The 57671-nt window shown below is 72.1% G+C and carries 44 protein-coding genes, 3 rRNA genes and 1 other RNA gene (2 of these 48 only partly in view); 31 read left to right on the forward strand and 17 right to left on the reverse strand.

Annotated elements, in window-relative coordinates:
- The 3 genes in view from Actkin_RS04610 to Actkin_RS04620 are tightly spaced (each overlapping or abutting the next) and all read right to left on the reverse strand, a layout consistent with a single transcriptional unit that may run on beyond the window.
- On the reverse strand, positions 1-2269 hold the 5' portion of the coding sequence (locus Actkin_RS04610) for a TIGR02680 family protein (protein WP_258906082.1). It extends 1802 nt beyond the left edge of the window; 2269 of the gene's 4071 nt are visible here — the first part of the coding sequence; the start codon lies at positions 2267-2269; its stop codon lies beyond the left edge, outside the window.
- A complete protein-coding gene (locus Actkin_RS04615) occupies positions 2266-3465 on the reverse strand; it encodes a TIGR02678 family protein (protein WP_258906083.1) in 1200 nt (399 codons plus the stop codon). The genes Actkin_RS04610 and Actkin_RS04615 overlap by 4 nt, the downstream gene beginning before the upstream one ends.
- Entirely contained in the window at positions 3465-5003 is a 1539-nt protein-coding gene (locus Actkin_RS04620; RefSeq protein WP_258906084.1) for a DUF2397 domain-containing protein, read from the reverse strand. The genes Actkin_RS04615 and Actkin_RS04620 overlap by 1 nt, the downstream gene beginning before the upstream one ends.
- Positions 5004-5104: 101 nt before the next feature.
- On the opposite strand from Actkin_RS04620, the gene Actkin_RS04625 reads away from it, so the two are divergent.
- Entirely contained in the window at positions 5105-6037 is a 933-nt protein-coding gene (locus tag Actkin_RS04625) for a cobalamin biosynthesis protein (RefSeq protein ID WP_189208235.1), read from the forward strand.
- Here the strand turns inward: Actkin_RS04625 and Actkin_RS04630 are convergent.
- From Actkin_RS04630 to Actkin_RS04650, 5 genes are read right to left on the reverse strand one after another with little or no spacing between them, the layout of a single operon-like run.
- Entirely contained in the window at positions 6015-6812 is a 798-nt protein-coding gene (locus tag Actkin_RS04630; RefSeq protein ID WP_258906085.1) for an SURF1 family cytochrome oxidase biogenesis protein, read from the reverse strand. The genes Actkin_RS04625 and Actkin_RS04630 overlap by 23 nt on opposite strands.
- Before the next feature lie 20 nt (positions 6813-6832).
- Positions 6833-7666, reverse strand: coding sequence for a fructosamine kinase family protein (locus tag Actkin_RS04635; protein WP_258906087.1), 834 nt, complete (start codon positions 7664-7666; stop codon positions 6833-6835).
- Positions 7663-8109: a low molecular weight protein-tyrosine-phosphatase gene (locus tag Actkin_RS04640; protein WP_189208233.1), complete on the reverse strand. Its 447-nt coding sequence runs from the start codon at positions 8107-8109 to the stop codon at positions 7663-7665. Before Actkin_RS04640 ends, Actkin_RS04635 begins: the two co-directional genes overlap by 4 nt.
- Before the next feature lie 35 nt (positions 8110-8144).
- A complete protein-coding gene (locus tag Actkin_RS04645; RefSeq protein ID WP_258906088.1) occupies positions 8145-9164 on the reverse strand; it encodes an NAD(P)H-dependent flavin oxidoreductase in 1020 nt (339 codons plus the stop codon).
- On the reverse strand, positions 9164-9763 hold the full coding sequence (locus Actkin_RS04650; RefSeq protein ID WP_258906089.1) for a flavodoxin family protein: 600 nt from the start codon (positions 9761-9763) through the stop codon (positions 9164-9166). Before Actkin_RS04650 ends, Actkin_RS04645 begins: the two co-directional genes overlap by 1 nt.
- A gap of 105 nt (positions 9764-9868) precedes the next feature.
- On the opposite strand from Actkin_RS04650, the gene Actkin_RS04655 reads away from it, so the two are divergent.
- From Actkin_RS04655 to Actkin_RS04675, 5 genes are read left to right on the forward strand one after another with little or no spacing between them, the layout of a single operon-like run.
- Positions 9869-10465, forward strand: coding sequence for a TetR/AcrR family transcriptional regulator (locus Actkin_RS04655; protein ID WP_258906090.1), 597 nt, complete (start codon positions 9869-9871; stop codon positions 10463-10465).
- A gap of 19 nt (positions 10466-10484) precedes the next feature.
- The gene (gene cobC / locus Actkin_RS04660; protein WP_258906091.1) at positions 10485-11492 is read left to right on the forward strand and encodes an Rv2231c family histidinol phosphate aminotransferase CobC; all 1008 of its coding nucleotides are present in this window, start codon (positions 10485-10487) and stop codon (positions 11490-11492) included.
- The gene (locus tag Actkin_RS04665) at positions 11489-12325 is read left to right on the forward strand and encodes a Nif3-like dinuclear metal center hexameric protein (protein ID WP_189208228.1); all 837 of its coding nucleotides are present in this window, start codon (positions 11489-11491) and stop codon (positions 12323-12325) included. Before cobC ends, Actkin_RS04665 begins: the two co-directional genes overlap by 4 nt.
- Positions 12322-13056, forward strand: a complete 735-nt coding sequence (locus tag Actkin_RS04670) for a zinc ribbon domain-containing protein (RefSeq protein ID WP_258906092.1) — start codon at positions 12322-12324, stop codon at positions 13054-13056. Before Actkin_RS04665 ends, Actkin_RS04670 begins: the two co-directional genes overlap by 4 nt.
- Positions 13053-14117, forward strand: coding sequence for a bifunctional RNase H/acid phosphatase (locus Actkin_RS04675; protein ID WP_258906093.1), 1065 nt, complete (start codon positions 13053-13055; stop codon positions 14115-14117). The genes Actkin_RS04670 and Actkin_RS04675 overlap by 4 nt, the downstream gene beginning before the upstream one ends.
- Here Actkin_RS04675 and Actkin_RS04680 read toward each other — a convergent pair.
- A complete protein-coding gene (locus Actkin_RS04680; RefSeq protein ID WP_258906095.1) occupies positions 14114-14629 on the reverse strand; it encodes an NAD(P)H-dependent oxidoreductase in 516 nt (171 codons plus the stop codon). The two genes, Actkin_RS04675 and Actkin_RS04680, sit on opposite strands and share 4 nt — an antisense overlap.
- A gap of 73 nt (positions 14630-14702) precedes the next feature.
- Between Actkin_RS04680 and rnpB the strand changes: the two genes are divergently transcribed.
- The 12 genes from rnpB to Actkin_RS04740 all read left to right on the forward strand — a co-directional run bounded on the left by rnpB (position 14703) and on the right by Actkin_RS04740 (position 26339).
- Positions 14703-15089: RNase P RNA component class A (rnpB, locus tag Actkin_RS04685), an RNA gene on the forward strand.
- 345 nt (positions 15090-15434) lie between these two features.
- Positions 15435-15725 carry a hypothetical protein gene (locus Actkin_RS04690; RefSeq protein ID WP_189208224.1) on the forward strand — a complete coding sequence of 97 codons (291 nt, stop codon included), beginning with the start codon at positions 15435-15437 and terminating at the stop codon, positions 15723-15725.
- Positions 15726-15743: 18 nt separating this feature from the next.
- Positions 15744-16202 carry a hypothetical protein gene (locus Actkin_RS04695; protein ID WP_229786383.1) on the forward strand — a complete coding sequence of 153 codons (459 nt, stop codon included), beginning with the start codon at positions 15744-15746 and terminating at the stop codon, positions 16200-16202.
- A 64-nt stretch (positions 16203-16266) separates the two neighbouring features.
- Positions 16267-19089, forward strand: coding sequence for an ATP-binding protein (locus Actkin_RS04700; RefSeq protein WP_258907849.1), 2823 nt, complete (start codon positions 16267-16269; stop codon positions 19087-19089).
- Positions 19090-19120: 31 nt separating this feature from the next.
- The gene (locus tag Actkin_RS04705; RefSeq protein ID WP_258906096.1) at positions 19121-21094 is read left to right on the forward strand and encodes a magnesium transporter; all 1974 of its coding nucleotides are present in this window, start codon (positions 19121-19123) and stop codon (positions 21092-21094) included.
- A gap of 4 nt (positions 21095-21098) precedes the next feature.
- Entirely contained in the window at positions 21099-21713 is a 615-nt protein-coding gene (locus Actkin_RS04710; RefSeq protein WP_189208222.1) for a hypothetical protein, read from the forward strand.
- 1 nt (position 21714) lies between these two features.
- Positions 21715-22719: a C40 family peptidase gene (locus Actkin_RS04715; protein ID WP_258906097.1), complete on the forward strand. Its 1005-nt coding sequence runs from the start codon at positions 21715-21717 to the stop codon at positions 22717-22719.
- An 8-nt stretch (positions 22720-22727) separates the two neighbouring features.
- Positions 22728-23210, forward strand: a complete 483-nt coding sequence (locus Actkin_RS04720; RefSeq protein WP_396122938.1) for a hypothetical protein — start codon at positions 22728-22730, stop codon at positions 23208-23210.
- Positions 23211-23218: 8 nt separating this feature from the next.
- On the forward strand, positions 23219-23425 hold the full coding sequence (locus Actkin_RS04725; RefSeq protein WP_189208220.1) for a hypothetical protein: 207 nt from the start codon (positions 23219-23221) through the stop codon (positions 23423-23425).
- A 49-nt stretch (positions 23426-23474) separates the two neighbouring features.
- Positions 23475-24860 (forward strand): RNB domain-containing ribonuclease, encoded by a 1386-nt coding sequence (locus Actkin_RS04730; RefSeq protein WP_258907851.1) that lies wholly within the window; start codon positions 23475-23477, stop codon positions 24858-24860.
- A gap of 41 nt (positions 24861-24901) precedes the next feature.
- Positions 24902-25588 (forward strand): NADPH-dependent F420 reductase, encoded by a 687-nt coding sequence (gene npdG, locus Actkin_RS04735; RefSeq protein ID WP_258906098.1) that lies wholly within the window; start codon positions 24902-24904, stop codon positions 25586-25588.
- Positions 25581-26339: a helical backbone metal receptor gene (locus tag Actkin_RS04740; protein WP_258906099.1), complete on the forward strand. Its 759-nt coding sequence runs from the start codon at positions 25581-25583 to the stop codon at positions 26337-26339. Before npdG ends, Actkin_RS04740 begins: the two co-directional genes overlap by 8 nt.
- Here the strand turns inward: Actkin_RS04740 and pip are convergent.
- Positions 26336-27259, reverse strand: coding sequence for a prolyl aminopeptidase (gene pip, locus Actkin_RS04745; RefSeq protein WP_258906100.1), 924 nt, complete (start codon positions 27257-27259; stop codon positions 26336-26338). The two genes, Actkin_RS04740 and pip, sit on opposite strands and share 4 nt — an antisense overlap.
- Positions 27260-27283: 24 nt before the next feature.
- Here pip and Actkin_RS04750 point away from each other — a divergent pair, with 24 nt between their 5' ends.
- Positions 27284-28231 (forward strand): glutathione S-transferase family protein, encoded by a 948-nt coding sequence (locus tag Actkin_RS04750; RefSeq protein ID WP_258906101.1) that lies wholly within the window; start codon positions 27284-27286, stop codon positions 28229-28231.
- A 119-nt stretch (positions 28232-28350) separates the two neighbouring features.
- On the opposite strand, the gene panB is transcribed toward Actkin_RS04750, so the two are convergent.
- From panB to secA2, 3 genes are all read right to left on the reverse strand, one after another.
- On the reverse strand, positions 28351-29211 hold the full coding sequence (gene panB / locus Actkin_RS04755; RefSeq protein ID WP_189208215.1) for a 3-methyl-2-oxobutanoate hydroxymethyltransferase: 861 nt from the start codon (positions 29209-29211) through the stop codon (positions 28351-28353).
- 130 nt (positions 29212-29341) lie between these two features.
- Positions 29342-31057, reverse strand: coding sequence for an NAD+ synthase (locus Actkin_RS04760; RefSeq protein WP_258906102.1), 1716 nt, complete (start codon positions 31055-31057; stop codon positions 29342-29344).
- 54 nt (positions 31058-31111) lie between these two features.
- Positions 31112-33457 carry an accessory Sec system translocase SecA2 gene (gene secA2, locus Actkin_RS04765; RefSeq protein WP_258906103.1) on the reverse strand — a complete coding sequence of 782 codons (2346 nt, stop codon included), beginning with the start codon at positions 33455-33457 and terminating at the stop codon, positions 31112-31114.
- A 150-nt stretch (positions 33458-33607) separates the two neighbouring features.
- On the opposite strand from secA2, the gene Actkin_RS04770 reads away from it, so the two are divergent.
- Positions 33608-35149, forward strand: a complete 1542-nt coding sequence (locus Actkin_RS04770; protein WP_258906104.1) for an alpha/beta hydrolase — start codon at positions 33608-33610, stop codon at positions 35147-35149.
- Here Actkin_RS04770 and Actkin_RS04775 read toward each other — a convergent pair.
- From Actkin_RS04775 to Actkin_RS04785, 3 genes are read right to left on the reverse strand one after another with little or no spacing between them, the layout of a single operon-like run.
- Complete coding sequence (locus tag Actkin_RS04775; protein ID WP_258906105.1) at positions 35112-36647, reverse strand: MFS transporter; 1536 nt, start codon at positions 36645-36647, stop codon at positions 35112-35114. The two genes, Actkin_RS04770 and Actkin_RS04775, sit on opposite strands and share 38 nt — an antisense overlap.
- Complete coding sequence (locus Actkin_RS04780) at positions 36647-37330, reverse strand: LppX_LprAFG lipoprotein (protein ID WP_189208210.1); 684 nt, start codon at positions 37328-37330, stop codon at positions 36647-36649. Before Actkin_RS04780 ends, Actkin_RS04775 begins: the two co-directional genes overlap by 1 nt.
- Positions 37331-37381: 51 nt before the next feature.
- Positions 37382-38344, reverse strand: a complete 963-nt coding sequence (locus Actkin_RS04785) for a GlxA family transcriptional regulator (RefSeq protein WP_258906106.1) — start codon at positions 38342-38344, stop codon at positions 37382-37384.
- A gap of 80 nt (positions 38345-38424) precedes the next feature.
- Between Actkin_RS04785 and Actkin_RS04790 the strand changes: the two genes are divergently transcribed.
- From Actkin_RS04790 to Actkin_RS04840, 11 genes are all read left to right on the forward strand, one after another.
- Entirely contained in the window at positions 38425-39708 is a 1284-nt protein-coding gene (locus tag Actkin_RS04790) for an MFS transporter (protein WP_396122978.1), read from the forward strand.
- A gap of 17 nt (positions 39709-39725) precedes the next feature.
- Positions 39726-41069 carry a type I glutamate--ammonia ligase gene (glnA, locus tag Actkin_RS04795; protein WP_189208207.1) on the forward strand — a complete coding sequence of 448 codons (1344 nt, stop codon included), beginning with the start codon at positions 39726-39728 and terminating at the stop codon, positions 41067-41069.
- 14 nt (positions 41070-41083) lie between these two features.
- A complete protein-coding gene (locus tag Actkin_RS04800) occupies positions 41084-42541 on the forward strand; it encodes an amidase family protein (RefSeq protein WP_189208206.1) in 1458 nt (485 codons plus the stop codon).
- 120 nt (positions 42542-42661) lie between these two features.
- Positions 42662-46138 (forward strand): FkbM family methyltransferase, encoded by a 3477-nt coding sequence (locus tag Actkin_RS04805; protein WP_258906109.1) that lies wholly within the window; start codon positions 42662-42664, stop codon positions 46136-46138.
- 402 nt (positions 46139-46540) lie between these two features.
- A 16S ribosomal RNA gene (locus Actkin_RS04810) occupies positions 46541-48058 on the forward strand.
- A gap of 374 nt (positions 48059-48432) precedes the next feature.
- Positions 48433-51546: ribosomal RNA gene (locus Actkin_RS04815) — 23S ribosomal RNA — on the forward strand.
- A 105-nt stretch (positions 51547-51651) separates the two neighbouring features.
- Positions 51652-51768 (forward strand): 5S ribosomal RNA (gene rrf, locus Actkin_RS04820).
- Together the 16S, 23S and 5S rRNA genes form the textbook arrangement of a ribosomal RNA operon.
- A 122-nt stretch (positions 51769-51890) precedes the next feature.
- On the forward strand, positions 51891-52751 hold the full coding sequence (locus Actkin_RS04825) for a GNAT family N-acetyltransferase (RefSeq protein ID WP_258906110.1): 861 nt from the start codon (positions 51891-51893) through the stop codon (positions 52749-52751).
- Complete coding sequence (locus Actkin_RS04830) at positions 52748-53482, forward strand: type 1 glutamine amidotransferase (RefSeq protein ID WP_258906111.1); 735 nt, start codon at positions 52748-52750, stop codon at positions 53480-53482. The genes Actkin_RS04825 and Actkin_RS04830 overlap by 4 nt, the downstream gene beginning before the upstream one ends.
- A 3-nt stretch (positions 53483-53485) precedes the next feature.
- Entirely contained in the window at positions 53486-56476 is a 2991-nt protein-coding gene (locus Actkin_RS04835; RefSeq protein ID WP_258906112.1) for a bifunctional [glutamine synthetase] adenylyltransferase/[glutamine synthetase]-adenylyl-L-tyrosine phosphorylase, read from the forward strand.
- A 54-nt stretch (positions 56477-56530) separates the two neighbouring features.
- The gene (locus Actkin_RS04840) at positions 56531-56944 is read left to right on the forward strand and encodes an acyl-CoA thioesterase (RefSeq protein ID WP_189212447.1); all 414 of its coding nucleotides are present in this window, start codon (positions 56531-56533) and stop codon (positions 56942-56944) included.
- Here the strand turns inward: Actkin_RS04840 and Actkin_RS04845 are convergent.
- Positions 56941-57671, reverse strand: partial view of a P-loop NTPase family protein gene (locus tag Actkin_RS04845; protein WP_189212446.1) — the 3' portion only. It continues 349 nt past the right edge of the window; 731 of the gene's 1080 nt are visible here — the last part of the coding sequence; the start codon falls outside the window, past its right edge — the gene reads right to left on this strand; it ends in the stop codon at positions 56941-56943. The genes Actkin_RS04840 and Actkin_RS04845 overlap by 4 nt on opposite strands.

Here is a 57671-nt window from a genome sequence, read left to right on the forward strand (position 1 = left end):
CCCGCTCGCGCGCAGCCCTCCGCGCCCCTGCGCCGACGTACTCGGCGTCCGGCTTGGCCGACGTCCCGTGCAGCACGCCCGCGCGCCACGTCCCGTCCGGCCACACGGTCAGGCCCTCGTGGTCACCCCCATACGACACCGACATCAGCAAAGCCGCCACGGTCTGCGCCGACACCGGCGAGTCCGGCTCCACCGCGGGCGCCAGCGCCGCCGCCAGCGGCTCGACCGCGGGACGCCCCGGCGCCGCGACGATCCCGTCCATGCTGCGCGCGGTCCCGTCGACGGTCACCCACGCCGTCAACAGCCCGCTGGCCTGCAGCGCCGCCTCGAGCCCGGCCCGTTCACCCTCGTCCAGCCCCGCGGTGAAGTCCACGAGCCGGTAGAACGGCGCGCCCGTCGACGGGTCGTGCTCGATGCCCGGCGGCACCGGGTCGACGCCCTTGCGCAGCTCGATCGTGCGCGCCTCGGCCGAGGCGATCGCGGCCTCCAGCGCGTCCACGCCCTGTCGGGCCGCCGCCGCGCGCTGCCGCAGCCCCGCGAGGTGCGGAGCCGCCCACTGGCGCATGGCGTCGCGGGCCGCGCGGGCCACGTCGGGGTCGGCGAGCACGTCGTCGGGGGTCGGCGGCATCGGCGGGCGCGGGGCGTGCTCGTCGGCGAACGGCCCGGCCTTGGTCCAGGCCAGCACCTGCTCGCACCACACCTCGGCGGCCACGCCGAAGCGCTGCCGGGCCTCGTTGCGCCGCCCCGCCGACTCCGTCGCCTCGATCTGCGCGTCGCGCGCTGCCGCCCGGCCAGCGTCCAGCGCCAGCCGGTCGCGGTCGAGCATCAGCGCCCGCTCGTGCAGGGTCATCGCCAACGCCGCCCGCTGCGCCACCACGCCGCCGACCTCGTCGGCGCGGGCCGCGGCCTCGGACAGCGCGGTGGTCAGCGCGTCCGGCGCGACCGACGGCGGCAGCCTGCGCTGCACCTCCAGCGGCTCGGCCTCCGGGTCCGGCTTGGCGCGCACCCGGTCGACGACCGTCGTCGTGGTCGCCTCCGGCGCCGCGGGCACCGCCGGGCACAGCCGGGGATCGAGGCCCGCGGCCGCCAGTCCGTCCGATGTGGACTCCGCGAGCGCGCTCGCGTCGGCCAGGTCATCGCCGAGCCTGCGCAGCACGGTCAGCACGGTCTCCACCGCGCGGTCGGTGTGGTTGCGGCGCACGGCGGCGTTGTCCAGCGCGCTGCTCGCCGCCTCGCGGGTGCGCTCGACGAGCTTCTCCCGGTCCCGCAGGTCGCGCAGGCCCTGGTAGGCGGGCAACGCCTGGAGGGTCTCGATGGCCGACTCCAGCTCGGCCTCGCGCTCCTCCAGGACCCGGACCCGCTCCTCGGCCTCGGCGTGCCTCGCCTCGTCCTGCCCGGACCGCGTCGCCAGCTTGTCGATCTCGGCACGCGCGTTGTCCAGGGCGCGGCGCGCGGCGTTCGCACGCTCACCGGCGGCGTGCAGAGCGTTGAGAGCGTAACCGGAGTAGCCGGTGAGGAACGCGCTCATCGCCGCGTCCGCCGTGCCGAGCCTGCCGATGTTCTCCCGGATCGACTCCAGGTCCTCGAACGAGGTCGCCAGCTGCTCGACCACGCCCGCCTCCAGCGGCGGCAGCGCGTCGGACAGGATCTGCTCCAGCTGCCCGTCCTGCACCTTCAGCCCGATGTCGGGGTTGCGCAGCGTGCGCTGCAGGTGCAGCAGGTCGCCGTAGCGGGCGGCCGGGACGCCGTAGACCTCCTCGGCGACGCGGGCGCGGAACCCGGCCTCGTCGTACATCCGGTCCGCGCCGAGCACGTCGCGCAGCGCGGCGGGCCCCAGCGGGACCCGGTCGGCGGAGACGAGCTGGAAGTGCGTGCCCACCCGCGACGGCGTGACGAACCGCCACGAGTCGCTGATCGCCTGCGACGTCGCCGAGGCCTTGACGCCGATGCCGCAGGTCAGGAACTCCTCACCGGTCCCGGACTCGCGGCGCAGCTCGATCCAGGCGTAGCCGATGCGGTTGGGGCCGCCGTCGTAGTCGTCGAGCATGAGGCGGCGGATCGACACCGTGCCCGCGCCCTTGGAGCCCAGGTAGCGCAGGTCGCCGTCGAGGCACAGCGGCAGCAGCAGTTCCAGCGTGCGGGACTTGCCGGAGCCGTTGGTGCCCTGGAACACCGCGCGCCCGCCGGAGAAGTCGAACGTCTGCTCCCGGTACTGCCAGATGTTGACGATCCCGCCCCGGTGCAGCCGCCACCGGCCGAAGTCGGTCACGGTGTTCCTTCCTCGTCGGTGTCGAACAGGGACCAGCCGGGTTCCGGGGCCGCCGGAGCCGGGTCGGGCACGCGGCCCGGGGTGTCGTCCGGCCGGGGCAGCCAGCGGTGCCCCGCCGGGCTGAGCAGCCAGCCGTCGCCGTCCGGCTCGGCCAGGCCGAGCCGGGCCAGCAGGTCGCCGACGTCGGACACCAGCGCGGCCATGTCCTCGGTGGCCTGCCGCGACCACGCCGAGGGGAAATCATCCACCAGCCGGTCGCACACCACGCGCAGGCGCACCCGGGTCACCGGCACGCGGCCGTCCGGGCGGCGTCCGCCGTCGAGCAACTCGGGAAGCGCGAGCAGCGCGATCCGCGCGACCGTGCCGGTGCCGGGGAAGACGACGTCGGTCAGGTACTCCTCCGGGTCGGTGACCGCCACGCCCTCGGCGCGGATCTCGGTGACCAGTCCGAAGCAGCGCTCCAGCAGCACCGACTCGCGGCGCTGGTTGCGCAGCAGCCAGTCGCGGTGCTCGGGCGGGAGGGCGCTGTGCAGGGTGACCGGGTACTCGACCAGCCTGCGGCGCACGGCGTGGTCCGGGGTCGCGGCGGCGGACGCCTGGGCGATCAGCTCCTCCCCGGACGCCGCCTCGGCGGGCCGGCCGGCGAGCAGCTGGCCGAGCAGGTCCGTGTCGATGGTGATCAGCGCCTCCGCGCCCGCCACCGTGCCGTCGGTCTCGGTGATCACGCCCAGCGCGATCAGGTGCCGCAGGGCAGCGGTGAGCGCCCGCCGGTCGGCGAGGTCGTCGGCCACCGCCAGGCCCGCCTCGCTCCCGGCCGCGCGCACGTCGGCGACCAGCCGCGACAGCAGCACCTGCCGCCCCACGCCGGTCAGCGCGGCCATCACCAGGCACAGGTAGGCGTACGCCCGGGGCGTCATGCCCGGCTCGCCCCGGTGCGCCCCGGCGCCCGGGCCCGGCTTGTGCAGGCGCGCGAACCGGCGCTGCACGACCAGCCGGTACCCCAGCAGCGCGGCGAACATCTCCTGCAGCGGGACGCGGTAGCGGTAGACCAGCGGAAGCATGTCGCCGTCCGGACCGCCCGGCCGCAGCAGCGGATGGCGCAGCAGCACGCGCGCGCAGCGGGCGACGTTCGCCGCATCGATGTCGGACAGCTCGCCCAGGACGGTGTCGAGCACGCGGGGACCGCGGGTGCGCATCACGCCCCCGCCCGGCTGATCGCCAGCGCGGTGTCGCGCAGGGTCAGCGCCCCGCCCCGGCTGCGGATGCGGGTGACCCGCCCGGGCGCCGGGGTGAGCGTGAGCGTCAGGCCGCGCACCTGGTCGGTGGCCTCGCCCGCGTCCTCCGCGCTCTCCCGCTGCGCCATCGCCAGCGTCAGCAGCTCGCACAACGCGCTCAGCGCCTGCTTGGACAGCACGGCCGCCTCGATGTCCCGCGCCGCCGCGGCGAGCTCGGCCGAGGCGGCCTCGCGCAGCTCGTCGGCGGCGCGGGCCTGGGCGAGCAGGCCCTGCTCGGTGATCGGGTCGTCCATGATCCGCGACGGCCGCCCGCGCGCGCCCCGGTCGCCGCGCCCGCGCACGCTCACCGACACCTCGATCGCCGGGCCGTCCGCCCAGGGCGTGTGCTCGTCGTCTGCGTCGTGCTCAGGGGCGGGCAGCAGGTTGCGCGCGGAGTACAGGCCGAAAGCGGCGGCGTAGAGGTCGTGCGCGGTCCGGGCGTCGGCGGCGTCGAACCAGGCCGCGAGCCGCACCAGCTCGCCGCGGCGGCTCGGCAGCAGGCCGCCGCCGGTCGTCGCCCTGCGCACGGTGGCCAGCAGCGCGCCGATGGCCCGCGTCGTGGCCTCGCGCAGCGCGGTGACCTGGCTGGGGTGGCCGGGGCGGTCGGCGAACCAGTCGGCCAGCTCCTGCCAGTCGGCCTCGGTGCGGCCGCGCGTGCGCTCCATCGTGGGGCTCAGCGGCTCGTCCGGGCTCAGCAGGCGCAACAGCTCGCCGCGCGCGGGCTTCAGGGTCGCCAGCGCGGTCGCGATCGCCGGGGTGTGCCGCAGCACGTCCTCGACGACGACCTGGATGTACTCGACCAGCAGGTTGCGGAACCCGGAGATCTCGTCGGGGGCCAGGTGGTTGCGGGTGAGGATCTGGCCGAGGTAGGCGTAGAAGTCGCGCACGGTCGCGGCGAGCTCGGCGTGCTGCAGGAACAGCGTCGTCACCCGCTCGGCCAGCTGCTCCCTGGCCCGGCGCGCGGGCAGCGAGCGCGGATCGGCCTGGGCGCGGGCCGTGGCCACCGCCAGCGTCTCGCCGAGCTCGGCCAGCCCGCGCTCGATCGCGGGCAGCAGTTCGCGGGACACCTCGCGCGCGCCCTCGGGCACCCGCAGCAGCGCGTCGACGTCGCGCTGCACGCGCACGGCCAGCTTGCCGACCTGGTAGCGCATGCTGCCCTGCTGGAACTCGGCGATGCTCGACGCGATCGTCTCCCGGCGGCCCAGCACGAGGTTGCCCCACTCGACCAGCTGCCGCAGCCGGGGGATCACCACGTCGATGTGCGACTCGCCGATGTCGATGCGGCCCTCGCGCTCGGCGGAGGCCAGCGCCGCGGACACCTCGCCCGCCGACAGGTCGGCCAGCAGGGTCGAGGTGAACAGCCGCATGATCGCCAGATACGTCCGGTGATGCTCGCGTGGCTGCAGGTAGGCGTAGAGCTGGAGCCTGCGTTCGGGGTCGGTCTCCTGCTGTGGCTCCACGCCCGACGACGATAGTCCGACCGCCCGACACCCGCGCAGCCTGCCCGCGCCGCCGCGATACGGTTCCCTCTCCAGGGGGAACCACGGTCAGGGAGGAACGCGTGCCCGCACCGCGTGCGATCGGACTGCTGCTGGGGGCCGCCGCGGACGCCGCGCTCGGCGATCCGCGCAGGGGGCACCCGGTGGCCGCGTTCGGCAGGGTCGCGGGCCTGGTCGAGAAGGCCGTCCACCGCGACCACCCCGCGGCGGGCGTCGCCTACACCGCCGCGCTCGCGGGCACGGTGATCGGCCTCGGCGTCGCCGTCGAGCGGGCGGGCCGCAAGCGGCCGGTGCTGCGGATGCTGTCGACGGCGCTGGCCACCTGGGTCGTGCTGGGCGGGCGGTCGCTGGCCGCCGAGGGCACCGTGATCGGCCGCCATTTGGACGCGGGCGAGCTGGAGCGCGCCCGCGAGCGCATCCCGGCCCTCTGCGGGCGCGACCCCGAGCGCCTCGACGGCCCGGCCATGGCGCGCGCCGCCGTGGAGTCGGTGGCCGAGAACACCTCCGACGCGATCGTCGCGCCGCTGCTGTGGGGCGCGGTCGCGGGCGTGCCCGGCCTGCTGGGCTACCGCGCGATCAACACCATGGACGCGATGGTCGGCCACCGCTCACCGCGCTACCGCCGGTTCGGCTGGGCATCGGCGCGGCTGGACGACGCCGCCAACTTCGTGCCCGCGCGCGTCGCCGCCGGGCTGACGGTCGCGGGCGCGCCTGTCGTCGGCGGCAACCGCCGCAGCGCGTGGGTGGCCTGGCAGCGCGACGCCGCCGCCCACCCGAGCCCCAACGCCGGACGGGTCGAGGCCGCGTTCGCGGGCGCGCTGGAGGTCCGGCTCGGCGGCCGCACTGTCTATCCCTATGGCGTGGAGGACCGCCCGGTCCTCGGCGACGGCCGGATGCCCGACGCCGGGCACGTGACCAGGGCGGTGGAGCTCTCGCGCGTGGTGGGGTGGCTGGCCGCGGGCCTGGCGGCCCTTATCGGGCTGCTGCGGCGGTAGCGTCCTCGTCCTCGGCCAGGATCTCGGCCACCGACTTGCGCCTCGGTTTGTCGAGCGCGCCGCCCGGCTTGATCTCCCGCCAGGTGAAGTAGACCAGCCCGATCAGCGTCATCGCGCCGAACGCGATCCACTGCAGGGCGTAGGAGAAGGACGGCCCGGCCTCCAGCTGCGGCAGGGGCAGCGGCCCGAGCACACCCGGCGACCCCGCCTCCAGCTGCACGTAGCCGGGGCGGCTGCCCGGCAGCACGACCTGGGGGTCGATCGAGTACACGTGCAGGTGCCCGCCCTCGGTGAACGCGGGCCGGTTCTCCGAGTCGCGCTCGCCCACCCGCACCCGGCCGGTGATCTCCACCTGGCCCGTCGGCGGCGGGGCGAAGTCGGGAACGCTGACGCCCTCGCCGGGCCGCACGAACCCGCGGTCGACGAGGACCGTGGTGCCGTCGAGCAGCCGGAACGGGGTCAGCACCTCGAAGGCTGCCGCGCCCTGCACGGTCCGCAGCCGGGCGACGGCCTCCTCGTCGGGCAGGAACTCGCCCACCGCGGTGACCAGCCGCCACTCCGTCGTTCGGTTGGGCGCGGCGTCGGCGGCGAGCACCTCGGTCAGCGGCACCGGCGTGGCCTCGAAGGACGCCTGCACCGCGGCGTTGGTCTCCTGCCGCTCGGCGTGGCGCTCGAACTGCCAGGGCGCGAGCAACGTGAAGCACGCCGTGGCGAAGGTGATCACCACGAGCGCGCTCAGCAGCCATGCGGGCCGCAGCAGCAACCTCAACCGCACGCCTCCACGGTAGGTCAGGCTCACCCGGACAGCGCCGCCCGGGCGGCGCTCACCGTCTGCCGCGCGTACCCCGCGCCGAAGAGCACGGTGTGCACCAGGAGCGGGAACAACTGGTGCAGCGGCACGCGGGCGCGCCACCCCGGGGCGAGCGGCGAGACCTCCTCGTAGGCGGCGATCACGGTGTCCAGGTGTGGGCAACCGAACAGCGCCAGCATCGCCAGGTCGGTCTCCCGGTGCCCGCCGTGCGCCGCCGGGTCGATCAGCCAGGCCCGGCCGTCGGCAGCCCACAGCACGTTGCCGCTCCACAGGTCCCCGTGCAGGCGGGCAGGAGCCTCCGGCGGACCGGCCAGCTCGCCGATCCGCCCGCACACCGCCTCCACCGGCGCGGGATCGCGCAGCGACCCCGCGTCGACGGCCGCGCGCAGGTAGGGCAGCAGCCGGTGCTCGGCGTACCACCCCGGCCAGTCCCGGCCCGGCACGTTCGCCATCGGCGCCTGCCCGATCCAGGCGTCGGCGGTCGGACCGTCCCCGAACGCGTCGGCGCCCGCGGCGTGCAGCCGGGCGAGGTCGCGCCCGAGCCCGACGGCCGCGTCGACCGACGGGTGGCCGGGCTCGACCTGGTCCATGACCACCCAGGTCTCGTCGGCCGCCCGCACGCCCGGCGCGGGCACCGCCGCCTCGGCCAGCCACGCCAGCCCGCCCACCTCGGCCGCCGCCTGCCCGAGCCGGTGGTGCCGCTTGGCCACCACCAGGTCGCCGTCGGCCAGGTCGACCTCGAAGACGTCGGCCGCGACCGCCACGACCCCGGCCACCGGTGTCTGCAGCAACTCGGCGACGGCCTCGGCGGGGGTCACCGCCGCCGCACCCAGTCCAGCAGGCCCGGACAGGCCGCCTCCACCATCGCCAGCACCTCGTCGAAGCCCTCCGCGCCGCCGTAGTACGGGTCGGGCACGTCCAGGCCGTCCGCCGCCGGGTCGAACTCGCGCAGCAGCCGCACCCGCTCCGGCCCGACCCGCCGCCGCAGCGCCCGCGCGTGCCCCTGGTCGAGCGCGACCAGCAGGTCCGCGCCCAGGTGGTCGTCGTCGAGCTGCGCCGCGACGTGCGCGGTCGGATAGCCCGCGCGGGCGAGGACGTGCTGCGTCCTCGGGTCCGCGGCGTCGCCGACGTGCCAGTCGCCGGTGCCCGCGCTGGTGACCCGCACGTGGTCGAGCCCGGCGCGCCGCAGGTGCTCGGCGAACACCAGCGCGGCCATCGGGGAGCGGCAGATGTTGCCGGTGCAGACGAAGCAGACGTGCATGGCCACGAGTCTGGCCCGTGGCCACGCCCGGCGGTTCACCCGGTCAGCAGTTCCAGGTACTCCCGCGCCGTCCGGGGCGCGGTGAGCGCCGCCGCCTGGCCCGACCACAGGTTGATCAGGTCGGCGTCGCCCGCCGCGCCCGCCGCCCTGCGCAGGTCCAGCAGCAACGCGCTCTGCGCCGGGTACGGCGGCACCGGCGCGTCGGCCAGCTCGGCGACCAGCCGGTTGAGCTGCGCGCGGGCAGTGCGCCCGGTGAACGCCCTGGTCAGCACCGTGACCTCGGCGCCGGGGCCGTGCAGCGCCGCCTTGTGCGCCGCGGAGGCGCCCGACTCGGCCGTGGCCAGGAAGCCGGTGCCCACCTGCACGCCGTCCGCGCCCAGCGCCCTGGCCGCGGCGACCCCGCGCGCGTCGGCGATGCCGCCCGCGGCGATCACCGGGATGCCGACGGCGTCCACCACCTGCGGCACCAGCGAGAACGTGCCCACCAGCGACTCGGCCACCGGCCGCAGGAACGCGCCCCGGTGCCCGCCCGCGTCGCTGCCCGATGCCACCACCACGTCCAGCCCGGCCGCCGCGACGGCGACGGCCTCGGCCGGGGTCGTGGCCGTGCCGATCGTGACGATGCCCCGCGCCCTCGCCTCGGCGACGGCGGCCGCGGGCGGCAGCCCCATCACGAAGCTGATCACCGGGGGCGCCGCGGCCAGCAGCGCGTCGAGCTGCGCGTCGAAGTCGGGCAGCAGCGGCCCGGTCGTGTCCGGGTCGGGCAGGCCCAGCTCCCGCAGGTAGGGCCGGACCCGGGCGACGTCCTCCTCGGTCGGCAGCACGTCCTCGCCGGGCTGGGGCACCCACAGGTTCACCGCGAACGGCCGCGCCGTCGCCGCGCGCAACTCCGCGACCAGCGCGGTGATCCGCTCCGGGGCCAGCAGGTGCGCCCCGTAGGAGCCCAGCCCACCCGCCGACGACACCGCCGCGGTCAGCGCCACGGTCGACAGGTTGCCGCCGAAGGGCCCCTGGACGACCGGCACGTCGATCCCGAGCACCCTCTCCAGCCGCATCAGGCGCCCACCAGCGCCCGGCCCGCCGCCAGCCGCCGCGCGGCCACGGCGACCCGCTCGCCCAGGTGCGCCGCGGTCCGCAGGTCCGCGTCCGGGGGCGCCAGGTCCGGCCCCACGTCCGAGGGCGACTGGGCGAGCGCGCCGAGGAAGCCGCCGAGCCGGTTGAGGTCGGTGGGCGACCCGTCGGCGGTGAACAGCCAGCCCGGCGGCAGGCCGAGCGACACCCAGGTCATGCCGTGCTGGGCAGCGAAGATCGCCAGCGAGGTCAGCGTGCCCAGCTTGTCGCCGTTGACGCCCGACGAGTTCGTGAACCCGGCCGCCAGCTTGTCCCGCCACCGCCCCTGCGCCCACACCGTCGAGCTCGCCTCGGCGAAGGCCTGGAACACCGCCGATCGGCTGCCCATGTAGGTCGGCGACCCGAAGACGATCGCGTCCGCCGCGTCCAGCCGCGCCCACCCCGCCTCACCGACGTCGCCCACGTCGAGCAACTCGGCGGTCACCCCGCCGACCCCCGCCGCCCCCGCGGCGACCGCCGCCGCCTGCCGTGCCGTGTGCCCGTGCCCGCTGTGGAACGCCACCACGACCAGTACCTCGGTCATCCCGACTCCTCTGCTCAGTCGACCGGTGACCGGAATAGTTGACCGGTCGTCTAGTCCGCGTCAAGGGTGACGAGGGCAATAGTTGACCGGTCGTATACTGCGCTCGTGGGACGAACCAGCTCAGCGCGCGAACGCCTGCTCGACAGCGCCTGCGACCTCATCCACGAACGCGGCTACGCCGCCATCGGCGTCGCCGAGATCTGCGCGCGCGCCGACGTGCGCAAGGGCAGCTTCTACCACTTCTTCGAGTCCAAGCAGGCCCTCACCGCCGAGGCCGTCGACCAGCACTGGGCGCAGCGCCGCGCGGTCTGGACCGCCGAGCTGTCCGGCCCCGACCCCGCGCTCGCCCGCCTGGAGCGCCTCGTCCGCGCCCAGGCGACGGCCCAGGCCGACGGCAAGCGAGCGCACGGCCGCGTCCGCGGCTGCCTCTTCGGCAACCTCGCCACCGAGGTCACCCCCGCAGACGGCGACCTGGGCGCCCGGGTGGCGGCCGTGTTCGCCGAGCAGACCGACCTCGTGGCCCGCGCGCTCGCCGACGCGGTGGCCGAGGGCGCGGTCCCCGCCGACCTCGACGTCGCCCCGACCGCCCGTGCCGTGCTCGCGCACCTGGAGGGCATGGTGCTGTTCGCCCGGCTCGCCGACGACCCGGGCGTGCTCGACGGGCTCTGGGCGCAGACCCGGCTCCTCATCAGGGCGCGGTGACCCGCCTAAACTCCCTGCGATGGACACGGACCCGCTGCGCCACCACGGTGACGTCGACGCCGCGCCCGGCCTCGCCGACTTCGCCGTGAACGTCCGCGGCGAGCGGCCGCCGGAGTGGCTGCGGCGACGGCTGGTCGACGCGCTCGACCACATCGGCCGCTACCCGTCGGCGGAGGACGACCGCGCGGCCCGCGAGGCCGTCGCCCGGCGGCACGGCCGCGACCCCGACGACGTCCTGATCCTCAACGGCTCCGCGGAGGGCTTCGCGCTCCTGCCGAACCTTCGCCCGGTGACGGCGGCGCTGATCCACCCGTCGTTCACCGAACCGGAAGTCGCCCTGCGCGCCGCCGGGGTGCCCGTGCGGCACGTCCTCCTCGACGCGGAGGACGGCTTCGCGCTGCACCCGGAGCGCGTCTCCGACGACGCCGATCTGGTCGTGATCGGCAACCCAACCAACCCGACATCCACGCTACACAGCGCCGACGCCATCCGCTCCCTCGTTCGCCGCGGGCGAACCGTCCTGGTCGACGAGGCCTTCATGGACGCCGTCCCCGGCGAGCCGGAGACCCTCACCGGCGACCGCGACGTGCTGGTCTTCCGCAGCCTCACCAAGATGTGGGCGCTGCCCGGCCTGCGCGCGGGCTACGCCGTCGGCCACCCCGACACCCTGGCCGCCCTCGCCCGCCATCGTCCACAGTGGCCGGTCGGCACGCTCGCCCTGCACGCGGTGATCGCCTGCAGCGACGCGCCCACCGACGAGATCGCCGCCGAGTACGCCCGCCACCGCGACCACCTCGCCCGCGAGCTGGCCGCCCTGGGCGTCACCGTCCACGGACCTGCGCACGCCCCGTTCCTCCTGATAGAACACCCCCACGGGGAACGCCTGCGCACCAGCCTGCGCGAGCACGGGGTCGCCGTCCGCCGCGCCGACACCTTCCCCGGGCTCGGCCCCAACCACCTGCGCGTCGCCGTCCGCCCGCCGGAGCAGTGCGCGCCGCTGCTGAAAGCCCTGGAGGTCTGCCTGTGACGACCGTGGCCGACGCGATCGCCGCGCTCGAGGCCGCCTACCCGCCCGCGCTCGCCGAGGGCTGGGACGCGGTCGGCCTGGTCTGCGGCGACCCCGCCGAGGAGATCACCCGCGTCCTCGTCTGCGTCGACCCCACGGCGGACACCGTCGACGAGGCCGTCGAGACCGGCGCCCAGCTGATCGTCGCCCACCACCCGCTGCTGCTGCGCGGCGTGCACGGCGTCCCCGCGGACACCCCCAAGGGCGCGCTGGTCCACCGCATGGTCCGCGCGGGCATCGCGCTGTTCTGCGCGCACACCAACGCCGACGCCGCCGACCCCGGCGTGTCCGACGCCCTCGCCGAGGCGATCGGCCTGACCGTCACCGCGCCCCTCAACCCCAACCCCGACGGCCGCACCGGTATCGGCCGCGTCGGCCGACTCCCCGAGGCCGAGCCGTTCGCCGTGTTCGTCGAGCGCGTCGCCCGCGCCCTGCCGGGCACCGAGGGCGGCGTCCGCGCAGCGGGCGACGCCAACCGCCCGATCAGGACCGTCGCCGTCTCCGGCGGGGCGGGCGACTCCTACCTGGCCGCCGCCACCGCCGCCGGTGTCGACGCCTACGTCACCGCCGACCTGCGCCACCACCCCGCGGGCGAGCACCTGGCCGTGCCCGGCGCCCCCGCGCTCGTCGACGTCGCCCACTGGGCCAGCGAGTGGCCGTGGTGCGGCCAGGCGGCGGGCGTCCTGCGGGCCGCGCTCGGCGGTACGGTCGAGATCCACGTCTCCACGCGCCGAACCGACCCCTGGACCTGCCAGGCCGCGGGCGCGCCGACCACCCGGAGGTCCACCCGGTGAAAGCCGACCCCGCCGTCCAGCGCGGCCTGCTCGACCTCGCCGAGGTCGACGCGGAGCTGAACCGCATCGATCACCGCCGCCGCACCGCCCCGGAGCTGGCCGAGATCGCCGAGGCGGAGAAGGCGGTGCGGGCCCGCCGCGACGCCCGGGTCGCGGTGCAGACCCAGCTCGACGACCTCGACCGCGAGGTCGCCCGCCAGGAGAAGGAGATCGACGCGGTCCGCGCCCGCGAGGAGCGCGACCGCAAGCTCCTGGACGCGGGCGCAGGCGCCCGGCAGGTCGCCGACCTCGAACACGAGCTGGAGAGCCTCGTCCGGCGCAAGGCTGCCCTGGAGGACGACCTGCTGGAGCTGATGGAGCGCCGCGAGGCCGTCGAGGCCGACGGCCAGCACGCCGCCGTCGAGCTGGAGAAGGCCGAGGCCGCGCTGGCCGAGGTCCGCCACCGCCACCAGGAGAACCTGGCCGACCTCGACTCCCAGCAGGCGCGCCGCGACGCCGACCGGGCCAAGCTGGTCGCGACCTTCCCCGAGCCGCTGGTCGCCCAGTACGAGCGCAAGCGCAAGACCAAGGGCATCGGCGCCGCGCTGCTGCGCGCCCGCCGCTGCGGGGCGTGCAGGCTCGAACTCGACCGCCGGGTGATCTCGGTGATCAAGGAGACCGCGCCCGACGAGGTCGTCGAGTGCGAGGAGTGCGGCGTGATCCTGGTGCGCACGGCGGAGTCGGGCCTGTGAGGGTCCGCGTCGAGGCCGACGGCGGCTCCCGGGGCAACCCGGGGCCCGCGGGCTACGGCGCGGCCGTGTTCGACGCCGACACCGGCGCGCTGCTGGCCGAGCGGTCCGAGGCCATCGGCGTGGCCACGAACAACGTCGCCGAGTACGGCGGGCTCATCGCGGGCCTGGAGGCGGCGCTGGAGCTGGGCGCCGACGACGTCGAGGTCCGGATGGACTCCAAGCTAGTCGTCGAGCAGATGGCGGGCCGCTGGCAGGTCAAGCACCCGGGCCTGCGCCCGCTGGCGAGCCAGGCCCGCCAGCTCGCGGGCCGCTTCGCGCGGATCGCCTACACCTGGATCCCGCGCGCGGCCAACGCCCACGCCGACCGGCTGGCCAACGAGGCCATGGACGCCCAGGAGGGCAGGCGCACCACCCCGGCGGCCTGGACCGGCGCCCGCGGCGAGCCCACCCGGCTCCTGCTGCTGCGCCACGGCCAGACCCCGATGTCCGCCGAGCGCCGCTACTCCGGCCGGGGCGACGTCGAGCCGACCGAGCTGGGCCGCGCCCAGGCCGAGGCCGCCGCCCGCCGCGTCGCCAAGCTCGACGGCGTCGGCGCGGCCACGCCCATCGTGTCGTCCCCGCTGATCAGGACGATGGTCACCGCGCGGGCCGTCGCCGAGGCGACCGGCGGCGAGGTGACCACCCACCCCGGCCTGATCGAGACGGACTTCGGCGACTGGGAGGGCCTGACCTTCGCCGAGGCGAGCGAGCGCGATCCCGCGCTGCACACGCGCTGGCTGTCCGACCCGACCGTGCCCGCACCGGGCGGGGAGAGCTTCGACGTCGTGCACCGCCGGGTCGCCGGGGTCCGCGACGAGTTGCTGGAGCGGCACGCTGGCCGGACGGTGATCGTGGTCAGCCACGTCACGCCGATCAAGTCGCTGCTGCGGATGGCGCTGGACGCGGGCCCGAGCCTGCTGTTCCGCCTGCACCTCGACCTCGCGTCGCTGTCGATCGCGGAGTTCTACCCCGACGGCAACGCCTCCGTGCGGCTGGTCAACGACATCTCCCACCTGGGCTAACCGGCCAGCCGCCGCCTGCGGCCGACGGCGAGGGAGAACTCGGCCAGCGCGTCGGCCACCCGCGCGGGCACCCCGGCGGCGAGGTCGGCCTCCGGGACGAACGGCCCGCGCAGCAGGCGGGTCGCGCCCAGCTCGCGCAGCAGCGGTGTGACGCAGAACTCGACCGCGCCCCGGCCCTGCCGCCCGCCCGTGGTCACCGGCAGGATCGGCAACCCGGCCAGCGCGCCGCGGGGCAGCAGGTCGAGCACGGACTTGACCAGCCCGCAGTGCGCGGCCCGGTTGACGGGCGCGACGAGCACCATGCCGCGCGCGCCCGCGAGGTCGGCCAGCGCGGCCGCGATCGCCGGGTCGGACCGATCGCACTCCAGCAGCGCCACCGCTGGTAGCGCGCAGGCCTCGATCAGCGCCACCGGGTGCCCGAAGCCGTCCAGCACAGCCGAGGCGTGCTCGGCGAGCAGACCGACGGCACCGCCGGGGGTCCTGCCCCCGGAGACGACGACGGCCGGTTCCATGATCGTCAGTAGAGCAGTGGCCGACCGGGTGCGGCAACGCCGTCCATGCTCTGGATATCCTTGACGGCGCGGGCGAGTCGGCAGGGCGGCCGCGGCGGTCGGGAACGGCAGTCGAGGAAAGTCCGGACTCCGCAGGGCAGGGTGGTTGCTAGCGGCAACCCGGGGTGACCCGCGGGACAGTGCCACAGAAAGCAAACCGCCTGGCCAACAGGCCAGGTAAGGGTGAAACGGTGGTGTAAGAGACCACCAGCGCCCCGGGTGACCGGGGCGGCTCGGCAAACCCCACCCGGAGCAAGGCCAAGAGGCGGACCCGAGAGGGTCCTGCTGCGCAGGCGTTCGAGGGCGGCCCGCCCGAGCCTGCGGGTAGGCCGCACGAGCCTGGCGGCGACGCCAGGCCCAGATGGATGGCCGCCACCCGGGCGACCGGGGACAGAATCCGGCTTACGGTCCGACTCGCCCGCCCAACGTCTGCCATACACCGAACGGAGTAACTTCGCCGCGCGAAACCGTTTAGTCGATCTGTGAGTTCACCCACGCTGCGTCGCCGCCAAGGTCGCAGCCGGGTGAAACAGGGTGGGCACTAGGAAAATCGGGTGGTCGTGGCGTCCAGCGGGCCCTGTCCGGATGATGATGGGGTGTGGTCAGATGACAGCGCACGGCCGCATGGAGGATCGAGTGGATCAACGGAACGCTCACACCTAGCTACCGTTCGTAATGACAATCATGTGCCCGACGTGCTCTACTTCGACAGGCACGGCAGGCATAGGCCGCGCAGAGCACCATCTCCGCGCACTTGGGAGAAGACATGACCACCGCGTTCCTCGCCTCGCTCACCGAGTTGGCCCAACAGGAGCCCGCCAACAACATCGGGACCGGCAACGTCCGCAACTGGCTGCTCGAGAACATCATCCCCCTGCTGTTGCTGGTCGTGGCGCTGCTGCTGCTCTGGCTCGGCGGCGGCAAGGGGGACAACTCCGGCGTGATGCGCAGGCTGGGCGGGGTGATCGTCGCGCTGGCGATCATCGGCCTTGCGGTCACCAACGGCGGTGTCGCCATCGGCGAGTGGATCGCCGGGCTGTTCACCACGAACAGCTGACGGGCCGGGGGCGCGCACGTGCGGATACGCACCGACGACGAGGTCTACCGGGTCGACGCCGTCTGGCTCGGTCCGCCCAAGGCGACTTTCCCGTGGCGGGCCCGCTACGTGGCCTGGGGAGTCGGCACCGTCGTCTATCTGCTGGTCCTGACCGTCCTCCGCAACATCGGCGTCAGCCTGTTCTGGTCGTTCGCCTGGGGGATGGTCCTCACCATCGGCATCACGATGGTCATCTGCTCGCGGATCAGCCACGAGCGCCCGCTGGGCGCCGTGCTCACCATGTGGGTCCGCGAACTCACCGCGCCGCGCGAGACCGAGGCCGCCGCTGGCGGCGCGGCCAGCGCGGCGCAGGTCCGCGTGCGCGCGGAACTGCCCAGGAGGAAGCCGCGCGGTCGCCGGTCGCCGGAGACCGGCGCGCGGGAAAACAGGATGCCTGCCAAGGGGATTGCGGAGGTCAGCGGTGTTCGGAGGCCGTAAGCGCGAGCGGCGGGAGCTCGCGCGGCACCAGACACCGCGGGGCCACGCGGGCAACGGTGGACCGGTGCGCTACGAGCCGCCCGCGCCGCCCAAGCGCGGCAAGCGGCTGCCCGGCGAGTCGTCGATCCCCAGCTACACCCCGGAGATCGCCGCCCGCAGCATCGACGGGCACCTGCTGCGCACCGGCAACGACGTCTTCGCCTGGTACCGGCTGGCGCCGCAGCGCTGGTCGTTCCGCTCGGACTCCCAGCGCCAGGACCTGATCGCCGCGATCGCGGGCCAGTACGCCGAGCTGTCGGGCCGCTGGCTGCACCTGCGCGTGACGACCCGCCCGTACCCGATCCGGATGTGGGCCGAGGCCCACGTGCACAACGCCGTCAACCGGCTGCCGGACGTGCCGGGCGCGCTCAGCTTCGACGACTACCTCGTCGGCGAGCAGCAGCAGCTCATGGGCCGCTCGATGGCCGAGAAGGAGGTCTACCTCGGCGTCCAGGTGCAGACCCGCAACGTGGTCGACCGGGCCGTCGAGCGGGCCGCCCCGCTGCTGCGCAAGGTCTTCCCCGAGGCCGTCGACGCCGAGCTGCTGGCCATCGAGAGCGAGGTCGAGCACCTCGACCAGGTGCTGGGCTCGGCCGGGCTGGAGGGCCGCCCGGTCACCGCCGAGGAGATGTCCTGGCTGATGCACCGCTCGTGCTCGCTGGGACTGCCCGCGCCGCGCAACATGCCCGCGGTGCCGGGCGCGGCCTGGGAGCCGGAGGACCTGGCCAGCTTCACCGACGCCGCCGACTTCCACCAGGAGCCCTACTCGCCGACCGTCGTCGTGCGCGGCCGCACCGGCTCCAACGCCGGGGTCGCGCGGCACGTCTGCGTGCTGACCGTCGGCATGATGCACGGCCTGCAGATCCCCGAGGTCGACGACCCGTGGGTGCAGCGCAGCGACCGCCTGCCCGGCTCGGTCGAGTGGTCCGCGCGCATCTACGTCCGCAGGCCCGAGGAGGTCTCCGGCGAGCTGCAGCGGCAGATGAACAAGGTCCGCTCGCAGGTCAAGCACTACACCGACGAGCACGAGCTGGAGCCGCCGCAGTCGCTGGCCCGGCAGGCGTCGCGGGTGCTGGAGATCGACGACGAGATGACCTCGGGCTTCACCGCCCTGGCCACCCGGGTGCGCTCGTGGTGGCGGCTGGCGGTGTCCGGCCCGACCGAGCGCGACGCGCTGCGGCTGGCCCAGCAGCTCCTCGACCTCTACAAGCCCAAGGTCGCCATCGAGCACCCCGAGGCCCAGTACGCCATGGCCAGGGAGTTCATCCCCGGCGAGCCGCTGGCCTCCAGCGCCTACATGCGCCGTGGCTCGGTGGTCTGGGCGGCGTCCGCCGTGCCGACCGCGACCGCGGAGGTCGGCGACCGGCGCGGCATCCTGCTCGGCGAGACCTGCACGGCGACCCGGCGTCCGGTCGCCTGGGACCCGTGGATGGCCCAGGAGATCAGGGACGGCTCCGGCCTGACCGCCATGGTCGCCGGGCTCGGCGGCGGCAAGTCGTTCCTCGGCGGCGGCATCGTCTACAAGACGCTGCGCGCGGGCGCGCACTGGACGGTGCTGGACCCGTCCGGCCCGCTGGCCAAGCTGTGCGACCTGCCCGAGCTGCGGCCGTACGCGCGGCCGATCAACCTGCTCAACGCCCAGGCGGGCATCCTCAACCCGTACCGGGTCGTCGCCGAGCCGAGGCTGGAGCACTTCCTCGACGACGAGGACCCCGAGCGCGCGTGGCGCAGGGAGAAGGCGCTGGCCGCCGCCACCCGCCGTCGCCTCGTGCTGGACGTGCTCACCGGTCTGCTCCCGTACGAGGTCGCGCGCCTGCCGCAGTCCCGGATCGTGCTGCTGCGCGCGGTGCGGACCGTCGGCGGCCGCGCCGACGCCGACCCGAGCCTGGTGTTCGACGCGCTGCGCCGCGACGCCAGCGAGCACCACGAGCACGCCGTCGTCGTCGCCGACTTCCTCGACGAGATGAAGGAGCGCATGTCGCTGCTCATCCCCGAGCGCGGCGCCGACCCCTACGACGAGCAGCGCGACGACCGGCTCACCGTGCTGACCATGGCCGGGCTGACCCTGCCCAAGGACGGCGTCGGCCGCGAGCACTGGACCGACGCCGAGGCGCTCGGCGTGGAGATGCTGAACCTGGCAGCGTGGCTGACCCAGCGCTCCATCTACGACCGGCCCAAGGACCTGCGCAAGGGCGTCTGGATCGACGAGGCGTTCTTCCTCTCCGAGGTCCCGACCGGCCGCGTGCTGATGAACCGCTTCGCCCGCGACTCCCGCAAGTGGAACGTGCGCGTGCTGCTGTCCTCGCAGATCCCGGCGGACTTCCTGCGCATCCAGGGGTTCGTGGCCCTGCTGGACTCGGTCTTCATCGGCAGGCTGGACGACGACCAGGCCCAGGCGGACGCGCTGCGCCTGCTCAAGGTGCCGGTCGGCGCGGGCTACGAGCAGGTCGTGGCCAGCCTGGGCCGCAGGCCGGGCAGCCACCGCGGCCTCGTCGAGCGCGACACCGCCCCGCGCCAGTTCATCTTCGGCGACGGCGCGGGCGGCGTGGAGCGCATCCGCATCGACCTCTCCGGCGGGCACCTCGACCACCTGCGCGCGGTCATGGACACCACCCCGGACGCCCAGCGCGAACGCGTGCTCCCGGAGGCCACCGCCCCGCACGCCCCGGTGATCCCCGAACCCCAGCCCCGCGAGCAGATCGAGGCCGCCGCGCCCAGCGACGAGGAGTTCGAGCGCGCGGCCGAGTTCGAGCTCGGCCTGACCGAAGAGGACTACATCGGCGGCGAGCCCACCGACCCGCCACCGCCGGAGGACGGCAAGAAGCCCGGCCGCGAGGACGCGGCATGAACACCGGATCAGTGAGATTGGCAGGGGCCCCATGATCACGATTCTTCTGGTGGTGGCGGCCGTCGCGCTGCTGACCGCGGTGCGGCGAATGCGGAGGGGGGAGTTGGGCCGCCGGGCCGCGATGGCCGTCGTGATCGGCATCGTCGGCCTGCACACCGTCATCGGCAGCCCGGCGATGGCGCAGGAGCTGGACTGCGTGCCGAACCCGGAGCGGCCGGGCGCGGGCATGGTCGGCGCGATCGACCCGCCCAAGGGCAACGGCGAGGCGGGCACGCCGTACCAGGTGTACGGGTTCGCGGGCCAGGTCTGGCACGTCTACGACGAGTCCTGCAACGGGCTGGTGCCCAGCGGCGTGTCCGACCCGGGCGCCACGATCGACAACTGGGCGGGCAACGAGCTGTTCAACCTGGCCAAGATCGTGGTCGGGGCGACCAACTCGCTGCACTACACGCTGCTCGACGGCGGCATCCTCGGCGGGCTCAACGAGCAGATCGGCGAGGCTGCGCAGTCGATCTTCGACAACGTCTACGCCCAGCTGTTCAGCGTGTTCGCGCTGATCCTGGCGATCCTGATGTTCCGCCAGATCTGGAAGGGCGACCTGGCCACGGTCAGCAAACGCGCCCTGTTCGCCATGGGCGGCATGTGGCTGGCGGCGTCGTCGCTGGTGATGGTCACCAACTACGACAAGGTCGACGACCTCATCGTGCGCACCACGACCGGCATCCAGGCGGGCTTCGTCGACCCGGGGGAGAGCCGCGTCGACTACGACATCCTGCCCACCGCGCTGCACAACAAGGTCGTCTACGAGAACTGGCTGCGCGGGGAGTTCGGCAGCCCGGACTCGCCGCAGGCCGAGCGGTTCGGGGAGCGGCTGCTGGCCGCCCAGGCGTGGACGCGCGACGACGTGGTCAGCGGCCGCGACGCCGACAACGCCGCCGAGCAGCAGAAGAAGGCCGAGTACCGGGCCATCGCGGCCGAACTCGGCCCCGCGGCGGGCTACTTCAAGGGCACCGACGGCAGCCGGACGGGCGCCGGAGTGCTCGCCCTGCTCCAGTCGATCTTCTACTCGCTGTTCCAGTTCTTCGCCAAGCTGTCGGTGCTGCTGGCCCAGCTGCTGCTGCGCATCCTCGCGCTGGCCGCGCCGGTGATCGGCCTGGTGGCGCTCGTGCACCACGACATCCTGCGCCGCGTCGGCCGCGCGGTCGGCGCGGTGGTGCTGAACGTGCTGGTGCTGGCCATGCTGGCGGGCATCCACTTCAAGTTCCTCGAGCTGATCTTCTCCCCGGACGCCGGGTTGTCGCTGCTCACGCAGATGCTGCTCGCGGCCATCGTGACGTTCGTGTTCTTCCTCGTCGGCAGGCCCATGCGCCGGATGTGGCAGATGCTGGAGATGTCCGTCGGCGCGGCGGGCGCGACGGTCAGCGCGCCGGGGACGGGCATCTTCTCCCGGTTCCGCCGCAACAAGCACGCGGGCCCGACCCCGCAGGACGCCTTCTGGGAGAACCTGCGCGACGAGGACGAGCACGTCGGCGAGTCCGGGGTGCTGGTGCGCGGCGGCAGGCGGCACCGGCCGGAGGCCGCCAACCCGGTCACCGTGCACGCCGAGCGGATGGACGCCACCCGCGCGGCCATCGGCGCCCCGCGCCCGGCGATCGGCGGCGCGCAGACGCTGCTCGGCCCCGCGGCCGACGCCCCGGGCGACGTGGTCACGCGGTCGGCGTCCTACCTGGTGCCGCGCAGCCGGACGGCGGACACCGTGCCGGTGGCCGACCGCGGCTGGGACCGCGGCGAGGACGCCGTCGTCGTGCCGTCCCGGGTGCCGGGCGAGCCCGCCGACGCGCTGCCCGCGCCGCAGGCCCGTCCCGCCGACGTCGAGGTGGTCGCGGGCAGGCCGGTGCACGTGGTCTACCGGCCCTCCCGCGGGCTGGAGGTGGCTCCCGAGCCGGTGCGGCGCCCGCTGCCGCGCCACGACGGCCCGCGCGACACCGACCAGCTGGTGAGGTGACCGCGTGCCGATCCGCACCAACCGCGGCCGGGCCGCGGTGTACCGGAAGCTGTGGGGCTGGCCGCTGCGCTCGCCCCGGCACCTGGCCGTCGCCGCGTTCGTCGCCGCGCTGCTGATCACCGCGGCGGGCATCCTCATCCCCAAGCTCGCGGGCACCGACACCCCGCGCGCCTCGGGCACGTCCACTCAGACGTCCGAGACGAAGGTGTTCGGCTCGCGCACGGTCGTCGTGCCGCCCGGCGCGGGCGGGACGGCGACCGCCACGGAGACGCGCGTCGAGCCCACGCTCACCCCGTCGTCGGCGCCGCCCGCGCCCGAGGCGCTGGGCGTGGCGAAGGAATGGGCGACCGCGTTCGTGACCCACCCCGAGGGCATCAGCCCGGAGACGTGGCGCGAACAGCTGCGGCCCTTCACCGACGTCGAGTACATGGTGGCCCTCGACAGCGTCGATCCCCGCAACGTCTTCGCCACAGCGGTCACCGGCGAGCCCCGCGTCGTGGTCTCCTACGACAAGTCCGTGGTGATCGACGTGCCGACGGACAAGGCGGTGCTGCGGCTGACCCTGATCGAGACCGAGCAGGGCTGGCGGGTGTCGGACTACACCGAGGGGGAGGGCTGACATGCGGGGCGCGGTGATCGTCGCCGGGGTCGCCGTGGTCGGCGTGGTGACCGCGATCGGCACCGGTGCGCTGACGCTGATCCAACGCGACCACGCCGCCGACGCGGCGGCCTACCAGACGGTGTCCTGCAACGCCGCCCTCGGGCCCACCACCCAGGGCGCCCCCGGCACCGGGGCGGGCGACGCCGCCCGGCTGACCGACGACCAGCTGGCCACGGTGACCTCGATCATCGCGATCGGCAAGGAGCGCAAGCTCCCGCCGCGCGCCTGGCAGATCGCCATCCAGGCGGGCATGACCGAGTCCGGCCTGCGCCCGCTCGATTACGGCGACCGCGACTCCCTCGGCATCTTCCAGATGCGGCCGTCCATGGGCTGGGGAACGCCCGCGCAGGTCATCAACCCCGAGTACGCGATCAACAAGTTCTACGACGTGCTGCTGACCGTGCCCAACTGGGACACCCAGCGGCCCGGCGACTCCGCGCAGGACGTCGAGCGCTCGGCCTACCCCGACCGGTACCACCGGTGGGAGGCGATGGCGACCCACCTCATCGGCGACCTCGGCGACGTCGTCAACGCCTCCGGCTGCGGCGAGGACAGGGGCCGCCTGCTGCCCGCGCCGACGAAGGCCGCGGGCGAGGCCATCCAGTTCGCGCTCGGGCAGCAGGGCAAGCCGTACCAGTGGGGCGCGCTCACCACGCACCAGAACTCCTTCGACTGCTCCAGCCTGATGCTGCAGGCCTACCGCGACGCCGGGATCAGCCTGCCGCGCACGTCCCGCGAGCAGTGGCGCGCCGGGGCGTACCTGCCGGTCGAGAAGGCCCAGCCGGGTGACCTGCTGTTCTGGGCGCGCGACACCAGCGACCCGCGCACCATCCACCACGTGGCGATGTACCTCGGAGACGGGAAGATGGTGGAGGCGCAGCAGACCGGCGTCCCGGTGCACATCCGTTCCATCGAGTGGACCGAGGGCGGGCTCATGGACTACGCGGTCCGCCCCGGCGTCTAGGAGAAGGCATGACCATGTACTCCCCGGAGCCGCTGCCGCGGCATCCGGGCCCGCCCGCCTCCAGCACGCCGCTGCGCGACTTCCTCGACTCCGCGCGCCGTCCCGGCGTCAGCCCGGGGTACGCGGTGCTGCCGCGCTCGCTGGCCGAGGCCATGCCGCTGCCGTGGCAGCAGCAGATGGCGTACCTGCTCTACGAGTTCCACCAGGTGTATGCGCACCTGGAGTGGCCGGAGTACCGGGTCGTGCCCTCCCGCAGGGAGCGGCTGGTCGACCTCGACGAGGAGCAGCTCGCCGAGGTCGGCTGCATGGTGGAGATCGACGCCGACGGCGAGCTCGTCTACCGCGAGCGCAACGGCCGCCGCATCGAGAACCCGGAGACCTACGAGGTCCTGGTGTCCTGCCTCGACCCGATCCCGGCCGACCAGCTCAACGCCAACCAGGACACCCCGCCGCGCGGTCTCCCGATGCGGCAGGGCCCGGGTTGGGGTTAACCTCGATCATGGCCAAGGACCCGAACCCGCCCGAGGGCTGGTGGTACAACACCCGCACCGGCGAGGTCGAGCACGGCACGGTCGGCAAGGCGATCGACCGGCTCGGCCCGTACCCGGACCGGGAGACCGCGGCGCGGGCGCTGCAGATCGCCCGCGAGCGCACCGAGGCCGCCGACCGCGCCGACCGGGCGTGGCGCGGCGACGACGAGGACTGACCCCGCGGCGGCCGTCACCGCATAGGGTGCAGGGGTGGACACCGCAGCGATGGGCCGAGGCGACTTCTCCCGCGTGCGCGCCGAGTTCGGCCTGCCCGATCGCTTCCCGGACGCGGTGCTGGCCGAGGCCGAGCGCGCCGTCGACGCGGGACCGCGGGGCGAGCGCGTCGACCGCACCGACATCCCGCTGGTGACCATCGACCCGCCCGGCGCGAAGGACCTCGACCAGGCCGTGCACATCGAGCGCCTGGGCGACTCCGGGTTCCGGGTGCACTACGCCATCGCCGACCTCGGCGCGTTCGTGACACCCGGCGGGGCCGTCGACACCGAGGTGCGGCGGCGGGGACAGACGATCTACCTGCCCGACGGGTCCGTGCCGATGCATCCCGCGGTTCTGTCGGAGGGCGCCGCTAGCCTCTTGCCGGGGCAGGTGGCGCCCTCCGCGTTGTGGACGATGGACCTCGACGCCGCCGGTGAACCGCTGGCGGTGCGGGTCGAGCGCGCCCTGGTGCGCTCCACCGAGCAGTTCGACTACGCGTCCGTGCAGGCAGCGGTCGACGCGGGGGACCCGCATCCCTCGGTCGCGCTGCTCCCCGCCCTGGGCGAGCTGCGCCGCTCGGCGGCCATCCGGCGCGGCGCGCTGGAGCTGCAGCTGCCCGAGCAGGACGTCGAGCGGGTCGACGGCGGCTGGCGGCTCGTGCTGCGCGGCCGCACCCGGGTCGACGCGTGGAACGCCGAGATCTCGCTGCTGACCGGCATGTCCGCGGCGCGGATGATGCTGGACGCGGGCATCGGCCTGCTGCGCACCCTGCCCGACCCGACCGAGGAGGACCGGGCCTGGCTGCGCCACTCGGCGGGCGCGCTGGGCATCGACTGGCCGGAGGAGCACAGCGCCGCGGAGGTCCTGGCGCGCCTGGACGCGTCGTCGCCCGCGGCGATGGCCCTGTCGATGGACGCCACCCGCCTGCTGCGCGGCGCCGGGTACACCGCCTTCGACGGCACGGCCCCCGAGCTGACCTCGCACGCGGGCATCGCCGCCCCCTACGCGCACGTCACCGCCCCGCTGCGGCGGCTGGTCGACCGCTTCGGCACCGAGGTGTGCCTGGCGGTGTCGGCCGACGCGGAGGTGCCGTCGTGGGTGCGCGAGGCCCTGCCCACCCTGCCCGCGCTGATGGAGGCGTCCGACGGCCTCGCCGCCCGGGTCGACCGCGCCTGTCTCGACCAGGTCGAGGCGTGGGTGCTGGCCGATCGCGTCGGCGAGGAGTTCGACGCCGTCGTGCTGCGCGCCAACGGCGACTCCGCCGAGGTGTTCGTGCCTGACCCGCCCGTGCTGGGCAAGGCGGCGGCCACCGAGCTGCCGGAGGGCCGCATGGTGCCCCTGCGCCTGGTCGAGGCGGACCCGGCGGCCCGCCGCGTCCGGTTCGCCAAGGGATAGCGGTCAGCGGCCTGTCCGCGCCGCTGACGAGGATGTTCGGTATGACTTCGGAGGGAAACACAGTGGAGTTGAGCGGTCTGACCGTCGGCGTTCTCGGCGGAACCGGCCCCCAGGGCCGCGGCCTGGCCCTGCGCTGGGCGAAGGCGGGCCTGCGGGTCCTGATCGGTTCCCGCTCCGCAGAGCGCGCCGTCGACGCGGCGGGGGAGCTCAACGCCGCCGCCGGGGTCGACACGGTGACGGGCCGGGACAACGCTGCCTGCGCGGCCGAGGCCGACATCGTGCTGATCGCCGTCCCCTGGGACGGCCACGGCGACCTGCTGACGAGCCTCAGGGAGCAGCTCGCGGGCAAGATCGTGATCGACTGCGTCAACCCGCTGGGCTTCGACAAGCAGGGCCCGTTCGCCCTGCCGGTCGAGGAGGGCAGCGCGGCGCAGCAGGCGGCCGCCCTGCTGCCGGAGTCGCGGGTCACGGCCGCGTTCCACCACGTCTCCGCGGTCCTGCTCGCCGACCTCGCGATCGCCGAGATCGACACCGACGTCCTGGTCCTCGGCGACGACCGCGAGGCCACCGACGTCGTCCGCGCCCTGGCCGACGCCATCCCCGGCATGCGCGGCATCTACGGCGGCAGGCTCCGCAACGCCCACCAGGTCGAGGCCCTGACCGCGAACCTGATCGCCGTCAACCGCCGCTACAAGGCGCACGCCGGCCTGCGCGTCACCGATGTCTGACCTGGACGACCTGGGCGCGCCCGTCCCGCTGGCGGGCGCGCCCACCCGCGTCGTGAGCCTGGTCCCGTCGCTCACCGAGGCCGTCGAGACCACCGCCCCCGGCCTGCTCGTCGGCGCCACCGACTACTGCACCCACCCGCCGACCCTGGACGTCCCGCGCGTCGGCGGCTCCAAGTACCCCACGGTCGCCGCGGTCCTCGACCAGCGCCCGGACCTGGTGATCGCCAACGCCGAGGAGAACCGCCCGGAGGACGTCTCCGCCCTCCGCGCCGCAGGCGTCCCGGTGTGGGTCACCGCCGCCCCGGCGACCGTGATGGCGGGCATCGACTCCACCCGCCGCCTGCTGGTCGAGGCCCTGCGCCTGACCGAACCCGCCTGGCTGACCGAGGCCGCCGAGCTGTGGGCGGACACCACCGAGGTCTGGGCCACCGCCGTGGTCCCGGTCTGGCGCAAGCCCTGGATCGTCCTGGGCCGCGACACCTTCGCAGGCGACGTCCTCCTGCGCCTCGGCGTCGCCAACGCCTACGCCGATCACCCCGAGCGCTACCCGCGCCCGCCCCTGTCCGAACTCCAGGCCACCCGCGCCGACCTCGTCGTCCTGCCCGACGAGCCGTACGAGTTCACCGCGGACGACGGCCCCCAGTTCTTCCCCGAGAAGCGCCCCGTCCTGGTCGTCGGCCGCTACCTGACCTGGTACGGCCCTTCCCTCGTGGACGCCCGCCGCGAGCTGGCCGCGGCTCTGAACGGCTAGCGGAACCCGTCGGTCGCCGCCCGCAGCGCGCTGAGGACCCCCGGCTCGGCGACGGCGTGCCCCGCGGCCGGGATGATCCGCAACTGCGACCCCGGCCACGCCCGGTGCAACTCCCACGCGCTCACCGGCGGGCACACCGCGTCGTAGCGACCCTGCACGATCACCCCGGGGATGCCCCGCAGCAGGTGCGCGTCCCGCAGGAACTGCCCGTCGTCCAGCCAGCCCCGGTTGCGGAAGTAGTGCACCGCCAGCCGCGCGAAGGCCACCGCGAACCGCGGCTCCTGGTACTGCGCCACCGCGGCCGGGCTCGGCAGCAGCGACACCGTCGACCCCTCCCACGAACTCCACGCCACCGCCGCCGCCACCGCGTCCGGCCCGTCCAGCAACTCCGCGTACGCCGCCAACGGGTCCGCCCCCGCGGGCACCAACTCGACGAACCGCGCCCACTCCTCCGGGAACAGGTTCCCCGCCCCACCCCGGTACAGCCAGTCCAACTCGCGCTCCCGCAACAGGAACACCCCGCGCAACACGATCTCGCTCACCCGCTCCGGATGCGTCTGCGCGTACGCCAGCGCCACCACGCACCCCCACGAGCCCCCGAACAGCTGCCACCGCTCGATCCCCAGGTGCTCCCGCAGCCGCTCCATGTCCGCCACCAGGTGCCAGGTGGTGTTCTCGTGGGTCGCCGCGAACGGCGTGCTCCGCCCCGCCCCCCGCTGGTCGAACAGCACGATCCGGTAGGCATCCGGATCGAAGTGCCTGCGCTGCATCGGGTTGGTCCCCGCCCCGGGCCCGCCGTGCAGCACCACCACCGGCCTGCCCCGCGGATTCCCGCTGACCTCCCAGTACACCCGGTGCCCGTCGCCCACGTCGAGCATCCCGGCGTCATGGGGCTCGATCGGCGGATACAGCGCGTCCATGCGGGCAAGACTATGGTCGAGGACATGGCCACGGCGCAGTTCGACAAGGAAACCTCCACCCGGGGAGAGTTCGTCCGCCAGCCCAACCGCTTCACCGAGCGCATCACCACCGACGGCCCCCGCCGCCCCGAGCCCGGCCGCTACCGCCTGATCGTCAGCCTGGCCTGCCCCTGGGCCCACCGCGCCGTCATCGTCCGCAAGCTCCTCGGCCTCGAGGACGCCATCTCCCTCGGCGTCGTCGACCCCCTCCGCGACGACCGCGGCTGGCGCTTCACCCTCGACCCCGACAACCGCGACCCCGTCCTCGGCGTCGAGTACCTGGCCGACGTCTACCGCGCCACCGACCCCGACTACCAGGGCCGCGTCACCGTCCCCACCATCGTCGACACCACCACCGGCACGGTCGTCACCAACGACTACCCGCAGATCACTCTGGACTTGTCCACCCAGTGGCGCGCCTTCCAGGGGCCCTCCCCCTCCCCTCCCGCCGCCGACGGGTTCGAGCTCTATCCGGTCGAGCTGCGGGCGGAGATCGACGCGTTGATCGAGCCGATCTTCCACCATGTCAACAACGGCGTTTACAAGGCCGGGTTCGCCACGTCGCAGGCCGCTTACGACAAGGCGTACGCCGAGCTGTTCGCCGAGCTCGACCGGCTGTCCGAACGGTTGGCCGACCGCCGGTACCTCATGGGCGACCGGTTGACCGAAGTGGACATTCGGTTGTTCACCACGCTCGTCCGGTTCGACGCGGTGTATCACGGGCATTTCAAGTGCAACCGACAGAAGCTCAGCGAGATGCCGGTGCTGTGGGCGTACGCACGCGACATCTTCCAGATCCCGGGGGTCGCCGAGACTGTCGACTTCGACCACATCAAGCGTCACTACTACGCCACCCACGAGCAGATCAACCCGACGCGGATCGTGCCCGCCGGTCCGGATCCGGCAGGCTGGTGGGAGCCGCACGGCCGGTGACGCCGGGCGTGTTCCCGCCTGCTTCCAGGTTTACCAGCGGCCCGGGGCGGGCGTGTGAGGGCTGTGGATAACTCGAAAAAATGGGGATCTCCCAGCGAACCGGAAGATCCCCATCCTCATCAGTGGAAGACGTGCTCGGGGCCGGGGAACTCCCGGTTGCGCACATCGTCGGCGAACTCGCGGGCCGCGCCCAGGAGCACGCCTGCCACGTCGGCGTAGCGCTTGACGAAGCGCGGGGGCTTGGCCCGGCGCAGGCCCGCCATGTCCTGCCAGACCAGGACCTGGCCGTCGCAGTCGGGACCGGCGCCGATGCCGACGGTCGGGATGCGCAACTCGTGGGTCACCCGCTTGGCGACCTCGGCGGGCACCATCTCCATCACCACGGCGAACGCGCCCGCCTCCTGCAGCGCCAGCGCGTCGGCCACCACCTGGTCGCCCGCGTCGCCGCGGCCCTGGACGCGGTAGCCGCCCAGGTTGTGCTCGCTCTGCGGGGTGAAGCCGATGTGGCCCATGACCGGCACGCCCGCGTTGGTGATCGCCTGGACGTGCGGGGCGAACGCGCCGCCGCCCTCCAGCTTCACCGCGTGCGCGCGGCCCTCCTTCATGAACCGCACCGCCGTGGCCAGCGCCTGCTCGGGGGAGAGCTGGTAGGAGCCGAACGGCAGGTCGGCCACGACCAGCGCGCGCTTGGCCGAGCGGGTCACCGCGGCCACCAGCGGCAGCAGCTCGTCCACCGTCACCGGCAGGGAGGTGTCGTAGCCGTAGACGTTGTTCGAGGCCGAGTCGCCGACCAGGAGGACGGGGATGCCCGCCTCGTCGAACAGCTCGGCGGTGTACATGTCGTAGGCGGTGAGCATCGGCCAGTGCTCGCCGCGCGCCTTCATCTCCTGCAGGTGGTGGATGCGTACCCGCTTGGCAGGCTTGCCTTGCCCTGCGGCGCCGGACCCGTACGGTGCGGCCACTTCCTGGTTGTCGGACATAGCTGGGTCGACCGTCCTTCCCTCAAGGCCCGCTTCGTCGCGTGGTCCCTGGGTGTTCGCGGATGGCTTACCCGTTCAGCGTGACACCAGGATCAGGGGATGAGAGCGGTGATGGGACCGACCTCACAGGTCAGCCCTCACGCCACCCGCTGGTGATCGGCAGCCTGCGGTCCCGGCCGAACGCCCGGAACGTGATCTTGGTGCCCGGCGGGTACTGGCGGCGCTTGTACTCGGCGCGGTCGACCATGCGCAGCACACGGTCGATCAGCTCCGGGTCGTGGCCCGCGCGCACCAGGTCGGCGTAGCCGCGGTCGCCCTCGATGTAGTCGTCGAGGACGTCGTCGAGCAGCTCGTAGTCCGGCAGCGAGTCGGAGTCCAGCTGGCCGGGGCGCAGCTCGGCCGACGGCGGCTTGCTGATCGAGTTCTCCGGGATGGGCGGGGTCTCGCCGCGCTTCTCCGCCTCGGCGTTGCGCCAGCGCGCCAGGTGCCACACCAGGGTCTTCGGCACGTCCTTGATCGGCGCGAACCCGCCGACGGCGTCGCCGTAGATGGTCGAGTAGCCCACGGCCAGCTCGGTCTTGTTGCCCGTGGCGAGCACGAGGTGGCCGTGCTGGTTCGACAGCCCCATCAGCGTCATGCCCCGGCAGCGGGCCTGCACGTTCTCCTCGGCCAGCCCGGTCAGCCCCAGCTGCTTGACGAACACCTCGACCATGTCCGCGATCGGCTGCTCCGAGAAGTGCAGCCCGGTGCGCTCGGCCAGCTCGGCCGCGTCGGCCCGGGAGTGCTCGGAGGAGTACGCCGAGGGCATCGAGACCCCGTGCACGGCGTCCGCGCCGAGCGCGTCGACCGCCAGCGCCGCGACCACCGCGGAGTCGATGCCGCCGGACAGGCCCAGCACCACCGAGCGGAATCCGTTCTTCTGCGTGTAGTCCCGCAGGCCGGTGACCAGCGCCGACCAGATCTCGGCCTCCTCCGGCAGCGGCTCGGCGATCACGCCGGGGTGGCGCACGCCGTCCTGTCGGGGCTCGTCGGACAGCACGACCCGGCGCACGGAGAAGTCGTCCACCACGTCGGCGTCGGTCCTCGCCGCGCCACCGGGCAGGTCGAGGTCCACCAGCGCCAGGTGCTCGACGAACTGCGGCGCGCGGGCCAGCAGCGTCCCGTCGGCGGCCACGACGATGGAGTCGCCGTCGAAGACCAGGTCGTCCTGACCGCCGACCTGGTTGACGTAGACCAGCGGGGCCTGCGCCTCACGCGCGCGGCGGGCGATCAGGGGAAGCCGCTGGTCGTCCTTGGAGCGCTCATACGGCGAGGCGTTGGGGGAGACGATGAGGTCCACCCCGGCCTGGCCGAGCGCGGCGACCGGGCCGCCCTCCTGCCAGACGTCCTCGCAGATCACCATGCCGACCTCGAGTCCGCGCACCCGCACGATGTCCAGGCTCGTGCCCGGCTTGAACAGCCTGCGCTCGTCGAAGACGCCGTAGTTGGGCAGGTGGTGCTTGAACTGGCGGGCGACCACGCGACCGCCGTGCAGCACCGCCGCGCCGTTGCGCGGGCCGACCTCATCGCGGTCGAGGTAGCCCACCCAGACCGGGACCGCGCCGCATCCCGCGTCGTCCAGCGACCCGGCCAGCGCGTCCAGCGCCGAGCGCGACGCCACGCCGAAGGACTCCCGCAGGGCGAGGTCCTCGACCGGGTAGCCGGTCAGGACCATCTCCGGGAACACGACGACGTCCGCCCCCGCCTCGACCGCGTTGCGGGCCCAGCGCACGACGAGGTCTGCGTTGCCCGCCAGGTCGCCGACAGTGGGATTGACCTGGGCGAGGGCGATGCGTAGCTGCGGCATGTAGTCCATCCTCCTCCACGTTTTCGCCTGACAGGCGAAAATGTGACCGGCGTGTCAGCCCTTGGCCTTCACCTTCCGCATCATGGCGCGGACCCGCTGCAAGGCCTGCTCGGCGTCGGAATCGAAGGGATTGTCGTGGACCATGTACGTCCACGTCGAGGACGGCCTGCGCAGGCCCGCCTGCTCCAGATCGATGCCGTCGACGGTGACCTCGGCGGTCTCCAGGGTCTCCGCCGAGCGTTCGGCGACGTCCCTGAGCAGGCCCTTGAACTCGCCGATCGCCGCGCGGTGGAACTCGTCGATGGGCGTCTCCCTGGCCAGGGCGCGCAGGTGGATCGTCTCCCGCACGTCGGACAGGAACGCCAGGTGGTCCGACCAGCGCCGGTCGACGTGGTGCAGCACGATCCGGCGGGCCACGCCCACCAGCACGTCGTCGTCGAGCTTCTCCACCAGCTCGGCCCACCGGTCCGGGCAGCGCTCCTTGAGCTCGCGGGCGGCCAGGTCGGTGCGCAGCACGTCGTCGCGGAAGTCCAGGACGATCCTGCGCTGCTGCTCGATGAGCCGGGTGTAGCGCCAGGTGTTGCGGTGGATGTCGAGGTTGACGCCCTCGGCGACGCGCTGGGCGTGCCCGATGAACCGGGTCGAGGTGGCGTCGGTGAGCCTGCCGTCCTCGTCCGGCTCGCCGCCCGCCGTCGCCTCCGGGGCGTACTGGAGGACGAGGTCGTCGGCGAGACTGGCGAAGACCACCGAACCGCCGGGGTCGCCCTGGCGGCCGGAGCGGCCGCGCAGCTGGTCGTCGAGCCTGCTGCTGGTGTAGTGCCCGGTGCCGATCACGTACAGCCCGCCCAGCTCGGCGACCTTGTCGTGGGCCTCGGCGTCGCCGTCCGACCCGCCGAGCCGGATGTCGGTGCCCCGGCCCGCCATCTGGGTCGACACCGTGACCGCGCCGTACGCGCCCGCGTCGGCCACGATCGCGGCCTCCTCGGCGTCGTTCTTGGCGTTGAGCACCACCGGCGTCACGCCCGCCTCGGTCAGCTTCCCGGCCAGCCGCTCGGACTCGGCGACGTCCATCGTGCCGACCAGGATCGGCCTGCCGGTCTCGTGCACCTTCACGATCTCGGCCAGCAGCGCCTTCTCCTTGGCCTCGACGGTGTCGTAGACCCGGTCCGGCTCGTCCTCGCGCACGCACGGCTTGTTCGGCGGGACCACCGAGACCTTGAGCTCGTAGAACTCGCGCAGCTGCTCGGCCACCGCGGTCGCCGTCCCGGTCATCCCGCACACCGTCTTGTAGCGGTTGACCAGGCCCTGCACCGAGATCGAGTCCAGCACCTCGCCGCTCTCGGTCGGCTTGAGCTTCTCCTTGGCCTCGACCGCTGCCTGCAGCCCGTCCGGCCAGCGCTGCAGCAGGGCGATCCGGCCACGGGAGGTGTTGATCAGGTGGACCTTGCCGTCGCGGACGATGTAGTCGACGTCGCGCTCCAGCAGCGCGTGGGCGTGCAGGGCGGCGTTGACCGCGGCGAGCCGGTCGCTGTGCTCGCCGGAGTACAGGTCGATCCCGCCCAGCGCCTTCTCCACGATGCCCGCGCCGCGCGTGGTCAGCCAGGCGTTGCGGTTGTCCTCGTCGCGCTCGTAGTGGTCGCCCGGGCGCAGCGACCGCACGACCGCGGCGACCTCCTGGTCGTCCTGCACGTCGTCGGTCGCGCCCGCCATCACCAGCGGCACCCGCGCCTCGTCGACCAGCACGGAGTCGGCCTCGTCGACCAGCGCCACGTCGGGTTCGCCCTGCACCAGGTCCTCGACGTCGAGGGCCATCCGGTCGCGCAGCACGTCGAAGCCGATCTCGCTGACCGATCCGTAGGTGACGTCCTTGGCGTAGGCCGCCCGCCGCTCCTCCTGGGTCGACCCCTGGGCCACCCAGCCCACGGACACCCCGAGCAGCGCGAACACCGGAGCCATCCACTCCGCGTCGCGGCGGGCCAGGTAGTCGTTGACCGACATGACGTGCACGGACCTGCCCTGCAGGGCGTACCCCGCCGCGGCCAGCGCGCCCGCCAGCGTCTTGCCCTCACCGGTGCCCATCTCGACCACGCGCCCGTGCAGCAGCTCCATCGCGCCGATGAGCTGCATGTCGTAGGGCCGCTCACCGATCCCGCGGCGGGCCGCCTCCCGGCCCAGCGCGCACAGCTCGACCATGGCCTGGCTGTCCAGGGCCTTGTCGCCCGCCTTCCGGCGCAGCTTCTCGGCAGAGGCGGTGAGCTCGGCGTCGTCGAGGTCGGCGACCCGCTCCTCCCGCCACTCGATGGACTTGAGCAGGTCCGCGTACTTCTTGAGGTCGACTGTGGCGGGCCGATCCAGCATCCGCTGGAACCGGCCCCTGACCCGTGTGAGCAACCCAGCCACGTCCGATGGCCACCTTCCTCAGTCGCCTGTGTCGGTCGACACGCGATTCTCGAACCCTGCCACCTAACGTCGGAGGATGACAGGTCGGTTCCGCGAACGCGGAACAGGATCGGGTCTTCGCTGGTGACGGCTTTTTGACACACTGGCCGAGTGCCCAGAACGCGTGCCGCCGTGCTGCTCGTCGCCCTGACCCTCCTGACCGGCTGCACCGTCCACGTCACTGGTGTACCCACCGCGGGCAACGTCGAGCACAACGGCCCGGCAGGCCCGGTGCCGCCCGGCCTGGAGCGCTACTACGCCCAGCCGCTGACCTGGACCGACTGCCGCCCGCTGATCCACGACGACCAGAGCAAGGCCACCTTCGGCAACCCCGACGCCCGCTGCGCCAAGCTCACCGTCCCGCTGGACTACGCCAAGCCCGAGGGCCGCACCATCACCGTCGGCGTCCTGCGCATCCCGGCCTCCGGCGAACGCCGGGGCGCCCTCGTGGTCAACCCCGGCGGACCAGGGGTGTCCGGCATGGTCGCCGCCGTCTCGCTCGCCCCGAGGTTCACCCGGACGAGGCTCGGCGAGAGCTTCGACCTGGTCGGGTTCGACCCGCGCGGCATCGGCGTCAGCGAGCCCCAGATCCGCTGCCTGACCGACGCCGAGGCCGACGCCGACCGCATGGAGCCCGCCGAGGACACCGTCGCCGAGGTCGAGGCGGAGAACAAGGACTACGCGGCCAAGTGCGCCGAGCGCAGCGGCGGTGCCGACGTCCTGGCCAACATGGGCACCCGCGACGTCGTCCGCGACATGGACGTGCTCCGCTCCGCCCTCGGCGAGGAGAAGCTGACCTACCTCGGCTACTCCTACGGCACCCGCATCGGCACCGCCTACGCCGAGGCGTTCACCGGCAACGTCCGCGCCATGATCCTCGACGGCGCCGTCGACCCGCTGGAGGACCCGGCCCAGCAGGCCATCGGCCAGGCCAAGGGCTTCGACAAGGCCCTCGACGCCTTCTTCGCCCAGTGCACCGACTGCCTCATCGGCGACGACGACGCCCTCACCGAGGCCGTCGAGGCCCTGGAGGACAACCCGCTGCCGGTCGGCAGCCGCGCACTCTCCGCATCCGACGTGGTCACCGGCATCGCCGCCGCCCTCTACGACGACCAGACCTGGCCGATCCTGCAGCAGGCCCTCGACGGCCTCGCCGAGGGCGACGGCGCCCAACTGCTCCTGCTCGCCGACCTCTACCTCGGCCGCGACCAGAACGGCGAGTACTCCAACGCCACCGACGCCCTGATCGCCGTCCGCTGCGTCGACGAGCCGCGCATCACCGACCGCACCGAGGCCGAGCGCGTCGCCGACGAGATCGCCGAGGCCACCGAGGGCTCCTTCATCAACGGCACCGAGCCGCCCCTGCCCGCGCTGGACGTGTGCGCGTTCTGGCCTGCCCCCAACACCTCCGAGCCGCACCGGCCCCAGGTCGACGGCCTGCCGCAGGTCCTGGTCATCTCCACCACCGGCGACCCCGCGACCCCGTACCAGGCGGGCGTCAGCCTGGCCAAGGCCCTCGACGCCCGGCTGCTCACCTACGACGCCGTCCAGCACACCGCGTTCCTGCAGCGCGACCCGTGCGTCGACGACGTCGGCGTGGCCTACCTGCTCGACCTCACGCTTCCCGCGGAGGACCTGACCTGCCAGGGCTGAGCAGCAGCGCCAGCACCGCGCCCGCCGCGCACAGCACCGCCGTGATCAGGAAGATCTCGGTGTACTGGGTCAGCAGCGCCTCGTTGACCGCGGCCCGGTAGTCGGCCAGCTCCCGCGCCGCCACCTCCGGGTCCTTGCCGAACGGCAGCGGCACGGCCAGGTCGGCCGTCAGGCTGTGGAAGCGGTGCAGCCCCCACGCCGACAGCGCCGCCACCCCGACCAGCATCCCGGTCATGCGCGCCACGACCACGCCCGCCGACGCCACCCCGTGCTCGCGCGCGGGCACGGCCTTGAGCACCGCCGCCGACAGCGGGGCGATGACCAGGCCCAGCCCGAGGCCCGCGATCACCAGGTCGGTGTCCAGCCTCGGCAGCCCCAGCGGGTGCGGCGAGGACAGCACGTCCTGCGGCCAGTACGACATCAGCAGGTAGCCGACCCCGGCGACCGCCATGCCCAGGACCGTCACCGGCCGGTCGCCGAATCGGCCAGCCAGGACACCCCCGAGCACCGCGCCCACCGGCAGCGCGACCAGGAAGCGCAGCAGGAGCAGCACCCCGCCCTGGTCGTCGCGGCCGAGCAGCGTCTGCGCGAACAGGTCGACGTTGACCAGGGTGACCATGAGCGCGCCGCCCGCGGCCACCGAGACGCCCAGCGCGACCAGGAACGGACGCATCGCGACGCCCGCCGGATCGATCAGCTTGGTCGCCGCGCGCCGCTCCCACACCAGGAACGCGACGGCGGCCACGACCGCGCCGATCAGCACCGGCAGACCCCACGGCGGCAGCACCGCGTCGCGGGGGTTCGGGTTGTAGAGGCCGACCACGGCCAACCCCAGGGCCAGCGCCAACAGCAGCCCACCGATGACATCGACGCGGACCGGGGTGCGTTCCCGCGCGGGCACGCTGACCTGGATGACGACCATGGCCAGCAGCGCGAGCGGGACGTTCACCCAGAATACGCCGCGCCAGCCGGAGATCTCCAGCGTGTTCGTCCACAGCGGAATCGTTGCGACCGCAACCCCATACAGGGGGCCGAGAACGCTGCCCAGCTCCTGCGCGCCGCCGACCGCGCCGAGAACGGTCGAACGACGCCGCTCGCTCCACAGGTCGGCTACCAGCGCCATCGTGACGGGAAGCAGCGCCCCGCTCGCGATGCCCTGCACCACGCGTCCGACCACCAGGACCGTGAGGTCCGGGGCCATCGCGGTGACGACCGAGCCGACCAGGAACCCGCCCAGGCAGATGTGCAGCACGAGCTTGCGCCCGAACCGGTCGGAGGCCTGCCCCAGCAGCGGCATCGCCGCGATGTAGCCCAGCAGGTAGCCGGTGACGATCGGGGTGACCTGCTCCAACCGGTTCAGCGGGATCTGCAGATCCTCGATGATCTGCCGGATAACGCTGACCACGACGTAGGTGTCGAGCGCGCCGAGCAGCACCGCCAGCCCGGCCGCGCCGATGGCGATCCGACGGCCGCGGACCGGGTTGTCCACAGTGGTCATCAGGCGGGCGGGGTCACCGTGACGGGAACGTCCACGTCGGACAGCGTCAGGTCCACGGTCGCGGGCTCGCCCTCACCGGCCAGCTCGACGGACGCCTTGACCGGCCGCTTCGTCTCCTCGCTGACCCACACGGTCAGCCGCGTGTCGCCCGTCACGCCCGGGACCAGGCCGGACACGTCCTGCTGCGTCGCCGTGCCGGTCACCTTGAACGCGGACTCGCCGCCGACGTCCTCCCGCGCCTCGGTGCGCGCGTCCTTGAGGTTCGCCAGCACGTGCGGGACGCCGCGCGCGGGGTCCAGGATCGCGGAGGGGTCGTAGAGGCTGCTGGTCAGCGCCGCAGGCAGCTGCTGCCAGCCGCCGGTCGGACCCTTGATGTAGAGGCCGTCGTCGACGAGCACGAACTCGCCGTCGAACAGGTTGCCCATCAGCGTCAGCTTGACGGTGCCCTTGGCCGAGCCCTCCCGGGTGAGGTCGCCGTCGGCCTCCTGGACCGGAATCGCCGACACCGACCCGTTGACCTTCAGCGTGAAGTGCGCGCTGGAGATCGTCTTGCTCGCCTCGGCGGCCTCGCGCAGCACCTGGGCGGCGTCCGGCAGCCCGCCGGGAGCCTCCTCGGTGGACGAGCACCCCGCGGCCAACCCGACCGCCAACAGCATCCCGACGACTACCCGGCGCGTGACCATGCCGCGAATGGTAGATCTCCCCGCCTGAGAACGGGTCAGCGTGGCACCGGTTCAGCGTGCGGGCCGAAAAGTTCTGCGGTACGCGAGCGGGGACACCCCGATCGCTGTGCGCAGGTGCTGACGAAGCGAGGCCGCCGTGCCCAGCCCGCACCGCCGGGCCACCTCGTCCACCGGCAGGTCGGTGCTCTCCAGCAGGTGCCGCGCGCGTTGGACGCGCTGCCGGATCAGCCAGGTCCCGGCGGACACCCCCGTCTCGGCGCGGAACCGGCGGGAGAACGTCCGCACGCTCATCCGGGCGTGCTGGGCCATCGACGCCAGGTCCAGCGGCTCGGCCAGCCGGTCCAGCGCCCACGCGCGCGTCGCCGACACGCCGTTGCCACCGCCGGTGGGCAGCGGCTGCTCGATGAACTGCGACTGCCCGCCCTCCCGCCACGGCGGCACCACGCAGTACCGCGCGGCCCGGTTCGCCACCTCGGTGCCGAAGTCCGACCGCACCACGTGCAGGCACAGGTCCAAGCCCGCCGCCAGGCCCGCCGAGGTCAACACGTCCCCCTCGTCGACGAACAACACGTCCGGATCGAGGTCCACCCGCGGGTAGAGCTCGCGGAAGGCCGGGGCGAACCGCCAGTGGGTCGTCGCCCGCCGCCCGTCGAGCACCCCGGCCGCGCCCAGCACGAACGCGCCCGTGCAGATCGAGATCATCCGCGTGCCGGGCCGGACGAGGGCGAGCGCCGCGGCCAGCTCCGGCGACAGCACGCCCTCACGGCGAGGACCGACGGCCCGCGTGCCGGGCACGATCACCGTGTCGGCCTCGGCCAGCGCCTCCGGCCCGTGGTCGAGCACCGCGCTGAACCCCGTCGTCATCCGCACCGGCTTCGAGTCCACCCCGCAGACCGCGACCTCGTACAGCGGCCGCAGGTCGGCGTCGACGGCGGCCGCCATGACCAGCGACGGGATGCACAGGTCGAACCCGACCGCCTCATCGACGGCCAGTACGGCCACTCGGTGTGCCATGGCCAGATCTTTACACATATTGGCAATCTGGCCACTCGTCCCCGCTCCGCGCGCTAGGCAGGCTCACCGTCGTGACCCGACTGGAGGAGCCCGCGACACGCCTGCGTCGTCCGCATTGGGCTTGGTTCGTGGCAGGCACCGCGTTCGTCGCCCTCGTCGGCGCCGCCGGGTTCCGCGCCGCCCCGAGCGTGCTGATCGATCCCCTGCACCAGGAGTTCGGCTGGTCGACGGCCACCATCTCGGCGGCGGTGTCGGTCAACCTGCTGCTCTACGGCCTGATCTCGCCCTTCGCCGCCGCCCTCATGGACCGCCTCGGCATGCGCCGGGTCGTCGCGGGCGCCCTGCTGCTGGTCGCCGCGGGCAGCGGCCTCACGGTGTTCATGACCGCGAGCTGGCAGCTGCTGCTGTTCTGGGGCGTCTTCGTGGGCGTCGGCACGGGGTCGATGGCGCTCACGTTCGTCGCCACCGTCACCTCCCGCTGGTTCGTCCGCCACCAGGGCCTGGTCTCGGGCGTGCTGACCGCCGGGGGAGCGGCGGGCCAGCTGGTCTTCCTGCCCCTGGTCGCGCACCTGTCCACCGACCACGGCTGGCGCACGGCCTCACTGGCGGTCTGCGCGGGCGCGCTCGCCGTCGTCCCGCTGGTCCTCCTCGCCCTGCGCGAACGTCCGGAGGACGTGGGCGCCACCGCGCTCGGCGCGGACCCCGACGCACCCCCGCCCGCCCCGCCCTCGGGCGTCCGCAGCGCGGGCCGGGCCATCACCGTGCTGCGCACCGCCGCCCGCAACCGCACGTTCTGGCTGCTCGCCGCAGGCTTCGCCATCTGCGGCGCGTCCACCAACGGCCTGATTGGCACGCACTTCGTCCCCGCCGCACACGACCACGGCATGCCCGCCACCACCGCGGCGGGCCTGCTCGCGCTCATCGGCATCTTCGACATCGCGGGCACCATCGCCTCGGGCTGGCTCACCGACCGCGTCGACCCGCGCGTCCTGCTCGGCGTCTACTACAGCCTGCGCGGCGCCAGCCTCATCGTGCTGCCGCACCTGTTCGCCGCCACCACCGAACCGCCCATGTGGGCCTTCATCGTCTTCTACGGCCTGGACTGGGTCGCCACGGTCCCGCCCACCGTCACCCTGTGCCGCCGCGTCTTCGGCGCCGACGGCCCCATCGTCTTCGGCTGGGTGTTCGCCGCCCACCAGGTCGGCGCGGGCGTCGCAGCCCTGGGCGCGGGCCTGATCCGCGACCACCACGGCGGCTACGACCTGGCCTGGTACGTCGCGGGCGGCCTCTGCGCCATCGCCGCCGTGCTGTCGCTGCGCATCCGGTCACAGGCAGCGGCCGAAGGAGCGCCCACCGCCCGGTGATGTCTACGCTGCGCCTTATGGATCGCCAGCAAGACTTCGTGCTGCGCACGCTCGAGGAGCGCGACATCCGGTTCGTCCGGCTGTGGTTCACCGACGTGCTGGGCTTCCTCAAGTCCGTCGCCGTCGCCCCCGCCGAGCTGGAGGGCGCCTTCTCCGAGGGCATCGGCTTCGACGGCTCGGCCATCGAGGGATTCGCCCGCGTGTACGAGTCCGACATGGTGGCCAAGCCCGACCCGTCGACCTTCCAGGTGCTCCCGTGGGAGACCCCCGGCGGCGAGCCCTACTCCGCGCGCATGTTCTGCGACATCGCCATGCCCGACGGCGCCCCCTCCTGGGCCGACCCGCGCCACGTCCTGCGCCGCACGCTCTCGCGCGCGAGCGAGGCCGGGTTCACCTGCTACGTGCACCCGGAGATCGAGTTCTTCCTGCTCAGCAACCTCCCCGCCGACGGGTCGGCCCCAGAGCCCGCCGACAACGGCGGCTACTTCGACCAGGCCAGCCACGCGACCGCGACCCACTTCCGCAGGCACGCCATCGAGACCCTGGAGGCCATGGGCATCTCGGTGGAGTTCAGCCACCACGAGGGCGCCCCCGGCCAGCAGGAGATCGACCTGCGCTACGCCGACGCCCTCACCATGGCCGACAACGTCATGACCTTCCGCTACGTCGTCAAGGAGGTCGCCCTGACCCAGGGCGTGCACGCCTCCTTCATGCCCAAGCCGTTCACCGACCAGCCCGGCTCCGGCATGCACACCCACGTCAGCCTGTTCGAGGGCGACCGCAACGCCTTCTACGACGGCGAGGACCCCTACCAGCTCTCCGCCACCGGCAAGGCCTTCGTCGCCGGACTGCTCCGCCACGCCCGCGAGATCTCGGCGATCACGAACCAGTGGGTCAACTCCTACAAGCGCCTCATCGTCGGCGGCGAAGCGCCCTCTGCCGTCTGCTGGGGCCACGCCAACCGCTCGGCCCTGGTCCGCGTCCCGATGTACTCCCCGGGCAAGGCGTCCTCCCGCCGCGTCGAGATCCGCTCGCTGGACTCCGCGTGCAACCCGTACCTGGCCTACTCGGTCATCCTCGCCGCGGGCCTCAAGGGCATCGCCGAGGGCTACGAACTGCCCCCCGCCGCCGAGGACGACGTCTGGTCCCTGTCCGACGCCGAGCGCCGCGCGGCTGGCTACGCCCACCTCCCGCAGAACCTCGGCGAGGCGCTGGCGGAGATGGAGAACTCGGAGCTGGTCGCCGAGACCCTCGGCGAACACGTCTTCGACTTCTTCCTCCGCAACAAGCGCTCGGAGTGGGACGCCTACCGCCGCAGCGTCACCCCCTACGAGCTCCGCACGATGCTCCCGGTCCTCTGAGTCGGACAGCCGAGGTGGACATCGCCGAGTTCCAGCAGCTGCGCGCCGCGGGCCGGACCACCGCGCTGGAGCAGACCCAGGCCTGCCGCACGCGCATAGCCCAAGTCGACCCGCTCCTGCGCGCCGTCCTCTGCCTGGCCCCCGACGCCGAGGCGCAGGCGCGCGCCAGCGACGAGCGCGCCGCCACCGGCACCCTGCGCGGACCCCTGGACGGCGTCACCGTCCTGCTCAAGGACAACATCGACACCGCCGAGCTGCCCACCACCGCGGGCTCGCGCGCGCTCGCCGATCTGCGCGCGCCCAAGGACGCCGCCATCGTCGACCGCCTGCGGGCGGCCGGGGCGGTGATCCTCGGCAAGACCAACCTCTCCGAGTGGGCCAACTTCCGGTCCACCCACTCGATCTCCGGCTGGTCGGCCGTCGGCGGCCAGACCGGCAACCCGCACGTGCTCGCGCACAACCCCAGCGGCTCCTCGTCCGGATCGGCCGCCGCCGTCGCCGCGGGCATGGCGCACATCGCCATCGGCACCGAGACCAACGGGTCCATCGTCAGCCCAGCGGGCTACTGCGGCGTCGTCGGGCTCAAACCGACCAGTGGGCTGTTGCCCACCGACGGCGTCATCCCGATCAGTCCGCACCAGGACGCGGTGGGCGTCCTGGCCCGGACCGTCGCCGACGCGGCCCTGACCCTCGCCGTGCTGCACGGGGTGGAGAGCCCTGCCCGGGCAGGACTCCCGACGGCGGGTCGGGTGGCAGACCGGGACGAAACCGGTCTCGACCTCGCCGGGCTCGCGGCGCGAGCCACCCCGGCGGCACTGCGGGGACGGCGACTGGGCATCTGGCGGCGGCCGGGGGACCCGTTCGTCGACCGCGTCCTCGCCGACAGCGTCGCCGCCCTCACCGAGGCCGGGGCCCGGTGCGTGGACGTCGACCTGCCGGACCTGGACGAGATCGATGAACGGTCCTGGTTCGCCCTGGTGGCGGAGTTCCGAGGCGCGCTCGACGAGTACCTGCGCACACGCCCGGGCGGCCCGGCCTGCCTCGCCGAAGTGGTCGCGTTCAACCGTGTCGACCCGATCGAACTGTCCCGCTTCGACCAGGACATCTTCGAGCTCGCGCTCGACGCCGACCCGCGCCACCGCGACCACCGGCCAACCGCCACCAGGTTGGCCCGCGCCGCGATAGACCGGACCATCGCCGCACACGATCTCGACGCCGTCCTCGCCCCCACCAACGGGCCCGCCGAGGTGACCGGAGCCCCCGGCTCCCCCATCGACTCGGCAACACCCGCGGCCGTCGCCGGATATCCGGCCGTCACCGTCCCCGCGGGGTCGGCTGGGCCACTGCCCATAGGCATCACCCTCCTCTCCGGCGCCCATCGGGACGCCCATCTGCTGGCCACAGCCGCCGCGTTCGAACGGCTGGTCCAGGCCAGGAAGGACCCGGAACTCCACCCGGTCCTCCCGGTCTGACATCTCCAGCCTGCCGACCCCGCCCCGGCCCCGTCACGGCCAACTCCCGGCCTGTGGATAACTCGACTTCGCCCAACCGGGGGTAGGCGGGAAGACGGCGGAAAGCACTAGGTTGGCCGGGTGCCCGACGTGTCCCCGCCGGTGATCGCCTGCACGGTGGCCGCCGCAGCCGAACTGCCCGCCGCCCGTGTCACCGCCCGCACCTGGCTCGAGCACCACCCCGGCGGTCGGTTCGTCCTCCTGCTCGTGGACGCCGACGCCGAGCCCGACGTCCTGCGCCCGGCCGACATCGGGGTGACCGACCTGGCCGTGCTGGCCACCGGGCACACCGCGGCCGAGGCCGCCGCCGCGCTGCGCCCCCGCCTGGTCGAGTGGCTGATCGCCCAGCACGACCGCCCGGTCCTGCTCCTCGCCCCGCACGTGCGCGTCTACGCGCCCGTGGCCGACCACCTGGTCAACGCGCTCGGGGACGCTGCCCTGCTGCTGGTCCCGCGCGTCCTGCGCCCGCTCCCCGACGACGGCCTGCGCCCGACCCCCGCCGACCTGCGCGCCGCGGGCATCTACGACGGCGGCCTGATCCTGGCCGCCCCCGGCGCCGAGCACTTCCTGCACGCCTGGGCCGACACAGCCCAGGCCGACCCCGCCCGCGCCGCCGAGATCCTCGACGGCGCCCCCGCACTGGTCGACCACCGCGTGCTGCGCGATCCCGGCGTCGGCCTGTCCCGGTGGAACGCTGCCCAGCGCCCGTTGGCCAAGGCAGCCGACCACACGCTCACGGCCGCGGGTGCTCCCCTCCGCACGGTCGACTTCACCGACTTCGACCCGGCGCGCCCCTGGCTGCTCAGCGCGGCCATCACCGATCACCCGCGCGTCCTGTTGTCGGAGTTCCCGCTGCTCAACAGGCTCTGCGCCGACTACGCCACCGAACTCGACGTCCCCGCGACCACCCCGACGGTGCGCTTCGGCAGCCTGCCCGACGGCACGGAGATCCCAGCTCCGCTCCGCGCCGCCTACCGCGCGGCACGCCCCGCAGAGCGCCCACCGGCGGCCACCGACCCCACCGAGTTCCTGCGCTGGGCCTGCGCCCCGGACGCCGAGCACCCCGGCCTCACCCGCTGGGCGGCAGCAGTCTGGTCGAGCGACCCTGACCTGCGAGAACGGTTCCCCGACCCCAGTGGAGCGGACTATCGCGCCTGGTGCGCGACCGACGGCGTGCTGACTGGACGGCTGCCACAACGCGCGATACCAGGAGCACCGGGCGAGGTAGCCCTGCTCGACCAGATCGGTGTGACCGTGCTGGGGGAGGGCGTGCTCGCCGAGCGCGTCCGTCGCGCCGCCGAGGCGTCCGGCCTTCCGGTCGCCGATGACTGCCGTTACCCGGTCGTCCTGCTGTGCGATCCGCTGGTAGCCGCTCCCAAGAACCGCTACGTCATCGCCGTGCGGGAGAGCGTCGGTCCGCTGCCAGACGGAACCGCGGAACGCTGGTTGGCCTGGCCGTCCCTGGCGCCCGCCGCCGACGGCGTCGCCACCCACACCGTCCCGCTCCCGGTCGTCGACCCGGGCGCCCGCGACGATCCCGACTTCGCCCGCACCGCGCTCGACCTGGGCGAAGGGCCGGTCTTCGTCGCGCTGGCCGACGGCTCGGAAGCCGTCATCGCCGCCTTCACCTCGGCCTTTCCCGAGCGGGAGGACGCCCGCCTGGTCCTGCTGGTCCCCGAGCCGGTCGCGCGCAGCGAGGCCGCTGAACGCCTTCGGCTGACGTCCGCGAGCGACCCGCGCGTCCGGCTGGTCACCGACGAGGACCGCTTCCCGCGCGCGATAGACGCCGCGACCTGGGCAGTCTCGCTGCACCCGTCGGACCATCCACAAGCAGGACAGGTGCAGCAGTGGCTGATCGCGACCTCGCTGCGCGGCGTCCCGGTCATCACCACGGCCGGTGGGTTGGCCGCCGAACTCCTGGGCGGTGACGGCTGCGTCGCCCTGCCCGAGCAGCAGCGAGCGCGCGCGTTCCGCGAGCTGGCCGACGATGTGGCCGTTGCTGACAAAGTGGGCACCGCCGCGCGTACGCACCTGTCCGAGGTGCTCTCGCCCGCGGTGTCGGGAGCGGCTATCCGCAGACGCACGGAACTGGCCTACCGGGGGTGGCGCGCGGAACGGGCGCTGGCCGCCGCGACCGAGGAAGACCCGCTGCGTCCGCTGCTGGCCGCCAGGCACGCTCTCCTGCGCAAACCCGACGTCGACGCCGGGTACCGCATCCCGATGGCGCCCGCGCTCCGCCGTGGTGTGCTGCGCGTGCTCAACCACTACGACGCGCATCTGACCTGGGTGATGTCCGCGCTGCTGGAGGGTGTGGAGCGCACGGCGGCCGGGTTGGTCGAGCGCCAGGACCGCATCGCGGCCGCTGGTGCTGGCGTCGACGGGGACCTGCTCCGCGCTGATCTGGACCTCATCGCGGAGAGGAATTCGCAGCTCGGGAGGCAGATCGCGGCGACAGGCGAGGAGGTCGCGCGGCTGCGCGGCGAGGTCGCCGACGGGGTCCGCACCGTAGGGGACTTCGCGGCTCTCGTCCGCAAAAACCAGACCAGACGAGCCGATCCCGCTGTCGGGGACCAGGTGCGCGCGCTGACAGAGGCGTTGGAGAGCAGCCAGGCGCGGATAAGCGCGTTGGAGGAGCGGCTCTCCCGCGAACTCGCCGACCGCGACGCCCGGCTCGACGTCGGCCGGTGGTCCGCCGACCAGGCCCTTCGTGCCACAGATGCGCTCCGGCGAGTCGTGGTCAGGCAGCACGAGCGGGTTGAACCCGATGACGTCGGCGTGCCCAGCTCGCTGGTGCTGTGCGACGCGGGTCTGATCCGGCTACCGGCGCAGGACAGCGTCATGTCGGCGGTCCTGTCGAGCAACGGTGTCTGGGAACCCGAGGTCGCCGAACTCGTCGACTCCCTGATCGAGCCCGACTCGGTGTTCCTCGACGTGGGCGCGTACGTGGGCTACCACTCCCTGCGGGTGCTCGCGCGGTTGGGGACCAGCGGCACGGTCGTCGCGGTCGAGCCGGACCCCGACGCGGTGAAGTTGTTGCGCCACAACGTTTCCGCCAACGTCGCCCCGGCTGTCGCCGAACGGCTCGCGGTCGTCACGGCGGCGGCGTGGGACGGGCAGGCGGACCTGGTGGCCACCCCCGCGGCGGGCGGTGGGTACCGAGTGGGACCCCAAGATCCAGAAAGCGTGATCACCACCACATCGGGTGAATTCGCGATCGCGGGCGTCCGGCTCGACCGCGAGCTGACCGCCGTCCCGGCCGCCGCCGGGCAGCGGTTGTCGGTCGTGAAGGTGGACGTTCCGGGCCGTGGGCACCGGGTTCTCGGGGGTCTCGTGCGCAGGCTCCGCAAGGACCGGCCGAACGTGATCGTGGCGATGGACGGGCCGCTGACCAGCGGTTTCGGGGATGACCCCGCCGTCGTCCTGCGGGAGTTCCGGACGTGGGGGTATGAGCTGGTGCGCCTGGGCGACGACCGCGCGGTGGCACCCGACGACGTGCTCGACGAGGTGCTCTCCGGGGCGGTGCGCACCCTGTGGCTCCGACCCGCCGCAACGCGCTGACCAGCCGATTTGACTTTGCTGATCGAAGCCGCGTAACTTTCTCCCTGTCGCACGGAGCGGCCGGAACGAAAGCGGGACTAGCGCCCGATCGGGACGGACACTCCAACCGGGTCGAGCGGGTTGACACCGCGAATCGGACCGAGTAACGTAGTGCGTCGTTGCCCGAGCCAGAACTTCCGGTAAGGATCTTCGATCCTCCACGGGTTGGTCGGTGGGCAAAACCAAAGCTAGGCAATACCAGCCTCCTGAGGCGTCGCCTGTGCGGCCTGATGGATGTGCGTGTGTTGTTTGAGAACTCAACAGTGTGCCGATGAAAGCCAGTAGAGCTTTTATGAAGTGAACCCCTGTTTGTGGGTTCCTTTGAGTATATTTTGACCAGATACGTCTGGTTGCTATGGATCATTGTTGGAGAGTTTGATCCTGGCTCAGGACGAACGCTGGCGGCGTGCTTAACACATGCAAGTCGAGCGGTAAGGCCCTTCGGGGTACACGAGCGGCGAACGGGTGAGTAACACGTGGGTAATCTGCCTCATACTCTGGGATAAGCCTGGGAAACTGGGTCTAATACCGGATAGGACCATTGCGGGCATCCGTGGTGGTGGAAAGTTCCGGCGGTATGGGATGAGCCCGCGGCCTATCAGCTTGTTGGTGGGGTAGTGGCCTACCAAGGCGACGACGGGTAGCCGGCCTGAGAGGGTGACCGGCCACACTGGGACTGAGACACGGCCCAGACTCCTACGGGAGGCAGCAGTGGGGAATATTGCACAATGGGCGAAAGCCTGATGCAGCGACGCCGCGTGAGGGATGACGGCCTTCGGGTTGTAAACCTCTTTCGCCAGGGACGAAGCGCAAGTGACGGTACCTGGAGAAGAAGCACCGGCTAACTACGTGCCAGCAGCCGCGGTAATACGTAGGGTGCGAGCGTTGTCCGGAATTATTGGGCGTAAAGAGCTCGTAGGCGGTTTGTCGCGTCGGCCGTGAAAACCTGGGGCTTAACTCTGGGCCTGCGGTCGATACGGGCAGACTTGAGTTCGGTAGGGGAGACTGGAATTCCTGGTGTAGCGGTGAAATGCGCAGATATCAGGAGGAACACCGGTGGCGAAGGCGGGTCTCTGGGCCGATACTGACGCTGAGGAGCGAAAGCGTGGGGAGCGAACAGGATTAGATACCCTGGTAGTCCACGCCGTAAACGTTGGGCGCTAGGTGTGGGGAGCATTCCACGTTCTCCGTGCCGTAGCTAACGCATTAAGCGCCCCGCCTGGGGAGTACGGCCGCAAGGCTAAAACTCAAAGGAATTGACGGGGGCCCGCACAAGCGGCGGAGCATGTGGATTAATTCGATGCAACGCGAAGAACCTTACCTGGGCTTGACATGCACCGGAAACCGGTAGAGATATCGGCCCCCTTGTGGTCGGTGTACAGGTGGTGCATGGCTGTCGTCAGCTCGTGTCGTGAGATGTTGGGTTAAGTCCCGCAACGAGCGCAACCCTCGTTCCATGTTGCCAGCACGTAATGGTGGGGACTCATGGGAGACTGCCGGGGTCAACTCGGAGGAAGGTGGGGATGACGTCAAGTCATCATGCCCCTTATGTCCAGGGCTTCACACATGCTACAATGGCCGGTACAGAGGGCTGCGAGACCGTGAGGTGGAGCGAATCCCTTAAAGCCGGTCTCAGTTCGGATCGGGGTCTGCAACTCGACCCCGTGAAGTCGGAGTCGCTAGTAATCGCAGATCAGCAACGCTGCGGTGAATACGTTCCCGGGCCTTGTACACACCGCCCGTCACGTCACGAAAGTCGGTAACACCCGAAGCCCATGGCCCAACCCGCAAGGGGGGGAGTGGTCGAAGGTGGGACTGGCGATTGGGACGAAGTCGTAACAAGGTAGCCGTACCGGAAGGTGCGGCTGGATCACCTCCTTTCTAAGGAGCACCTCGACACGGACCCGTTATTCCCGGGACCGTGGAGGACCATCGTCGAGGCCGACCGTGCCTCGGATGGTTGCTCGATGAATTGTGGAACTACTGGTGGAGCGTGGTCGTCGGTCTGGTGCCCGGTGTCCTAGTACTGGCCCCCTGTGGGGGGTTCGTGGAACGGAGCGGGTGGCGGGTCGAGGACGATGCGTGCGGCACACTGTTGGGTCCTGAGACAACACCCGCTTGCGGGGTTGCTCGAGGGAAGTGTCACTACAGGGTTCCTGTGCAGTCAGACGGCCGCGGGTGCGGTGCTGTGGTTGCGGTATGCGGGGATCTCTGGTTGGTGTTTGAGAACTGCACAGTGGATGCGAGCATCTTTGTGGCAAGTGTGTAAGGGCATACGGTGGATGTCTTGGCACCAGGAGCCGATGAAGGACGTGGGAGGCTGCGATAAGCCTCGGGGAGCTGTCAACCGAGCTGTGATCCGAGGATGTCCGAATGGGGAAACCCGGCACCAGTCATGTGGTGTCACCCGCACCTGAATGTATAGGGTGTGTGGAGGGAACGCGGGGAAGTGAAACATCTCAGTACCCGTAGGAAGAGAAAACAACATGTGATTCCGTGAGTAGTGGCGAGCGAAAGCGGATGAGGCTAAACCGTGCGCGTGTGATACCCGGCAGGGGTTGCGTGTGCGGGGTCGTGGGACCTGTCGATCAGTTCTGCCGGGCTGATAGAGAGTCAGAAAGCATCGTGGTTAGTCGAACGTCTCTGGAATGGGCGACCGTAGTGGGTGAGAGTCCCGTAGGCGAAAACCTGATGTCTCTCGATGGTGTTCCCGAGTAGCAGCGGGCTCGTGGAATCTGCTGTGAATTTGCCGGGACCACCCGGTAAGCCTGAATACTCCCTGGTGACCGATAGCGGACTAGTACCGTGAGGGAAAGATGAAAAGTACCCCGGGAGGGGAGTGAAAGAGTACCTGAAACCGTGTGCCTACAAGCCGTCAGAGCCTACTTTGTTGGGTGATGGCGTGCCTTTTGAAGAATGAGCCTGCGAGTCAGTGCTGCGTGGCGAGGTTAACCCGTGTGGGGGAGCCGTAGCGAAAGCGAGTCCGAAGAGGGCGGTTGAGTCGCGTGGTCTGGACCCGAAGCGGGGTGATCTACCCATGGCCAGGGTGAAGCAGCAGTAAGATGTTGTGGAGGCCCGAACCCACCAGGGTTGAAAACCTGGGGGATGAGCTGTGGGTAGGGGTGAAAGGCCAATCAAACTCCGTGATAGCTGGTTCTCCCCGAAATGCATTTAGGTGCAGCGTCATGTGTTTCACGCCGGGGGTAGAGCACTGGATGGTCTAGGGGGCCTACAAGCTTACCGAAATCAGCCAAACTCCGAATACCGGTGTGTGAGAGCGTGGCAGTGAGACTGCGGGCGATAAGGTTCGTAGTCGAGAGGGAAACAGCCCAGAACACCAGCTAAGGCCCCTAAGTGTGCGCTAAGTGGGAAAGGATGTGGGGTCGCCCAGACAACCAGGAGGTTGGCTTAGAAGCAGCCATCCTTGAAAGAGTGCGTAATAGCTCACTGGTCAAGTGGTCCTGCGCCGACAATGTAGCGGGGCTGAAGCGCGCCGCCGAAGCTGTGTCATTCACACAATACATCCGCCCTGTCTCTTTGGGATGGGGTGCAGTGGTGTGGATGGGTAGGGGAGCGTCGTGTGGCCTTGGAAGCGGCAGCGTGAGCTAGCCGTGGAGGCCATGCGAGTGAGAATGCAGGCATGAGTAGCGAAAGCAGAGTGAGAATCTCTGCCGCCGGATGACCAAGGGTTCCTGGGGCAGGTTCGTCCGCCCAGGGTAAGTCGGGACCTAAGGCGAGGCCGACAGGCGTAGTCGATGGACAACGGGTTGATATTCCCGTACCCGTGTGGACGCGTCCCTGACGAGGCCGTTGATACTAACCGCCCAAAGCCGCCGCAGCTTTCGGGTTGTGGTGGTGGAGCGCGGGATCTGATTCGGTAGTAGTCAAGCGATGGGGTGACGCAGGAGGGTAGCTCCGCCAGCTGTTGGTGACTGGTGCAAGCGTGTGGCCCGCAGCATAGGCAAATCCGTGCTGCATCAAGGGTGAGGCGTGATGCGTAGCCGATTGAGGCGAAGTAGAGTGATCCCATGCTGCCGAGAAAAGCCTCTAGCGAGTGTCCGTGCGGCCCGTACCCCAAACCGACACAGGTGGTCAGGTAGAGAATACCGAGGCGTTCGGGTGAACTGTGGTCAAGGAACTCGGCAAAATGCCCCCGTAACTTCGGGAGAAGGGGGGCCGGTGTGCTTGAAGCCCTTTGCGGGCTAGGGTGTGCCGGCCGCAGAGACCAGCGAGAAGCGACTGTTTACTAAAAACACAGGTCCGTGCGAAGTCGTAAGACGATGTATACGGACTGACTCCTGCCCGGTGCTGGAACGTTAAGAGGACCGGTTAGCCCGTAAGGGCGAAGCTGAGAATTTAAGCGCCAGTAAACGGCGGTGGTAACTATAACCATCCTAAGGTAGCGAAATTCCTTGTCGGGTAAGTTCCGACCTGCACGAATGGAGTAACGACTTCTCGGCTGTCTCGACCACAGGCCCGGTGAAATTGCACTACGAGTAAAGATGCTCGTTACGCGCGGCAGGACGGAAAGACCCCGGGACCTTTACTATAGCTTGGTATTGGTGCTTGGTTCGGTTTGTGTAGGATAGGTGGGAGACTGGGAAGCGCTCACGCCAGTGGGTGTGGAGTCGTCGTTGAAATACCACTCTGATCGTACTGAGCATCTCAACCTCGGACCGTGATCCGGTTCAGGGACAGTGCCTGGTGGGTAGTTTAACTGGGGCGGTTGCCTCCCAAAGGGTAACGGAGGCGCCCAAAGGTTCCCTCAGCCTGGTTGGCAATCAGGTGTTGAGTGCAAGTGCACAAGGGGGCTTGACTGTGAGACTGACGGGTCGAGCAGGGACGAAAGTCGGGACTAGTGATCCGGCGCTGGCTGGTGGAAGCGGCGTCGCTCAACGGATAAAAGGTACCCCGGGGATAACAGGCTGATCTTGCCCAAGAGTCCATATCGACGGCATGGTTTGGCACCTCGATGTCGGCTCGTCGCATCCTGGGGCTGGAGTAGGTCCCAAGGGTTGGGCTGTTCGCCCATTAAAGCGGTACGCGAGCTGGGTTTAGAACGTCGTGAGACAGTTCGGTCCCTATCCGCCGCGCGCGTTGGAGACTTGAGGAAGGCTGTCCCTAGTACGAGAGGACCGGGACGGACGAACCTCTGGTGTGCCAGTTGTCCCGCCAGGGGCATGGCTGGTTGGCTACGTTCGGAAGGGATAACCGCTGAAGGCATCTAAGCGGGAAGCCTGTTCCAAGATGAGGTCTCCCACCCCTTTGAGGGTTAAGGTCCCCAGTAGACGACTGGGTTGATAGGCCGGAGATGGAAGCACTGTGAGGTGTGGAGTTGACCGGTACTAATAGGCCGAGGGCTTGCCACGAACATGTTACGCATCCACTGTGTGGTGTCTGAGACACCAACCACCCCCCAGCACCCGAGGTGAGACTCGGTGTGCGGGATGTGGGGGTTGTTTGTTTCATAGTGTTTCGGTGGTTTTAGCGGTGGGGAAACGCCCGGTCCCATTCCGAACCCGGAAGCTAAGCCCATCAGCGCCGATGGTACTGCACTCGTGAGGGTGTGGGAGAGTAGGACACCGCCGGACTTCATTACCTGAAGGCCCGTTCTTGTAACGGCTCCGAGAGTTTTCTCGGACTGTTACAAGAACGGGCCTTCAGGCTTTTAATCGTTTGCGCGCTTGCCGCGGGGCGACGCACCATGCAGGGCATGGATGTGGTCATGCACGCCGAGGTGCGCGAGTTCGCCGAGCACGCGTTGCCGTTGCTCCAGGCCGACCCGGTCCGCAACACGATGGCGTTGACCGTGCTCACCGGCGCGCTCAACAACGATGACCCGGATGTCGTGATGATCACCGTCCAGGAGGGTGGTCGGACGGTCGGCGCCGCGTTCCGCACGCCGCCGTGGCCGTTCATCGTCTCCGGGCTACCTCCGCGCACTCATGCAGCCGTGGTGGAACACCTTATGCGGGAGGGGATCGAGTGCGGCGGCTTCTCCGGGCCGCGGGATGCCGCGGACTCGTTGATGGCACTGTGGACAGACGCTACGGGCGAAGTGGCGTTGCACTCCCTCGCGCTGCGGCTGCACCGGCTGGTGGAGTTCACGCCGCCGGACGTGCCCGGCGCGTTCCGCTGGGCGGTCGAGGACGACATCCCCCTGTTGGGGCTCTGGTGGGATGAGTTCGACGTCGAGTCGCACGTCGGGGGTGGCTTGGGCGACGCGGGTGAGGTGATGGTGCGGCGCTCGTTCGCTAGCGGCGTACGCAGGTTCGGGATGTGGTGCGACCCGGACGGGACGGCCGTGGCGATGGCGGGTGTCAGTCCGCCTCTGCACGGGATGTCCCGGATCGGGCCGGTCTACACGGCCAAGGACCAGCGGGGGCGCGGATACGGCAGCGCGGTGACCGCCGCGGTGACCCAGGCGGCGCTCGACCAGGGGGCGCGAGAGGTGCTGCTGTTCACCGACGTCACGAACCCCGTGTCGAACGCCATCTACCGCCGCATCGGGTATCGGCCGGTGCTGGAGGCCGTCGAACACCGCCTGCCGGTCGCGAATACCCTCGACGTGTGACCGTACGCACCCTGGTCCTGCAGCTGGACGACGACGACCCGCCCGGCAGGCTGGCCGACTGGCTCATCGACGCAGGCGCGGAGCCGCACGTCGTCCGCCACGGCCGTGATCCGCTGGAACTCGGCGACCATCAGGCCGTCGTCTGCCTCGGTGGCGCGATGAACGCCAACGACGAGCGCCTGGCCGATGTCCGCGCGTTTCTGTCGGCCTGCGTGTCCAAGGGTGTGCCGCTGCTTGCGATCTGCCTGGGCGCCCAGCTCCTCGCCGTCGCCACGGGCGGGCGGGTCGAGGCCGGCGACAAGGGGGCCGAGGCGGGCGCGGGGCTGATCGCCAAGCGCGACCTCGGGTGGACCGACCCGTTGTTCGCCGACCTGCCGCTGATGCCCGACGTCGTGCAGTTCCACTCCGACGTCGTGACGCGGCTGCCCGACTCGGCCGTCCTGCTCGCCGCCGCGGCGCGCTACCCGAACCAGGCGTTCCGGGTCGGCAGGGTCGCCTACGGCGTGCAGTTCCACATCGAGACCTCGCCGGAGACTGTGCTCCGCTGGGCGGCGGGCAACCCGGATGTGGCCGCCTCCGCCAAGCCCGGTGAGCTGGCGCCCGCGCGGCTCACGGAGCTGCACGAGGACGTCGAGGCGTGCTGGCGGCCGTTCACCGAGCGGTTCGTCGCCCTGGCCCGCGGCGATCTCGCCCCGGCGGAAACAGCCCGACCGACCCTGCCGATGATCTAGCCGATGGCCGATCCCGCCCGCTCCGTCCCGTCGACCGCCCGGTTCGGCCTCACCGGCGACCAGGCGGAGCGCGAACTGCGCGCCGCCGGTCTCTGGGACGACTCCGGCCCGCTGTCGGACTACGAGCCGATCCTGACCTCGTTGTCCCGTGCCCCGGAGCCGGACGTCGCGCTGCGCGGCCTCGACCGGGTGCGGGAAGCCGACCCGGACGGCTGGCCGGAGCTGCGGGCCGCGCTGGTCGAGGACCGGCAGCTCCGCGGCAGGCTCATCGCGGTCCTGGGCTCCTCGACGGCCATGGCCGACCACCTCGCGGTGCGGCCGAGCGAGTGGCGCAGGCTCACCAGCGCCCGCACTCCCGTCGACGGCTACACCGGCGCGCTGCTCGCCGCGGTCGGGGCCGAGGGAGACGGGCCGCAGGGGCCGGTCGCCCGGCTGCGCGGTCGCAAGGCGGTACGCGCGCTGCGGTTCGCCTATCGCGGACTGCTGATGGAGGTCGCGGGGGACGACCTCGGCCACGTCGTCGAGTCGAGTGTCCCGCCAGCCGACTACGTCGCGGTCACCGCCCAGCTGACCGATCTCGCCGAGGCCGCGTTGCGGGCCGCGCTCGCCGTCGCGTGGGCGGACCAGGAGGGCGCGCAGGACCAGGCCCGCCTGACCGTCATCGCCATGGGCAAGTGCGGCGGGCACGAGCTCAACTACGTCAGCGACGTCGACATCGTGTTCGTCGCCGAGGACGACCTCGCCGTGGCCACCCGGGTCGCCAGCACGATGATGCGGGTCGCGGGCGAGGCCTGTTTCGAGGTCGACGCCGCTCTGCGCCCGGAGGGCAAAGCGGGCGCGCTCGTGCGCACCGTGGACGGGCACGCCTCCTACTACAAGCGCTGGGCGCGCACCTGGGAGTTCCAGGCGCTGCTGAAGGCCCGTCCGATCGCGGGGGACCGGGAGCTGGGCGAGGAGTACATGGGCGTCGTGCGGCCCATGGTGTGGTCGGCGGCCGACCGGGAGAACTTCGTCGCCGACGTGCAGGAGATGCGCAGGCGCGTGGAGAAGCACGTGCCTTCCGAGCTGATCGAGCGGGACCTCAAGCTCGGCCGAGGCGGGCTCCGCGACGTCGAGTTCGCCGTGCAACTCCTACAACTCGTGCACGGCCGCGCGGACGAGACACTGCGGCTCTCCTCCACTGTGGACGCGCTGGCCGCGCTCGGCGCGGGCGGCTATGTCGGGCGCACCGACGCCGCCGAGCTGACTGAGTCCTACCGGTTCATGCGCACGCTCGAACACCGGTTGCAGTTGCAGCGGTTGCGGCGCACGCACCTGTTCCCCGCCGAGGAGGACACGGTTGAGCTGCGCAGGCTCGCCCGGTCCATGGGCATCGGGCCCGAGGGTGGGCGCTCGGCGGCGCAGGCGTTGCAGGCGGAGTTCCGCAAGCAGGCCAACCACATCCGCAGGCTGCACGAGAAGCTGTTCTACCGGCCGCTGCTCGCCGCCGTCTCCCGGGTGCCGACCGACGCGCTGCGGCTGACGGCGGGCCAGGCGCAGGCCCGGCTCGCCGCCCTCGGCTACACCGCGCCCGACGGGGCCCTGCAGCACATCAAGGCCCTCACGTCGGGGGTCTCCCGGCGCGCGGCCATCCAGACCGCGCTGCTGCCCGTCCTGCTCGATCTCCTCGGCAACACGCCCGACCCCGACGGCGGGCTGCTGGCCTACCGCAAGGTGTCCGAGGCGCTGGCCGCCACACCCTGGTACCTGCGGGTGCTGCGGGACGAGGGGGCCGTCGCCGAGCGGCTGGCGACGCTGTTGGGCACCTCGAAGCTGGTGCCCGACCTCATCGTCCGCGCGCCCGAGGTGCTGCGGCTGCTGGCCGACCCGCGCGAGCTGACCCACCGCGACCCCGCGGACGTCGCCGCATCGCTGCGCAGCGCCGTCAAGCGGCACGGGTACCTGGGGAACGCGGTGGCCGCCGCGCGCTCGCTGCGGCGGCACGAGATCCTCCGGGTGGCGTGCGGCGACCTCCTGGGGTTCCTGGACGTCGAGTCCGTCTGCGCGGCGCTGTCGAGCGTCTGGGGTGCGGTGCTGCAGGCCGCGCTGGCCGCCGTCGACCGGGCCGAGGCGGCGGCGGACGGCGGTCACCTGGCCCGCATCGCCGTCATCGGCATGGGCAGGCTCGGCGGCGCGGAACTCGGCTACGGGTCCGACGCCGACGTCCTGTTCGTCTGCGAGCCCGCCGACGGCGTGTCCGACCAGGATGCCGTGCGCTACGCGGGACGGGTCGCGCAGAGCCTGCGCAAGCTCCTCGGCTCGCCCAGCGGCGACCCGCCGCTGCACGTGGACGTCGACCTGCGCCCGGAGGGCAAGAACGGCCCGCTGGTGCGGACGCTGGAGTCCTATCGCGCGTACTACACCCAATGGGCGGAGGTCTGGGAGGCGCAGGCACTGCTGCGCGCGAGCCCGATCGCGGGGGACGAGGACCTCGGCGCGCGGTTCATCGAGATGATCGAGCCGATCCGGTATCCCCGCGATGGGCTCGACACCGCCCAGATCCGCGAGATCCGGCGCATCAAGGCCAGGGTGGACACCGAGCGGCTGCCGCGCGGGGCCAACCCGAACACCCACACCAAACTGGGGCGCGGCGGGCTGGCCGACGTCGAGTGGACCCTCCAGCTGATCCAGCTGCGGCACGCGCACGCCCATCCCGCGCTGCGGACCACGTCCACACTGGACGGCCTGCGCGCCGCGGCGGAGGCCGGGCTCGTCGACGACGCCGACGCGGCCGCGCTGCGCGAGTCCTGGCTGCTGGCCACCCACGTGCGCAACGCCGCCACGCTCGTGCGGGGCAAGTCGACCGACCAGCTGCCCGGGTCCGGCCGCGAGCTGGCCGCGACCGCCGCCGCCGTGGGCCACACCGGCGCCGACCCCGGCGCGTTCGTCGACGCCTACCTGCGCACGACGCGCCGGGCGCGGGGCGTGGTCGAGCGGCTGTTCTACGAGGACTGAGGGACTGGTCACGCGCGCGGCCGGATAGTCGGCCGTTCGGCTTAGAGTGCGGGTATGGCCTGGAGCATCCGCATCCCCGTGCGCAGCTACGAGCTGGACGCGCTCGGGCACCTCAACCAAGCCGTGTACCACCAGTACGCGGAGGTCGCCCGGGTGGAGGGCTTCGCGGCCGCGGGCTGCCACTGGTCGAGCCTGATCGAGGCCGGGACCGCGCCGGTGCTGCTGTCGGCCACCATCGACTACCGCAGGGAGATCCGCGCGGGCGAGTCGGTCGACGTGACCTGCGAGGTGAAGTTCGGCGCGGGCAAGACGTTCCGCGCCGACTCCACGATCACCAAGCTCGACGGCACGGTGTCCGCCGAGATCACCTGCGTCATCGGGGTCATGGACCTCGCCAGGCGCAAGCTGGTGGCCGACCCGCGCGCCGCTCTGGAGGCGCACGGGTTCGACCTCGGGAAACTCGACTAGGCCATGACCTCGCCGACCTCGTCCATCAGCACCTCGGCCGTGGCGCGGCGCAGCAGTTCGCCCGCGAGCGCGGGGGACTGCAGGTCGAGCGCTCCGTAGACCGGGACGTCCAGGCCCGCCTGCGCCTCGCGGACCGCCAGCGGCGACGTGGTGAGCAGGCCGCTGACCGCCAGCACCGGGTGGTTGCCCGCGCGCAGCCGCTGGACGCCGTAGAGGGCGCCGGAGGAGTCCGCGGCGGCGAAGAGGACCCCGCTGGTGATCCGGCGGATCTCCGGGCGGTCCATCAGCTGCGCGGTCTCCGGCTGCAGCAGGCCGTCGGCGACCTCGAGGACGATGGCGTCCACGCCGCGGGCCATCAGGTGGCCGTGCAGCAGGAGGGCGCCGTCGACCAGGCGGTCCAGGGGGATGCGGAACGTGGTCGCCATGCCCGCGTCGGTGAAGTCGAGTGCGATGACCGCGCCGGAGTCGCGGAACAGCCAGGGATCCCCGCCCGCGGCGGTGCCGGTGACCTTCGCCGCGCCGACCCGCAGCCCGGCCCGGGTCAGGCCGTGCACGAGGGACGCGACGGTCGTCGTCTTGCCCGAGTTCATCGACGTGCCCACGACGACGAACGTGGGCGGAACGCGCAGAGCCGACACCGGCGTGCCCAGCGCCAGGTCGGAGACGTTGATGATCCGGCCGCTCGCGTCGCCCAGCAGCCCCAGCGGGCGGACGGTCGTCGGCGCGG

Origin of the sequence: Actinokineospora sp. UTMC 2448 (assembly GCF_024760565.1) — a bacterium.
GTDB lineage: Bacteria > Actinomycetota > Actinomycetes > Mycobacteriales > Pseudonocardiaceae > Actinokineospora > Actinokineospora fastidiosa.

Coding starts and splice junctions, on each gene's coding strand:
- Actkin_RS04725 (WP_189208220.1), top strand. CDS start 23,219: ATGGCCAAGGACCCGAACCCGCCCGAGGGCTGGTGGTACAACACCCGC.
- panB (WP_189208215.1), bottom strand. CDS start 29,211: ATGTCCGACAACCAGGAAGTGGCCGCACCGTACGGGTCCGGCGCCGCA.
- Actkin_RS04730 (WP_258907851.1), top strand. CDS start 23,475: ATGGGCCGAGGCGACTTCTCCCGCGTGCGCGCCGAGTTCGGCCTGCCC.
- Actkin_RS04715 (WP_258906097.1), top strand. CDS start 21,715: ATGCGGGGCGCGGTGATCGTCGCCGGGGTCGCCGTGGTCGGCGTGGTG.
- Actkin_RS04645 (WP_258906088.1), bottom strand. CDS start 9,164: ATGCGGCTGGAGAGGGTGCTCGGGATCGACGTGCCGGTCGTCCAGGGG.
- Actkin_RS04835 (WP_258906112.1), top strand. CDS start 53,486: ATGGCCGATCCCGCCCGCTCCGTCCCGTCGACCGCCCGGTTCGGCCTC.
- glnA (WP_189208207.1), top strand. CDS start 39,726: ATGGATCGCCAGCAAGACTTCGTGCTGCGCACGCTCGAGGAGCGCGAC.
- Actkin_RS04720 (WP_396122938.1), top strand. CDS start 22,728: ATGACCATGTACTCCCCGGAGCCGCTGCCGCGGCATCCGGGCCCGCCC.
- Actkin_RS04825 (WP_258906110.1), top strand. CDS start 51,891: ATGGATGTGGTCATGCACGCCGAGGTGCGCGAGTTCGCCGAGCACGCG.
- cobC (WP_258906091.1), top strand. CDS start 10,485: ATGGACACGGACCCGCTGCGCCACCACGGTGACGTCGACGCCGCGCCC.
- Actkin_RS04705 (WP_258906096.1), top strand. CDS start 19,121: ATGATCACGATTCTTCTGGTGGTGGCGGCCGTCGCGCTGCTGACCGCG.
- Actkin_RS04690 (WP_189208224.1), top strand. CDS start 15,435: ATGACCACCGCGTTCCTCGCCTCGCTCACCGAGTTGGCCCAACAGGAG.
- Actkin_RS04840 (WP_189212447.1), top strand. CDS start 56,531: ATGGCCTGGAGCATCCGCATCCCCGTGCGCAGCTACGAGCTGGACGCG.
- Actkin_RS04780 (WP_189208210.1), bottom strand. CDS start 37,330: ATGGTCACGCGCCGGGTAGTCGTCGGGATGCTGTTGGCGGTCGGGTTG.
- Actkin_RS04775 (WP_258906105.1), bottom strand. CDS start 36,647: ATGACCACTGTGGACAACCCGGTCCGCGGCCGTCGGATCGCCATCGGC.
- Actkin_RS04650 (WP_258906089.1), bottom strand. CDS start 9,763: ATGACCGAGGTACTGGTCGTGGTGGCGTTCCACAGCGGGCACGGGCAC.
- Actkin_RS04740 (WP_258906099.1), top strand. CDS start 25,581: ATGTCTGACCTGGACGACCTGGGCGCGCCCGTCCCGCTGGCGGGCGCG.
- Actkin_RS04640 (WP_189208233.1), bottom strand. CDS start 8,109: ATGCACGTCTGCTTCGTCTGCACCGGCAACATCTGCCGCTCCCCGATG.
- Actkin_RS04785 (WP_258906106.1), bottom strand. CDS start 38,344: ATGGCACACCGAGTGGCCGTACTGGCCGTCGATGAGGCGGTCGGGTTC.
- pip (WP_258906100.1), bottom strand. CDS start 27,259: ATGGACGCGCTGTATCCGCCGATCGAGCCCCATGACGCCGGGATGCTC.
- Actkin_RS04750 (WP_258906101.1), top strand. CDS start 27,284: ATGGCCACGGCGCAGTTCGACAAGGAAACCTCCACCCGGGGAGAGTTC.
- Actkin_RS04760 (WP_258906102.1), bottom strand. CDS start 31,057: ATGCCGCAGCTACGCATCGCCCTCGCCCAGGTCAATCCCACTGTCGGC.
- npdG (WP_258906098.1), top strand. CDS start 24,902: ATGACTTCGGAGGGAAACACAGTGGAGTTGAGCGGTCTGACCGTCGGC.
- Actkin_RS04615 (WP_258906083.1), bottom strand. CDS start 3,465: ATGCGCACCCGCGGTCCCCGCGTGCTCGACACCGTCCTGGGCGAGCTG.
- Actkin_RS04680 (WP_258906095.1), bottom strand. CDS start 14,629: ATGGAACCGGCCGTCGTCGTCTCCGGGGGCAGGACCCCCGGCGGTGCC.